The organism is Dissulfuribacter thermophilus (assembly GCF_001687335.1).
Classification (GTDB): domain Bacteria; phylum Desulfobacterota; class Dissulfuribacteria; order Dissulfuribacterales; family Dissulfuribacteraceae; genus Dissulfuribacter; species Dissulfuribacter thermophilus.
This window is the reverse complement of sequence record NZ_MAGO01000010.1, coordinates 1-57,671: the sequence shown is the minus strand read 5'-3', so window position 1 is coordinate 57,671 and position 57,671 is coordinate 1. Positions and strand designations below refer to the sequence as shown.

Annotated in this window: 55 protein-coding genes and 2 tRNA genes (1 of these 57 running past the window's edge); 30 read left to right on the top strand and 27 right to left on the bottom strand. The window is 43.3% G+C overall.

Annotated features, from left to right (window positions below; translation table 11 throughout):
* The 7 genes from DBT_RS09240 to DBT_RS09205 form a co-directional block, all read left to right on the top strand.
* Nucleotides 1–692: the 3' portion of a GDP-L-fucose synthase family protein gene (locus tag DBT_RS09240; RefSeq protein ID WP_067619739.1), read on the top strand. It extends 463 nt beyond the left edge of the window; 692 of the gene's 1,155 nt are visible here — the last part of the coding sequence; the start codon falls outside the window, past its left edge; it ends in the stop codon at nt 690–692.
* 535 nt (nt 693–1,227) lie between these two features.
* The gene (locus tag DBT_RS09230; protein WP_067619590.1) at nt 1,228–3,246 is read left to right on the top strand and encodes an EAL domain-containing protein; all 2,019 of its coding nucleotides are present in this window, start codon (nt 1,228–1,230) and stop codon (nt 3,244–3,246) included.
* Nucleotides 3,247–3,396: 150 nt separating this feature from the next.
* On the top strand, nt 3,397–4,470 hold the full coding sequence (locus DBT_RS09225) for a two-component system sensor histidine kinase NtrB (RefSeq protein WP_067619587.1): 1,074 nt from the start codon (nt 3,397–3,399) through the stop codon (nt 4,468–4,470).
* A gap of 4 nt (nt 4,471–4,474) precedes the next feature.
* Entirely contained in the window at nt 4,475–5,857 is a 1,383-nt protein-coding gene (locus tag DBT_RS09220; RefSeq protein WP_067619584.1) for a sigma-54-dependent transcriptional regulator, read from the top strand.
* Nucleotides 5,858–5,988: 131 nt separating this feature from the next.
* The gene (locus DBT_RS09215) at nt 5,989–6,978 is read left to right on the top strand and encodes a glycosyltransferase family 2 protein (RefSeq protein WP_067619581.1); all 990 of its coding nucleotides are present in this window, start codon (nt 5,989–5,991) and stop codon (nt 6,976–6,978) included.
* 230 nt (nt 6,979–7,208) lie between these two features.
* Nucleotides 7,209–8,954, top strand: coding sequence for a clostripain-related cysteine peptidase (locus DBT_RS09210; RefSeq protein WP_141674270.1), 1,746 nt, complete (start codon nt 7,209–7,211; stop codon nt 8,952–8,954).
* Between the two features lies 1 nt (nt 8,955).
* The gene (locus DBT_RS09205) at nt 8,956–9,441 is read left to right on the top strand and encodes a hypothetical protein (protein WP_067619575.1); all 486 of its coding nucleotides are present in this window, start codon (nt 8,956–8,958) and stop codon (nt 9,439–9,441) included.
* On the opposite strand, the gene DBT_RS09200 is transcribed toward DBT_RS09205, so the two are convergent.
* Nucleotides 9,416–11,455 (bottom strand): U32 family peptidase, encoded by a 2,040-nt coding sequence (locus DBT_RS09200; RefSeq protein WP_067619573.1) that lies wholly within the window; start codon nt 11,453–11,455, stop codon nt 9,416–9,418. The two genes, DBT_RS09205 and DBT_RS09200, sit on opposite strands and share 26 nt — an antisense overlap.
* Before the next feature lie 120 nt (nt 11,456–11,575).
* Here DBT_RS09200 and DBT_RS09195 point away from each other — a divergent pair, with 120 nt between their 5' ends.
* On the top strand, nt 11,576–13,021 hold the full coding sequence (locus DBT_RS09195) for a menaquinone biosynthesis decarboxylase (RefSeq protein WP_067619570.1): 1,446 nt from the start codon (nt 11,576–11,578) through the stop codon (nt 13,019–13,021).
* Nucleotides 12,993–13,613: a UbiX family flavin prenyltransferase gene (locus tag DBT_RS09190; protein WP_067619567.1), complete on the top strand. Its 621-nt coding sequence runs from the start codon at nt 12,993–12,995 to the stop codon at nt 13,611–13,613. Before DBT_RS09195 ends, DBT_RS09190 begins: the two co-directional genes overlap by 29 nt.
* Here the strand turns inward: DBT_RS09190 and DBT_RS09185 are convergent.
* The 10 genes from DBT_RS09185 to DBT_RS09140 all read right to left on the bottom strand — a co-directional run bounded on the left by DBT_RS09185 (nt 13,542) and on the right by DBT_RS09140 (nt 20,154).
* The gene (locus DBT_RS09185; RefSeq protein WP_067619563.1) at nt 13,542–14,249 is read right to left on the bottom strand and encodes a DVU0298 family protein; all 708 of its coding nucleotides are present in this window, start codon (nt 14,247–14,249) and stop codon (nt 13,542–13,544) included. The genes DBT_RS09190 and DBT_RS09185 overlap by 72 nt on opposite strands.
* On the bottom strand, nt 14,236–15,438 hold the full coding sequence (locus DBT_RS09180) for an FprA family A-type flavoprotein (protein WP_067619561.1): 1,203 nt from the start codon (nt 15,436–15,438) through the stop codon (nt 14,236–14,238). Before DBT_RS09180 ends, DBT_RS09185 begins: the two co-directional genes overlap by 14 nt.
* Before the next feature lie 18 nt (nt 15,439–15,456).
* Nucleotides 15,457–15,621, bottom strand: a complete 165-nt coding sequence (gene rd / locus DBT_RS09175; protein WP_067619558.1) for a rubredoxin — start codon at nt 15,619–15,621, stop codon at nt 15,457–15,459.
* A 10-nt stretch (nt 15,622–15,631) separates the two neighbouring features.
* On the bottom strand, nt 15,632–16,150 hold the full coding sequence (locus DBT_RS09170; RefSeq protein ID WP_067619555.1) for a ferritin: 519 nt from the start codon (nt 16,148–16,150) through the stop codon (nt 15,632–15,634).
* A 5-nt stretch (nt 16,151–16,155) separates the two neighbouring features.
* Entirely contained in the window at nt 16,156–16,530 is a 375-nt protein-coding gene (locus DBT_RS09165; protein ID WP_067619552.1) for a desulfoferrodoxin, read from the bottom strand.
* 15 nt (nt 16,531–16,545) lie between these two features.
* Entirely contained in the window at nt 16,546–17,886 is a 1,341-nt protein-coding gene (locus tag DBT_RS09160) for a multiheme c-type cytochrome (protein ID WP_067619550.1), read from the bottom strand.
* A 257-nt stretch (nt 17,887–18,143) separates the two neighbouring features.
* Entirely contained in the window at nt 18,144–18,740 is a 597-nt protein-coding gene (locus DBT_RS09155) for a peroxiredoxin (RefSeq protein WP_067619547.1), read from the bottom strand.
* Between the two features lie 33 nt (nt 18,741–18,773).
* The gene (gene rbr, locus DBT_RS09150) at nt 18,774–19,349 is read right to left on the bottom strand and encodes a rubrerythrin (protein WP_067619544.1); all 576 of its coding nucleotides are present in this window, start codon (nt 19,347–19,349) and stop codon (nt 18,774–18,776) included.
* A 52-nt stretch (nt 19,350–19,401) separates the two neighbouring features.
* On the bottom strand, nt 19,402–19,644 hold the full coding sequence (locus tag DBT_RS09145) for a winged helix-turn-helix transcriptional regulator (protein ID WP_067619541.1): 243 nt from the start codon (nt 19,642–19,644) through the stop codon (nt 19,402–19,404).
* Between the two features lie 69 nt (nt 19,645–19,713).
* Complete coding sequence (locus tag DBT_RS09140; protein ID WP_067619539.1) at nt 19,714–20,154, bottom strand: Fur family transcriptional regulator; 441 nt, start codon at nt 20,152–20,154, stop codon at nt 19,714–19,716.
* A gap of 277 nt (nt 20,155–20,431) precedes the next feature.
* On the opposite strand from DBT_RS09140, the gene DBT_RS09135 reads away from it, so the two are divergent.
* Genes DBT_RS09135 through DBT_RS09085 form a run of 11 tightly spaced genes read left to right on the top strand, consistent with a single transcriptional unit; the run spans nt 20,432 to nt 30,670 of the window.
* On the top strand, nt 20,432–20,797 hold the full coding sequence (locus DBT_RS09135) for an NADH-quinone oxidoreductase subunit A (protein ID WP_067619536.1): 366 nt from the start codon (nt 20,432–20,434) through the stop codon (nt 20,795–20,797).
* Nucleotides 20,798–20,808: 11 nt separating this feature from the next.
* A complete protein-coding gene (locus tag DBT_RS09130; protein WP_067619533.1) occupies nt 20,809–21,330 on the top strand; it encodes an NADH-quinone oxidoreductase subunit B in 522 nt (173 codons plus the stop codon).
* Nucleotides 21,321–21,869 carry an NADH-quinone oxidoreductase subunit C gene (locus tag DBT_RS09125; protein ID WP_067619531.1) on the top strand — a complete coding sequence of 183 codons (549 nt, stop codon included), beginning with the start codon at nt 21,321–21,323 and terminating at the stop codon, nt 21,867–21,869. Before DBT_RS09130 ends, DBT_RS09125 begins: the two co-directional genes overlap by 10 nt.
* 18 nt (nt 21,870–21,887) lie before the next feature.
* Nucleotides 21,888–22,997, top strand: a complete 1,110-nt coding sequence (locus tag DBT_RS09120; RefSeq protein WP_067619528.1) for an NADH-quinone oxidoreductase subunit D — start codon at nt 21,888–21,890, stop codon at nt 22,995–22,997.
* 12 nt (nt 22,998–23,009) lie between these two features.
* On the top strand, nt 23,010–24,050 hold the full coding sequence (nuoH, locus tag DBT_RS09115; protein ID WP_067619525.1) for an NADH-quinone oxidoreductase subunit NuoH: 1,041 nt from the start codon (nt 23,010–23,012) through the stop codon (nt 24,048–24,050).
* A gap of 9 nt (nt 24,051–24,059) precedes the next feature.
* On the top strand, nt 24,060–24,704 hold the full coding sequence (locus tag DBT_RS09110; RefSeq protein ID WP_067619521.1) for a NuoI/complex I 23 kDa subunit family protein: 645 nt from the start codon (nt 24,060–24,062) through the stop codon (nt 24,702–24,704).
* Nucleotides 24,705–25,202 carry an NADH-quinone oxidoreductase subunit J family protein gene (locus DBT_RS09105; RefSeq protein ID WP_067619518.1) on the top strand — a complete coding sequence of 166 codons (498 nt, stop codon included), beginning with the start codon at nt 24,705–24,707 and terminating at the stop codon, nt 25,200–25,202.
* Nucleotides 25,203–25,211: 9 nt separating this feature from the next.
* A complete protein-coding gene (gene nuoK / locus DBT_RS09100; protein WP_067619515.1) occupies nt 25,212–25,514 on the top strand; it encodes an NADH-quinone oxidoreductase subunit NuoK in 303 nt (100 codons plus the stop codon).
* Between the two features lie 17 nt (nt 25,515–25,531).
* The gene (gene nuoL, locus DBT_RS09095; RefSeq protein ID WP_067619512.1) at nt 25,532–27,508 is read left to right on the top strand and encodes an NADH-quinone oxidoreductase subunit L; all 1,977 of its coding nucleotides are present in this window, start codon (nt 25,532–25,534) and stop codon (nt 27,506–27,508) included.
* A gap of 14 nt (nt 27,509–27,522) precedes the next feature.
* Nucleotides 27,523–29,127 (top strand): NADH-quinone oxidoreductase subunit M, encoded by a 1,605-nt coding sequence (locus DBT_RS09090; RefSeq protein ID WP_067619509.1) that lies wholly within the window; start codon nt 27,523–27,525, stop codon nt 29,125–29,127.
* Nucleotides 29,128–29,131: 4 nt separating this feature from the next.
* Nucleotides 29,132–30,670, top strand: coding sequence for an NADH-quinone oxidoreductase subunit N (locus DBT_RS09085; RefSeq protein WP_067619506.1), 1,539 nt, complete (start codon nt 29,132–29,134; stop codon nt 30,668–30,670).
* Nucleotides 30,671–31,055: 385 nt separating this feature from the next.
* Here DBT_RS09085 and DBT_RS09080 read toward each other — a convergent pair whose 3' ends face one another.
* Nucleotides 31,056–32,165: a hypothetical protein gene (locus DBT_RS09080; protein WP_067619503.1), complete on the bottom strand. Its 1,110-nt coding sequence runs from the start codon at nt 32,163–32,165 to the stop codon at nt 31,056–31,058.
* Between the two features lie 288 nt (nt 32,166–32,453).
* Here DBT_RS09080 and DBT_RS09075 point away from each other — a divergent pair, with 288 nt between their 5' ends.
* The 3 genes from DBT_RS09075 to selD are packed head-to-tail and all read left to right on the top strand — an operon-like array spanning nt 32,454 to nt 34,355.
* Nucleotides 32,454–32,819 carry a YkvA family protein gene (locus tag DBT_RS09075; RefSeq protein WP_067619500.1) on the top strand — a complete coding sequence of 122 codons (366 nt, stop codon included), beginning with the start codon at nt 32,454–32,456 and terminating at the stop codon, nt 32,817–32,819.
* A gap of 1 nt (nt 32,820) precedes the next feature.
* Nucleotides 32,821–33,318 carry an HAD family hydrolase gene (locus DBT_RS09070; RefSeq protein WP_067619498.1) on the top strand — a complete coding sequence of 166 codons (498 nt, stop codon included), beginning with the start codon at nt 32,821–32,823 and terminating at the stop codon, nt 33,316–33,318.
* On the top strand, nt 33,315–34,355 hold the full coding sequence (selD, locus tag DBT_RS09065) for a selenide, water dikinase SelD (protein WP_083186741.1): 1,041 nt from the start codon (nt 33,315–33,317) through the stop codon (nt 34,353–34,355). The genes DBT_RS09070 and selD overlap by 4 nt, the downstream gene beginning before the upstream one ends.
* 89 nt (nt 34,356–34,444) lie before the next feature.
* On the opposite strand, the gene DBT_RS09060 is transcribed toward selD, so the two are convergent.
* Both DBT_RS09060 and DBT_RS09055 read right to left on the bottom strand, forming a co-directional pair.
* Nucleotides 34,445–34,948 (bottom strand): TlpA family protein disulfide reductase, encoded by a 504-nt coding sequence (locus DBT_RS09060; protein WP_067619492.1) that lies wholly within the window; start codon nt 34,946–34,948, stop codon nt 34,445–34,447.
* 229 nt (nt 34,949–35,177) lie between these two features.
* Complete coding sequence (locus DBT_RS09055; protein WP_067619489.1) at nt 35,178–35,894, bottom strand: creatininase family protein; 717 nt, start codon at nt 35,892–35,894, stop codon at nt 35,178–35,180.
* Between the two features lie 88 nt (nt 35,895–35,982).
* Between DBT_RS09055 and DBT_RS09050 the strand changes: the two genes are divergently transcribed.
* Complete coding sequence (locus DBT_RS09050; RefSeq protein WP_067619487.1) at nt 35,983–36,288, top strand: hypothetical protein; 306 nt, start codon at nt 35,983–35,985, stop codon at nt 36,286–36,288.
* 11 nt (nt 36,289–36,299) lie between these two features.
* Here the strand turns inward: DBT_RS09050 and DBT_RS09045 are convergent, their stop codons facing one another.
* The gene (locus tag DBT_RS09045; protein WP_067619483.1) at nt 36,300–36,548 is read right to left on the bottom strand and encodes a FeoA family protein; all 249 of its coding nucleotides are present in this window, start codon (nt 36,546–36,548) and stop codon (nt 36,300–36,302) included.
* A gap of 166 nt (nt 36,549–36,714) precedes the next feature.
* Here DBT_RS09045 and DBT_RS09040 point away from each other — a divergent pair, with 166 nt between their 5' ends.
* From DBT_RS09040 to DBT_RS09030, 3 genes are all read left to right on the top strand, one after another.
* Nucleotides 36,715–37,098, top strand: a complete 384-nt coding sequence (locus DBT_RS09040) for an SLOG family protein (RefSeq protein ID WP_067619478.1) — start codon at nt 36,715–36,717, stop codon at nt 37,096–37,098.
* A gap of 203 nt (nt 37,099–37,301) precedes the next feature.
* A tRNA-Val gene (locus DBT_RS09035) sits at nt 37,302–37,376 on the top strand.
* A 25-nt stretch (nt 37,377–37,401) separates the two neighbouring features.
* Nucleotides 37,402–37,478, top strand: a tRNA-Asp gene (locus DBT_RS09030).
* A gap of 208 nt (nt 37,479–37,686) precedes the next feature.
* On the opposite strand, the gene DBT_RS09025 is transcribed toward DBT_RS09030, so the two are convergent.
* The 12 genes from DBT_RS09025 to DBT_RS08975 all read right to left on the bottom strand — a co-directional run bounded on the left by DBT_RS09025 (nt 37,687) and on the right by DBT_RS08975 (nt 54,976).
* Entirely contained in the window at nt 37,687–39,198 is a 1,512-nt protein-coding gene (locus DBT_RS09025; protein WP_067619475.1) for a glycosyltransferase, read from the bottom strand.
* 237 nt (nt 39,199–39,435) lie between these two features.
* On the bottom strand, nt 39,436–41,712 hold the full coding sequence (locus tag DBT_RS09020; protein WP_141674269.1) for a PAS domain-containing sensor histidine kinase: 2,277 nt from the start codon (nt 41,710–41,712) through the stop codon (nt 39,436–39,438).
* Nucleotides 41,713–41,892: 180 nt separating this feature from the next.
* A complete protein-coding gene (gene cydB, locus DBT_RS09015; protein ID WP_067619470.1) occupies nt 41,893–42,918 on the bottom strand; it encodes a cytochrome d ubiquinol oxidase subunit II in 1,026 nt (341 codons plus the stop codon).
* Between the two features lie 18 nt (nt 42,919–42,936).
* Nucleotides 42,937–44,244, bottom strand: coding sequence for a cytochrome ubiquinol oxidase subunit I (locus DBT_RS09010; protein ID WP_067619467.1), 1,308 nt, complete (start codon nt 44,242–44,244; stop codon nt 42,937–42,939).
* A gap of 69 nt (nt 44,245–44,313) precedes the next feature.
* The gene (locus tag DBT_RS11975; RefSeq protein ID WP_141674268.1) at nt 44,314–44,535 is read right to left on the bottom strand and encodes a hypothetical protein; all 222 of its coding nucleotides are present in this window, start codon (nt 44,533–44,535) and stop codon (nt 44,314–44,316) included.
* A gap of 528 nt (nt 44,536–45,063) precedes the next feature.
* The gene (locus tag DBT_RS12745) at nt 45,064–46,812 is read right to left on the bottom strand and encodes a sigma-54 interaction domain-containing protein (RefSeq protein WP_279614880.1); all 1,749 of its coding nucleotides are present in this window, start codon (nt 46,810–46,812) and stop codon (nt 45,064–45,066) included.
* 30 nt (nt 46,813–46,842) lie between these two features.
* Nucleotides 46,843–47,922, bottom strand: a complete 1,080-nt coding sequence (locus DBT_RS09000) for a sensor histidine kinase (protein ID WP_161939954.1) — start codon at nt 47,920–47,922, stop codon at nt 46,843–46,845.
* 65 nt (nt 47,923–47,987) lie between these two features.
* On the bottom strand, nt 47,988–49,637 hold the full coding sequence (locus DBT_RS08995) for an ATP-binding response regulator (RefSeq protein WP_067619461.1): 1,650 nt from the start codon (nt 49,635–49,637) through the stop codon (nt 47,988–47,990).
* 3 nt (nt 49,638–49,640) lie between these two features.
* Nucleotides 49,641–50,591, bottom strand: coding sequence for an ABC transporter substrate-binding protein (locus DBT_RS08990; RefSeq protein WP_067619458.1), 951 nt, complete (start codon nt 50,589–50,591; stop codon nt 49,641–49,643).
* Nucleotides 50,592–50,593: 2 nt separating this feature from the next.
* Nucleotides 50,594–52,540: a TonB-dependent receptor plug domain-containing protein gene (locus DBT_RS08985; protein WP_067619455.1), complete on the bottom strand. Its 1,947-nt coding sequence runs from the start codon at nt 52,538–52,540 to the stop codon at nt 50,594–50,596.
* A 357-nt stretch (nt 52,541–52,897) separates the two neighbouring features.
* Nucleotides 52,898–54,145 (bottom strand): multiheme c-type cytochrome, encoded by a 1,248-nt coding sequence (locus DBT_RS08980; RefSeq protein WP_067619452.1) that lies wholly within the window; start codon nt 54,143–54,145, stop codon nt 52,898–52,900.
* Nucleotides 54,146–54,253: 108 nt separating this feature from the next.
* Nucleotides 54,254–54,976, bottom strand: coding sequence for an ATP-binding protein (locus DBT_RS08975; RefSeq protein WP_067619449.1), 723 nt, complete (start codon nt 54,974–54,976; stop codon nt 54,254–54,256).
* Between the two features lie 75 nt (nt 54,977–55,051).
* On the opposite strand from DBT_RS08975, the gene DBT_RS08970 reads away from it, so the two are divergent.
* The 3 genes from DBT_RS08970 to DBT_RS08960 all read left to right on the top strand — a co-directional run.
* On the top strand, nt 55,052–55,684 hold the full coding sequence (locus tag DBT_RS08970; protein WP_161939953.1) for a TIGR04282 family arsenosugar biosynthesis glycosyltransferase: 633 nt from the start codon (nt 55,052–55,054) through the stop codon (nt 55,682–55,684).
* Between the two features lie 599 nt (nt 55,685–56,283).
* Nucleotides 56,284–57,267, top strand: coding sequence for an SDR family NAD(P)-dependent oxidoreductase (locus tag DBT_RS08965; RefSeq protein WP_067619443.1), 984 nt, complete (start codon nt 56,284–56,286; stop codon nt 57,265–57,267).
* A gap of 17 nt (nt 57,268–57,284) precedes the next feature.
* Nucleotides 57,285–57,671 (top strand): aminotransferase class I/II-fold pyridoxal phosphate-dependent enzyme (locus DBT_RS08960; RefSeq protein ID WP_141674267.1); only part of this gene is annotated, 387 nt, incomplete at its 3' end.

The window sequence follows — 57,671 nt, the reverse complement described above, 5'->3', positions numbered from 1 at the left end:
AAATTGCAGGAATAAAAATGTGCGAAAGTTATAATCTCCAATATGGGACAAATTTTATTTCTGTCATGCCAACTAATCTCTATGGCTATAATGACAATTTTGACCTGGAAAAGTCCCATGTACTGCCAGCACTAATCAGGAAAATGCATCTTGCAAAGGCCCTAGAAGACGATGATTGGGATACAATAAGAAGTGACCTGAATAGGTTACCTATAGAGGGCATTACCGGCAATGATTCCAAGGAGGTGATTTTAAATATCCTTGAAAGGCATGGGATAGAAGACACGAGAGTAGAGGTGTGGGGCACTGGTAATCCAAAACGGGAATTTTTGTGGTCAGAGGACATGGCTGACGCATGTGTTTTCCTGATGGAAGAGATAGATTTTCAGGACATAGTCAAGTTTATCTGGCCAGAAGTCGACTCCCTAAAAGCCATGGGGGAGATGGAGATCAGAAATACGCATTTAAATATCGGCACTGGGGAAGATTTATCAATAAAAGAGCTAGCTTATTTGATCAAAGAAATTGTTGGATTTAGAGGAGATGTCTATTTTAATTTCTCAAAACCAGATGGAACCCCGCGCAAGGTCACTGATGTAACAAGACTGCATTCCCTTGGATGGAGGCATAAAGTTTCATTAGAAGAAGGGATACGAAGATTGTATTCATGGTATAAAGGGGATAGGCCTTGAGCCAGCGCTCTCTGGATTTTGGCACGTTTAAATGTATTGTAAAAAATGCCCCGCTCGTCTCAATTGATTTGATTGTCAGGAGATCTGATAGGGTTTTAGTAGGGCGGATGTACACCCTTATACAAAGAATTATTTTCACAATTCGATTGGTTGATCTTTCCCAACATTCCACTCACAAAATCTAACCTACCAGCTTAAACCAGCCCAATTTAACTTTCTCTTTTCTCTTAACGAGATTCCATTTTTTTCATTGTAGTCCTTGCACGAAATATGTGTAGGCTCTGAGTCTTTCTATTTGATATTTTCGTGTCTGGTCGAAAAAGTGAAACTCGCCACAGTTAGAGAAGCAAAATTTTTTAGAATTGGTAAATGATTATTTAAAAAAATAAAACTAAGTTGTTTACAACTCTTTTATAGAGGACAATAGCATAGTATAAACTAGATTGAGATGTGACGGCGATTAGGATGTTACTACAGAGTTGAGCGGGTTTGTGCGAGGATACAAGTGATTTGAAAGGGGTAGCAATAGAATAAAATGTCGGAACATATAAAAGATATACTGAATGATGTCTTCGAACGATTTTACATCACTATACTTAAGGACCTTTATGCTTCCAGTTTTCTCAGGTCTTATACCATGATTGCAAGGCTTGTTTCCCGTCAGGCAGATTTTCTGGGGCGTGCTCTTGCTAGTAATGTGGACAAGGAAGAGATCTTTGGACACTATTTGGCCACGGCTAAGGTCCACTGGAATTTGCGCATCCACGAAAAGGCCATTTTTGACATGATCGAGTTTCTGCACGAGGAGCTTTGGAACATAAGAGAGAAACTTCCTCCGAGTGCCAGAGAGCGTATCCCAGAGGTTATTGGCATTATTAGAGAAGCTTATGCAGAGGCCTATATCCAGGGCATCCTAGAGGACGCACTTACAGTTTTGGGTAGTGGCAGTGGATTTTTCACAGACGACCATGTCCTATGGCTTGAAGATTTTTATCGGTCTCTGTTTGAGAATGAATCGCCGCCGGAATTCAATCCTCAGAGATGTAAGTTGGGAAGGTGGCTAAACAGCCTTACTTTTGAGGTCATGTGTTATCGGGCCTCTGACTTAAGAATCAAGATCCTCTCAACCCACAAAGACCTTCACGAGGCTGCCAAGCTGGCCTATACCTTTTACCTCAATGGGAACAAAGAAAAGGCCCTTCCACTGGTACGGATGATATGTGAGAACCTATTTTTGCTCAGTAGTTTCTTAGGCGAACTCATCTTCCGATGGGAAAGCTCGAAGGTGAAAATCCTCCTGGATTACATAAAAGAGGAGTCTTTGCGGGGAGGACTGTTTGTAATTACTCTGAATCGTGCGATCCTACAACTGAGAAAGAGTCATGAAGAAGTTTCCAATCTGAAATTGGAATTGTCTCATAGTACCAGGGAAAATTTTGGTAATAGTGAAGGCGTCTGTCTGGTGGAAACAGATGGCAATCTATATCTTCTGGTGGATACCAGCAGGTTTCCTTTTTCCAGGATCCGTTCCTGGTTGGAGGAGACGGCACAGGCCCTAGCCAAGAAGTTCGCTGAAAGGATCAAAAATCCAGTCCTTAGCGTGGGCCTTATTGATCCAGAGATGTTGAAAAGTTATTCAGTAGAGGAGATTCAGGAACTCCTTCGCCTTGCTGAGGAACATCTGGCTATAGTGGATGAGCCAAAGCCACTTCTGGTGAAGGACCTTACTCCTCACCTTGAGGAATTTTTCGTGCGGGTACACCGCTACCTCAAGATCAAAAGGCTTGTGCAGGAGGCCTTGGAGGCACAGGAGGTCATTCTCTATCTCCAACCCCTTCATGTGCTCAGCTCTGGCAAGGCCTCTGGCTGGTTTGAGTGCCTGGTGCGTCTTAAGGACGAGAAGGATCAAATCATTTCCGCTGGAGAGTTCATTCCTATTGTGGCCCGCGAAAACCTGCAGGAACCTTTTGATCTCGTTGTGCTCAAAACTCTCCTTTCCCGCTTGAGAGATCTAGCGAAATTCGCAAAAAAGATCTTCATAAACCTATATCCTCGCTCCTTTAGTTCTGAGGATGTATTGGAGGCGCTCAGGGAACTTGCCCTTCGGGCCAAGGAATTGAATATGGGGTTAGTAGTGGAAGTGACTGAGTACGAGGAACTGTCAAAGCCCGATTTTGTGAAGAAGCTTAAATCAAATAACATGGAGTTTGCAGTGGATGATTTTGGCTCGGGCTATGCCAATTTTGAACTTATTGGTCGTCTAACCGAAGAAAAGGTCGTTTCTTTTGTAAAGATAGATGGCTCTCTGGTAAAAAGAGCAATCAGTTCTGAGTCCATTCGTTCAGTCCTTGACTCGGTGGTGCTTCTGGCCCTGGATCTAGGGCTGGGAGTTGTTTATGAATTCGTGGAAAATCAGGAGCTTATCAGCCTTCTTAGGAGCATTCCAGAACGCTTGAGAGCAAAGACCCCTCAAAATAGAAAAGGAGAGGATTTCCTGGGCCAGGGTTATTACTATTCCAGACCTGCTCCGCTTGAGTTCTGGCTGAAAAAATAGGAAGAAGGAAGAAGGTAGAAGGAAGAAGCAAGGCTTGCCTGTACAAAAGTCAGAGGCGTACCTTCTATCTTTCTTCAGGTCCTCCCTCTGTATTGAAGTGCATAATCCGGGATAATTGACTTATAAAATGATAACAGATAATTTGAATATATGATCGAGAGTAAGGATTTTCTTTCGGACGACATCTTCGAGAGTTGGAAAAGGATCAACCAGCCAGGGGTTATACACGACGGAGATCGTGTAATACTCGCAAATGAGGACTTTTTGAACCTCTTTGGATACTCAAGGCCAGATGATGTGGTAGGACGCTCCATGGGAGATTTCATATCTCCGTGGCCCTCAGGTTCTGTCAGACTTGGAAGGAGAGAGTACCTAGGGAGGCGATCCGACGGCACCCGCATGGAGTTAGAGGTGATCTGTCTCCCAGTAGCGGCCTGTGAGGGAATCCTGTATCAGACTCTTATAAAAGATCTTTCGAGTGAAAAAAATTGGGAAATAAAGCTCATTGAATCAGAGCGTCTTACGGCCATGGGTAAGATAGCAGGAGAAATAGCCCATGAGATCAATAATCCACTGGGTGGTATCTTGCTCTATGCAAACCTATTGAAGGAAGACATAAAAGATGGTAGCTCAGCGCGTGAGAACCTGGATAAGATCATAAGGCTTGCTACCCGTTGTAGGATAATAGTGAAGGCCTTATTGAATTTTGGAAGATCTTCGTCAAAGGCCTATTCACCGGTGGATCTAAATGAAGTGATCCGTGAGATGTATTCAATGATAGAAGATCACAGGATGTTTAGAGAGATCAACGTGGTGTTCAACCTCTCTAATGAACTTCCACATTTTATGGGAGATAAGGGGCAAATTGAGCAGATAGTCCTGAATCTTTTGATAAATGCCGCTGAGGCCATAGAGGGGCCAGGCACCATTTTAGTTTCAACAGAGTATAAAGAGGGGCCTTTCAGTTTGGGAGACAGGCGCAGTTTTATCAGATTTACAGTTGAGGATACAGGGCATGGGATACCTGAAGATTTGAAGAATAAGATATTTGAACCGTTTTTTACCACGAAACAGAGAGGAAAAGGGACTGGCCTTGGATTATCCATTACCAGGGGTATAGTTCAGAGGCACGGCGGAAAGATTTCTTGTGAAAGCCAAGAGGGAAGAGGAACCAAGTTTACCATTGAAATCCCGGTAAATTTATCAAAGACAGGAAGCGTGTAGAGGTATGCCAGCACAGAGAATCCTTATTGTTGACGATGATCCTGCCATTAGGGACGGGTGCGCTCAGGTGTTGCGTAGACGTGGTTATGAGTGCATGGAGGCAGAGACCGGTAAAGAGGCGCTTAAGCTCTTGGATGAGTCGGATTTTGACATTGTATTGGTGGACCTCAAGATGCCGGATATAAACGGACTCGACCTGATCTCCAATATTAGGCAAAGGGACACCCTGATCCCCATTGTCATGATCACTGCATACGGAACCATCCAGAATGCAGTGGAGGCCATGCGGCTGGGTGCAAACGATTTTCTGCCCAAGCCCTTTGATCCAGAAGAGCTATTAATGGTGGTTCAGAGGACACTGAAAACAAAGATGCTCGCCCTTGAAAACCTGTATCTACGTGAGGAACTGCGGAAAAAAGAGGGTGAGGTGAGGATTGTAGGTGATAGCAATGCCCTACTGGATCTTCTGGCACGAGCCAGACGTGTGGCCCAAACAGACAGCACTGTGCTCATAACTGGGGAGAGTGGAACTGGTAAGGGGCTTTTGGCAAGGTATATCCACGAGCAGAGCCCTAGAAAAGATGCGCCCTTTATTTCGGTAGACTGTTCAACCCTTGTTCCATCTCTGTTTGAAAGCGAACTCTTTGGTCATGTGAAAGGGGCCTTTACAGGGGCTACAGAGAATAAACTTGGAAAATTTGAATTGGCCAATGGAGGGACGGTTTTTTTAGACGAGATCGCAAACATAAACCTTGATCTCCAGGCAAAACTCTTAAAGGTCGTAGAGGAAAAGGAGATCACAAGGGTTGGTAGCCATAGGATTACAAAGGTAGATGTGCGTATTATTGCCGCTACCAACAAAGATCTGAGGCAGGCAGTGGAGGAAGGGCGCTTTAGAGAGGATCTGTTCTTTAGATTGAACGTGGTGGCCTTCAAGACACCTCCTCTCAGGGATAGGAAAGAGGACATTCCCTTGTTGGTAGACTATTTTTTGAAACGTTTTTCCCTCAAACACGGAAGACCCGGACTCACCATCGCCAAGGATGCCCTGGATATACTCAAGGGCTATCATTGGCCTGGGAATGTCAGGGAACTTGAAAATTATGTGGAACGCCTGGTGATATTCACAACCTCTGGAGAGATTTCAGTGGACGACATAGAGCTCTCTGGTTTACCCATGGGGCGTCAGACAAAGATTGGCGGAAAAGAAAAGCCTGTTCATATGGAAGATGACCTCTTGAAGGGAGTTGTATCGCTGGATGAACTAGAGCGCCGTTACGTGGTAAAGGTCCTCGAGTCTGTGGGAGGCAACAAGACCATGGCAGCTCAGTTACTTGGGATCGATAGAAAGACCCTGAGACTAAAGTTGAAAAGATGGGGGGTATAGAAGTGTTGAGTTTTGAGTGTTGAGTTTTGAGTTGAAGGAATGGAGCTTTGGAAGTGTTGAGTTTTGAGTGTTGAGTTGAAGGAAAAATATGGCCTTTTTATACGACGTTGACGGAAATCTGAGGTGAGTCCTTGGACACTGCTGGCTTCGATGTAATAATTGTAAACTATAAGGCCTATGAAAGTCTCTATAGGGCGCTAGAGTCCCTACTAAGGCATGAGCAAAATCTAATCAAGAATATCTTTGTCATAGATAATGAAGCAGATTCGCAGTCAATATCCGCCCTTATGGAGCGTTTGCCACAAGAGGCAAGGGCTCACTCTAAAATTCACTTCTTGCCCCAGCAAGAAAACCTTGGTTTTTCCAAGGCAGTCAATTTGGGGATAAGCCATTCAAGTTCAGAGTTCTTAATGCTTCTAAATCCAGACGCATATGTAAAGAATCCCTTTTTAAAGGACGCAGCCTCTATTTTTGATCGATATCCTGATGTGGCAGTAATAGGTCCACGCATTCTAGATGAAAACGGTGCGCTTCAGGGCTCTGCTAGATGGGACCCCAGGCTCATTACAGCCTTTTTTGGGAGGACTGGCCCCCTTACAAAACTCTTTCCCAGAAGTCGTTTTGTGAAGAAAGATGTAATACTTGATCCTCAAGAGTTCCATTCCTTCAACTCAAAACTCAAAACTCAAAATTCAAAACTTCCAAAGCTCCATTCCTTCAACTCAAAACTCAAAACTCAAAACTCAACACTTCCAAATAAGGAACCTGTGATAGTCGATTGGGTATCTGGGGCATGTATGCTCATAAGGAGCCAGGCCATTAAAGAGGTCGGGCCAATGGATGAGCGTTTTTTTATTTACTGGGAAGACTGCGACTGGTGTAAAAGGTTTAGAAACAGTGGGTGGAGGGTCGTATATGTCCCGAGTCTAGGGGATGTGGTGCATGAGGTCGGTGGTTCTAGTACAAAGAGGCCCCTTTTTTCCATGTACCACTTTCACAGAAGTGCTTTTTTATTGTACGCCAAGTACGATACTTCTGTCATGAAGATTGGGACGGCGACGGCATTTTTAGGGGGAATATTGAGATTTTTTGTGATGTCTTTTGTAAGAGGCCTCAAGTAGTGAATCGAACTCAAAACTCAACACTTCTAAAGTTTTTTTCCTTCAACTCAAAACTCAAAACTCAACACTTCCAAAGCTCTTTTCCTTCAACTCAAAACTCAAAACTCAAAACCCAAAACTTCTATTGCTCCCGCTGCTTGCTGGGCTTTGTAATAGTTTTGTTTTCCTGTTTCAGTCTCTTTTCCACTAGCGTCTTTGCAAAGGATGCCTCGTGGACTGTGTTGGTTTACATGGCTGGGCAGAATAATCTGTCTGCAGCCTGTGTAGACGACGTCCTTGAAATGTTGGAAGTGGGCTCCACAGACCAGGTGAACATCTTGGTCCAGGCGGATGTGAGCTCCATATATACCCCTGAAATCTCAGACAACGTCACATACAGGTTTAAAGTGTTAAATCATGACGTCCAGCTATACCCTATGGAACGAAATCAGGACATGGCAGACCCAGCTACCCTCACCGAGTTCATTAGATGGGGGGTGTCCGCATTTCCTGCACAAAGATATGCCCTGATCCTATGGGATCATGGACTGGGGTGGCTAGGTGGTTTTGAAGGTAGCAGAAATGGTCGTGGAATTTTGCAAGACGATGGTTCCCATAGCTTTATGTCATTGGAGGAGTTGAGGAGAGCGCTTGAGGAGGCTGGAATTCATTTTGATCTCTTGGAATTTGACGCATGCCTCATGGGGCAGATCGAGGTCTTGGGTTATGTATATGAGTTTGCCGACTACATAACATTTTCTGAAAATACAGAGCCAGGAGATGGTAACCCCTACGACGTGATATTCTATGCCTTGGTTCACGATCCTGAAATGGGAGGAGAGGCCCTTGGAAGGCTTATCGTAGATGCTTTTGTGGATTATTACTCCAGACCCCCAAATAATCTCGCGAGTGTAACAAAGAGTCTTGTGCGAACCGAAGGAGTAGCTCAACTATTGGTGCTGGTTGATCGTTTTGGAGGGGCCTTGAAGAAAAATATGGCGAACTACATCGATGCCATTTATGAGGCAAGGACTAGGGCTCAGAGCTTTCCTGCAATGCCAGGAGCATGTGATTGCATTGATTTCATAGAAAAACTCAGATTGAACGGGGTTAGCTTCAAAGAGGCAAATGAACTGTCTGACTGGCTAAGAGAACAAGTAATCGTAAAAGAACGTCACTATAGCTCAGCTTATTCATTTGGTACAGGGGTTGGCGCTGAAAGTGTGGAAGGTTCCAGGGGAATAGCCATAAATATACCTCTTCCAGGAGATCTCCTTAGTGAAGAGAGGGCCCAGTACGCACAAATCTCATTGGAGCTGGGACTCAGTCAGTGGAATGATTTTGTGGAGGCCTTTTTACATGAAACCGAAGGTATCAGTCCCCAGACTGCCAAAGGTGGGTTTGTCATACAGGCCTACTGGACAGATGTATTTGGCAACCCATCTGGAGCTGATCTCGATCTATACATTGTTGAACCTCAAGACGTATTCGCCCCCTGGATGGGACAGACAACTCCAAATGGATTTTTTAGCCCTGATTCAAAGGATTCTGGAAAAAACTACGAAATCTATATTGCAAGGGATGAGATCTCAAAGGGTATCTACATCCCTGTAATCAATTTTTACGATTCTTGGATGAGCCTTTACCAAGGGGCATTTTGTTATTTGCTATATTTCCCTAAAGACTCTCTTACGAGTCCAGTGATTTTTGGCCCACAGGCCATGGGACTCTGGAACCCTGCTCCAACCTACTGGGATGATCACGTCATTTATCTATTGAGTATAAATTTTTACTCAGATTGGTGGATACCTACGTCCTTTGAACAAAAACTGAGTCGTGCTCCAATTGAATACCAAAGGGCCTTTTGGATGCGAGTCAGGGAATTGAAAGAAAAGGCAATTGCCCAAAGGCATGGCAATTACCAGTGTATAGAAAAAAGCGCATTCAGAAACAGCCACTTAACGAGTGCAAAAAATGGCTATCCAGGATTTAGGTAGTATGTCTTCATCCCTAGCGCCTCGTATCTTGGGGAAATTCGTAAATTGCAGAATCTTGGACAAAAGGCCTTCTAGGCCATTTCCAATATACGTTTTTGCCGTGATTCTATTTCTAACGTCAATGGCTGCATGTGCCAAAGGCATTTCAGATGATCGGTTACAAGATCAGGGGCAATTGGGGGCATTTATTCCAATTAGGGAAATCATTTCAGGGATTGTTCCAGAAAAAACTCTAGTCGTTGTCAGAGGCGAGTTCCTTGGCTGGCAAGGATGCGGTAGAGACTCAGCCCTTCTTACCAGGAGTGATTGGGCACTAAAGGACAAAACCGGATGCATAATGGTGACGGGAAGGCCCCCAAAGGGCCTGAGTCCCATGAAGGCAAGTGGCGAACCTATTGAGGTCCATGGGATTGTACTAAAGATTAAGAAGGGAAGTTCCTATGGATATGTAATAAAGGCACTTAGAGTAGTTCGGTGTCGAGATTGAAGCCCTTGTGTGGCCCCCTGATCCCCCTTAAGATACTCTTTCCTCCGCCTTTCTTTCTGATGACCCATGCTGGAGTACCAAAGGATAGGTCTATTACCCACCTTCTCACAGGTAGTCTTTTGAGATAACCCAGTTTATTGATCAAACTAAATGGTAGCTTAAACAGGAGGAAACCTACATCGGATCTTTGTTCCCAGAGAAATTCCTCCCCTTTTGGGCTCTCGATCACATCTGTTGCCTTTAGCCATGGGTGTTTGGAGAGCCTGGTTGTGAACACGGGAAGATGGCCGTAGATGACGATATCTATAGGGATGGGAAGCTGTTTCTTTAAAACAGCCTCGAGATTTGCCTTATCTGTCTCTACTGAAAATTCAACTCCGGTTAGTCCAAGATCGTTTAAGGCCTCAACTGAAAACGAATTTAGGCAGTTTACATGGTAGGAGGCACTGATTTTTACCCCCTTTAGGTCTGTAAATAGGGAAAGGGCTCCCAGGTTTGAGACCTGAAATCCACGAAAACCTGCCTTTTTCAGCCTTTGCAAGGCCTCTTTGTACCATGGAACATCTTTTTCTAGGATAACAGGGGGCAGATACCAGGTAATGGGAATGGAGAAGTTGGGTACTTTTTTATGATGTTTGACTAGAGAGACTGGAAGATAAAAACCCTTTATGTCTTTAAAGGAGGATAGGGCGCCAAGGTCCTTGAGACTACGAACTCTCACCCATATATTGGGCTCTTTGAACTTAGTGGGTTTGGCAGGAGTTTGAGCCAGTTGTTTTTTGACCCTTGCAGCCTTGTTTTTGGGCCTTTTATAGTCGATGGGAAGAGGCCGGATGTCTATTTTCTTGAAAGGACTTTTTTTTCTGTCGGTTAGAAAACAAAGGCCTCCTGCAAATTCTTTACTAAGGGCACCGCTGATCTCCCAGAGGCTGGTATTGATCTTTTTTATGTCTTTTGCCTTGATAATGGCCTGTTTGGTCCGATCTTTTGACAGGAATCTGAGCCTGTCTCCAGACAAGATCTCGAAGTTGGATTCCAATAAGAAACTGTCTTTATTTATGTTCTTTATCTTTCCTATAAACTTTCCTGTGTTTGGCGCCAGCTCAGGGCGAACAGGAGGGGAAGAAGCCCTGTCGTATAAGAAGAAGCCCGTAGAAGAACTCCTTCCAAGTGCGCTGTCTGCCACTCTCATGGCCTCTTCCAAGGCCTTTGAGTCTCCAGGTTTTGAATCCAGGATTATTCTTGCTGCCTTTACTGCATGGTATACGTAGTGGGCTGGCCTCAATCTTCCCTCGATTTTAAAAGAAGAGATTCCAGCCTCTTTTAAGTCGTGTAAAAGCTCGAGGGCGTTTAGGTCTAGCATTGAAAAATAGGCACCGCTCTTAGAACCCCGGCTCTTATATATCCTTCTGCAGGGCTGTACGCACCTTCCACGGGTGCTGGCCTTGCCTCCAAAGAGGCTGCTAAAGAGACACAGGCCTGAGTAGGTAAAACACATGGCGCCAAATATGAAACACTCAAGCTCTATGGGAGCAGCCTTTGAGCATTCCCTTATCTCTTCAATAGTCATCTCCCTTGCAAGGACCACCCTTTTGAATCCCATTTTATGGGCCGTTTTAACACCCAGACAGTTGTGTATGGTCATGAGGGTGCTTGCGTGCATGCGGAGTTTTGGGAAGAATTTCTTTGCAATCCGCCAAGTGCCAAGATCCTGGATGATGATTGCATCAATCCCTATGTGTTCGAGGGCGGCCAGGGTATCGATGAGATTACCTAACTCATTTTCTTTTATGATGGAATTCAAGGTGACAAAGAGTTTTACACCCCTTTGGCTTGAAAGAGCCCGAAGGGCGTTTAGCTCTTCTAGGGAGAAATTTTGGGCAAAGGCCCTTGCATTGAAGGCCTTGAGACCCACGTACACTGCGTCTGCTCCTGCCTCTATTGCGGCACAAAAGGCCTCTTTGGTGCCGGCAGGGGCAAGAATTTCACATCTACCAAGTTTTTCTTTCTTCAACTCAAAACTCAACACTCAAAACTAATAATGGATTGTTCCTTCAACTCAAAACTCAAAACTCAACACTCAAAACTTTATTAGGTACTTGACTAAGCATCAATTTTAAACCATGTTTGTGCCATGGGATACAGGAATCTGCAAGAGTTTATTGGTTTATTGGAAAAAAAGGGTGAGCTTGTAAGGATAAAAGAAGAGGTAAGTCCTTATCTTGAGATCACTGAGATAACGGACAGGGTCTGTAAACGCCATGGCCCTGCTCTTCTTTTCGAGAGAGTAAAGGGCTCATCGCTTCCAGTCCTCATGAATGCCTTTGGTTCAATTAAGCGTATGTGCCTTGCCCTTGAGGTGCCAGAGCTCGATAGTCTGGGACAAGAGGTCCTGGACTTTATCGAGGCAGAGGCACCTAATACCCTGATTAAAAAGCTCAAGATCATTCCAAAGATCAATCGATTGAGAAATGCCTTTCCAAAGGAGGTAAAGAGGGCCAGGTGCCAGGAGATCGTCCTCAAAGACGATGATGTGGATCTTGGCATGCTTCCAGTGCTCCACTGCTGGCCAAAGGACGGAGGCCCGTTTATCACCCTTCCGGTGGTCTTTACCAAGCATCCAGAGACAGGGAGACGAAATGTCGGCATGTATAGGATGCAGGTCTTTGACAAGAAGACCACTGGAATGCACTGGCACACACACAAAGACGCAGCCTATCATTATCGAGTAGCAGAGAGCTTGGGCCAAAGGCTTCCTGTGGCAGTGGCCATAGGGCCGGATCCTGCAATGACCTATGCTGCTACTGCTCCCCTTCCTGCGGATATAGACGAGGTGGTATTTGCCGGTTTTCTAAGGGGGAGTCCAGTGGAACTGGTTCCGTGTCTTACTGTTCCGTTGGAGGTCCCGGCTAATTCTCAGATCGTCTTGGAAGGCTATGTGGAACCAGGGGAAAGGAGGATTGAAGGTCCTTTTGGGGACCATACAGGTTATTATTCCCTGGAAGATGAATACCCTGTATTCCATGTTACCTGCATGACCATGAGAAAGGATGCCATTTATCCTGCCACTATCGTGGGACAGCCTCCTCAAGAGGACTGCTACATGGCAAAGGCAACAGAACGGTTGTTCTTGCCTTTGATCAAGAAGACACTTCCTGAGATCCAGGATATGAATCTCCCACTTGAGGGAGTGTTTCACAATCTTGCATTTGTATCCATAGACAAACGCTATCCTGGCCATGCACGCAAGGTGATGAGTGCACTTTGGGGCCTTGGACAGATGATGTTTGCAAAGATCATCTGTGTGTTTGACAAGGAAGTAGATGTTCAGGACATCAGTCAGGTGCTTTGGCGTCTGGGAAACAATGTTGATCCCAAAAGAGACATCATGTTTGTAGACGGTCCTGTGGATGCCCTGGATCATGCTGCCCCCTTGCCCCACTATGGGAGCAAAATGGGTATAGACTGTACGAGAAAGTGGCCTGAAGAGGGCTTTACCAGGCCATGGCCTGATGTCATTGAGATGGACCCTGAGGTGAAAAAGAAGATCGATGCACTTTGGCCAAAGCTCGGGCTCTAAGCCGCTTCCTATTCTCCTTGGTGTTACAGGGGCAAGCGGAAGCATCTATGCCCTGAAATTCATGGAGCTATCATTGGACCTTGGCCTAGAGGTCCACGTCATAATTTCCAGGGCAGGAAGAGAGGTTGTACGCTATGAGCTCGGTGATGAAGGCTATGATAAACTCGTGGACCTGTCCTATACCGTCTATCAGGAGGACGACCTCACTGCTCCACCTGCAAGTGGTTCAAGTCTCTGGCATGCAATGGTGGTACTGCCTTGTACTATGGGTACCCTTTCTGCAGTTGCCAATGGTGCATCCAGGAATCTGATCCATAGGGCCTGCGACTGCTTTTTAAAGGAAAGACGCCCTCTTGTACTAGCTGTGCGAGAGGCCCCTTTTAATCTCATTCATCTTAGGAATATGACAAGGGCTGCAGAGGCAGGGGCAGTGATATATCCATGTATGCCGAGCTTTTATCATGGACCAAAGACTCTGGACCACATGGCAGAGTTTTTGGCAGGGAGGATTATAGAGTTTTTAGGCATCAGGGTTGAAGGTCTGAAGCGTTGGAATGGAACCAATGATTACGTCCGTAAATTCTCCGTTTAGGTATATGCGAAATCTCTTTTGGTGAAGATCCCTCTCCTCGATGGTCTTGTTCACGAGTTCATGTTCTTTTAAGGCAGTTAGAGTGAGGAGAGTCAAGCCCAGGGCCTCTTCCTCCTCTTCATCTAGGTAGGCTACGAGATAGTCTTTGGCACAAAAGGCGGTCATCAGGTCTGGATGAGCAAGTGTTGCCCGCATTATCCCCCAAAGGGCACCGGTTCTAAGATGTGGATATTCAAGATAATTTCCCTCTTCCCAAATGTATGAAAGCAGAATGCGCCCATATTCTTCGCAGAGAATTCTCGTGGTGGCCATGGATTCTCCCATGGCCTCTGGACTCCCCCATCCAATCCCGCCGGATTCATCATTGAGTGTCCACATGAGCTGACGCATTACTATCCTTGCATCTTCTACGTTCCTTTGGGCTATTTTTGACATCACATAACCAAAGGCAGTGATACTGCGCCACCTGAGGAGTTCATTTTTACTCAAGAATAAGGTCCTGAGAGGGGAAATGAGCGCTTTCGGAGGAAGTGTGTCCAGGGCTGGAAAGATGTGCTCTTTGTTGAGCAGGAGGATTTCTTCAATTGTCTTCCGGAGGGCCCTAAGCCCTCCGGATTTGTTTTTATTCCCTTTCACAGCCTGCCTTCACCATCTCGCCCATCTTTTTCCCGAGCTCGTTGCATAGCTTAAGCGTGTCATGGTCAGGGACGTACTTGACCCTTATTCCTTCATGGATGATCTCGAATTTCATCTCTTCCATTGCCTTGTTTAGGAGCTTTACAGATTCACCGCTCCATCCATAAGAGCCGAATGCTGCTCCGTACTTGTTTGTGGGTCTTAGTCCCTTCATGTACATAAGGAAACCTGCCATTCTGGGCAAAAGCCCATTGTTGAGGGTTGGAGAGCCCAGGCAGATCCCTTTTGAATCGATTACTTCTGTCATGACGTCGCTTCTATGGTTTACTGAAAGATCGATGAGCTGGACGTTCACTCCCTGAGATTCTATCCCATCTGCCACAGCCTTTGCCATCATCTCTGTGCTGTGCCACATGGTGTCGTAGATGACCAAAGCTTTCTTGCATCCCCTGTGGTGGGACCAATCTTCATAGGCATTCAATATTTTCATTGGGTCTTTACGCCAGATGATCCCGTGATCTGGGGCTATCATGTCGATCTCTATGCCCATATCCTTTACGGACTTGAGGAGCTTCCGCACTTGAGGGGAGTAGAGAGTGATGATATTGGCATAGTATTTTTGAGCCTGGTACATGAGCACAGTTTCATTTACCTCATCGTCGAACCGTTGGCTCGTGGCCAGATGTTGGCCAAAGGCATCGCTGGAGATGAGGAGCTTTTCCTCAGGGATGTAGGAAAACATACTGTCTGGCCAGTGTAGCATCCTTGTCTCTATAAATTGGATGGTCCTCTTGCCGCACGAGATACTATCTCCTGTCTTTACTACATGGTAGGGCCAGTCTTCCCTGTGAAAATGGGCCTTGAGGTTCTTTTCTCCCATTGTGGAGCAGATGATCTTCTCAGGCTTGATTATGTCTATGATCTCAGGAAGTGAGCCACTATGGTCCATTTCCACGTGATTTACCACGATGTAATCAATTTTTTCAGGGTCAATGATGGACCTTATCCTGTGTAATAAATCAGATTTAAATTCCTTCTTAACCGTGTCAAAGAGCACTACCTTTTCATCGAGCATCAAATATGCGTTGTAAGTAGATCCTGCGTAAGTTGAGTAGCCGTGAAAGTCACGGATACCCCAGTCCACAGCTCCAACCCAATAAATATCTTTCTTTATTTCGTATGTCTGCATACCCGCCTGATTCCTCCTTTAGTCATCTGTTGGTTCGAATTGGTCTTTTTCAGCTCCGCAAATAGGACATACCCAGTCATCAGGTAGGTCCTCGAATGCTGTTCCTGGTTCAATCCCACTGGAGTCGTCTCCTATATCTGGATCGTATACATAACCACAGACCTGACATTTATATTTTTGCATATTTGACCTCCTATTCTTTTGTCTGCGGTATTGGAATAGGCATTTGCCTTTGGGCAAGTTCCCGATCTACCATGAAAACTCCGCCTGGACTCTCGCCTGCCAGACGCATCTTCTCGACAACGGCCCCTGCAGTTGCCTCTTCCTCCACTTGTTCGCTTATAAACCATTGTAAAAAGATTTGGGTTGCATGGTCTTTTTCTTCAATGGCAAGGTCCATCAATTTATTGATCAAGGACGTAACATATTGTTCGTGTTGAAGCGCGTTTTCAAACACATTTAAAGGCGAATCCCAGTCAGATGGCGGAGCATCGATGGCCTTCATAATGGCGCGTCCACCGCGCTCAGTAATGAACTCGTAGAATTTCATTGCGTGCATCAACTCTTCCTGTGTCTGTGCCTTCATCCAATGGGCACATCCCTCTAGTCCTTTTGATTCGAAGTAAGATGCCATGGAAAGATAGAGGTACGCGGAATAAAGTTCTGCATTCATCTGTTCGTTCAATGCCTTTTCAATGCGTTCGTTCATCATAGTAATTATCCCCTCCAAAGTCCGTGAAGATTACAGTGTTCCCTTGCTGCGACTGTGGCAGCATCCACCTTAAAAGTGGCCTCAGGTGCCATTCCTGGTTTGAGAAAGGCAATGTATGATCTGTCGTCTGCCAGGAGTTCAATCCACTCTATATAGTGTTTTTCCTCCATAGGATGTGGAGTGCTACCGACCTTGACCTTATAACCGCCGTCAATTTTTTCTATAATAGGAACGTGTTTTTCTTTTGCAGCATCCACGGTGTTTTCCGTCAATAATTCCATTGGCTCACCGCAGCATACAAGTTCTCCTTCGCCGCCGACGAGCACTTCTATGATGTTACCACATTTATTACATTTATAGACTTCTAGTCTCTTTGCCATTTGGGATTCCTCCTTTTATTTTACGATCTTTATGTAAAGACTATCTGTATTTACGAGTATGGGGCTATATTCTTCTTCTGGCAAGCTCAAAAATTTTCCAACAGACGAAGGCACCTGGCTGTAGAGGAGATTTGCCTTGATAACAAGTTCACCTTCGGGAATATCGTCTGGAATTATCCATGTATAGGTCTCAATTTTGGTCTCTCTAGGCCCTATTCTATAATCGACCTTTGTATTGTCCTTGGTATACCACTGACAAATGGTCATTCTGCCCTTTGGATCAAAAAAGGGCTTTCTAAAGATCCTGGAGCCCGCTGGTACATCGCCGTCTCTTTCTATGCCTTTAAAGCCTTGAATCTTCATGATCTCACCCATGGCCTGATAGGCGAGGGCATTTGGATCTGCAATGGTGAATTCTTCTCCTGGGAAGCCCTTTTTGTTCACCTTCAAAAGATGGCTCTTTCCATTTGAGTCGATGGCCCATACCTCTAGCCAGAGCATCCTCTCTTCAGAGGAACCGCTTGGCACCTTGTGCCCTGCCTTTCCATTAAATAGGACTGCTCTAAGTTTGAGTTTTGAACCAGGACTAAGTTCTTTTCGATTTGTATAGAGAGCAAGGTCGATAGCTCCTCTCAGCTTGCTTTTGGAATGGGAGCCATGGAATATGTGGTGGGCAATATCGCTTCTCTTTTTGCCTGTAGTGGCGCTTTTCCCTTCGGAATAGTACATATGGCAGTCCTGACACCTGGTGCCTTCTTTTGCATAAGGGCCTTGTTTCCATTCCCTGTAGGTGGATTTCACCCATGCACCATAAGGGGATTGTTCATCATGGCAGGTTGCACAAAACTCTGGGCTCCTCATGAACTCAGAGAAGGCAGTTTTATGGGCAGGACTCTTTGCATCGGATCTATTTCCATATTTTTCTCTTCCTGCCTTGATGATATAACTAAAATTGAAGGGCTCGTCTTCTGTTGAACCGATTATATAATGGCAGATCTCACAGCTTACTCCCTCATTTGCCCTGGTGTTTTCCTTTACGGCTTTAGGTGGGATGTCTCCGGTTAAAAAGGCAAGGGGGCTATGACAACCTATACATCCGGCCTTGACTCCGGCAACTTCCTTCACCTGTTCTGATTGGGGAAGTGCGAGTTTGAAGTATTCAACTTCATCCCATGCGTGGGTGAAAGACTTGGACATCATGCTTTCATTCCATTCTTGATAGATATCTTTATGACATCCTGAACATGACTCCGGCGTTTTAAACTGCGTTTCCTTAAACGCGCCCATTTCAGCCGCTAACACAGTATGGACAAACATGAACTGTGCTATGATTAACAAAAAAAGGTTCTTTCCCATTATACTCCCTCCTTTTTTGGAAAGTGGTGAGATAAAAATGCATATTAAAAGGCGAGGTAGACCAGAGCTTGCGTCCTAGAGCCAGTTTGTCCTCGAAAGGTCAGGTCCGCCCCGCCCTATTTCTGAAAAACGGCTGAAATGGCATTTCACAGAGCGCTCTTATGATCCCAAATCATGCATTACGAAAGGAGACAAAATGATTTTTTGTCTCCTTTCACGATTTTGGTACAATCTGAACCCAATTTGACTATAAGGATCTACGATGCATGCTTTTTGAGGTACTCAGCAACACCTTCTGGGGTTGGCTTCATGGCTTCCTCGCCAGGACGCCAGTTAGCAGGACAAACCTCTCCATGTTGTTCAAAAAATTGTAATGCATCAAGGATCCTCAAGGCCTCGTCAACACTCCTTCCTAGTGGGAGATCGTTGACCAACTGATGACGGACAATCCCCTCTTTGTCGATGAGGAAAAGGCCTCTCAAGGACACTCCAACGTCTCCCAGGAGGACGCCATAGGCTAAGGAAATCTTTTTAGATAGGTCTGAGACTAGTGGGTACTGAATGTCTCCAATCCCACCTTGTTCCACAGGGGTCTTTTTCCATGCAAGATGGGTATAATGGGAATCTACAGAGACGCCAATTACTTCGCAGTTTCTGTCTTTGAACTCCTGTAGCCTTTTGTTGAAGGCAAGGATCTCAGACGGACAAACAAAGGTAAAATCTAGGGGATAAAAGAAGAGACAGACATACTTTCCCTTGTAAGAAGAGAGGGTAAAGTCTTCCTTGAAGCTGTTATCAGGCATAACTGCAGTGGCTGTAAAGTCTGGGGCTGGATTAGTTACTAAATTACACATTTTTTTCCTCCTTAAGTCTTGTGTTTTTTTTGCCTACCAATTTTCACATAAAAGCTCGAAATATTCCTTTTTGTGGGCGCATGCAGGACACTCTTGGGGTGGCTCCGGTCCTTCATGCACATAGCCACAATTCAGACATCTCCAGGTGACTGTCTTATCCTTTTTGAATACAGTGTCGTTCTTGATATTGGCTACTAGCGCTAAGTAGCGTTTTTCATGTTGTTTTTCAGCCACAGCTATGGACTCGAGGCAGTCTGCTATTTCGTCGAACCCTTCTTGTCTTGCAACCTTGGCAAATTCTGGATACATACTGGAGTATTCATAGTGTTCGCCCTTTGCAGCCTCTATGAGGTTTTCAAGGGTTGTTCCTATCTTGCCAGCAGGGAAGCTTGCACTTATTTCAGCATCGCCTCCCTCCAGGAACTTAAATATCCTTTTGGCGTGTTCTTTTTCCTGGAGGGCGGTCTCTTCAAATATCTTTGAGATTTGAACATAACCTTCTTTTTTGGCTTGTTTTGCAAAAAAGTCGTACCTGTTTCTTGCCTGGGATTCACCGGCAAAGGCAGTAAGTAGATTTTTTTCAGTCTGAGTGCCTTTTAAGCTTTTCATGTTATTTCTCCTTGGATAATGTATATATGGACGAAGCCATTAAATTGACATGTTAAGAACCAATTGCCGCCCTGCCTTCATTGGTGATGGTGTATTTGCACCTAACTGGGCTGTCTACTAGGCCTTTTGACTTTAGACTTCTGATTCTGCAACTTACCTGGTTGCCAGTAAGGCCCACCTTCTCTGCAATCTCTTTACAAGCCAGGGGGTCGTCAGATTGGCTAAGAGCTTCTAAAATCTTTTTTTGTTCGTCAGTTAGAGATGGTCCACAGTTTGATTTCTTGCAACAACCCATAACATTATACCTCCTTGTCATGAAAAAATATAGATATCAAATATTGTTCATTTTAAAAAAAGGCCTGGACTACGTTTCATTAAAGATTGTGTCGGCTTTATTGTTAAAAAATTTAAATTTTCCTTTAGAAACACATTCAGGGCAGATTCCTTCAAACTCCAGATTGAATCCGATGATTTTGAAGCCATTTGCCTTCACTGAGTCAAAATTCACCTGTGGTTCCTGAGATAATTCCGCATCTGCCACCCTACCGCATACAAGACATCTCACATGGTGATGCGCCTCTGGATTTCCATCGAAGCGTTTTTGCCTCCCAGATACCTCTATCCTTTGTATTATGCCTAGCTCGGCTAGTACGTCTAAATTGCGGTACACAGTGGCAAGACTTATCCGTGGAAGCCTTTTTTTGACAATTTCATAGAGCTCGTCTGCTGTCGGATGAGTCTTCAGCCGTTTTAGTTCCTCTAGAATGATTTCCCTTTGATGGGTCATGCGCATCATCTTTTTCATTTACTGCACCTCTTTCTTTTATGCGAATGATTATCATTTAACTTAGGGAAAATTTTAAAATTGTCAAGTAGTTTTTTCGTAAATTATTATGGTTTTTGACCCTTGACATAATATTTCTTTTATATTAGAAGCTTTGCAATATTTCGGGCCTTGCGAGGCCCGAGGGAATTTGCGAAAATGTTGGCATGGGCCGACTTTTTTTTGATTGACAAAATGAATCGTAATTCATTTTGAATGTCGAGTAGCCGGTTGTGGCGACTACAGGGGAGGGTAGAGCATGATGAGCGGCTTTGAGACAATAGTAATGTATTTGGGCATGTCACTCCTTGCGATCATCGGCATGCTCCTTATATCTCATCTTCTTGGGCCGTTTCGGCCAAAACCAAGGAAGGCTACCACCTATGAATGTGGTGTTCCCTTATTGCATCCCAGTGAGAAGCGTTATTCCGTCAAATATTTTTTGGTTGGCGTGCTATTTTTGGTCTTCGATTTGGAGACCGTTCTGATTTATCCGTTGGCCCTACGGTATAAGAGCCTGGCTCAGTATGGCTGGGGCGTCTTTTTCGAAATATTTGTCTTTGTCGCAGTCCTGTTAGTGGGCCTAGTGTATGCATTGAAGAAGAGGGCCATTGATTGGGAATAGGAGCGTGCGATATGAGTAACGAAATTATTAAAGGTCCAGGTTGGATTCTCACAAAGCTTGAATGGTTGATCAATTGGGGTAGGAAGCGTTCACCATGGCCGCTTCCGTATGGAACCGCATGTTGTGGTATCGAGATGATGGCAGCCTTGGCATCTGGCTATGATATGGCGCGTTTTGGTGCTGAGCGTCCGAGTTTTTCTCCAAGGCAGGCTGATGTGCTCATTGAGGCCGGAACTATTACAAAGAAGATGGTCCCAATACTTAGGCGCATCTATGACCAGATGGCCGAGCCCAAATGGGTGATTGCCATGGGTGCCTGTGCCTGTACTGGAGGTGTGTTCAGGACCTATTCAACCCTCCAGGGGATAGATCAGGTGATACCCGTGGATGTGTATGTGCCCGGGTGTCCGCCCCGGCCAGAAGGTCTTATCTATGCCCTCATGAAGATAATTGAGAAGATTGAAAAGGATCATCCTTTATATAATAAGGCCAAGGAATTTGAACGGTCTGAGAGGGGGTGCGCATGCAGTTAAAAGAAAGGATAATGCGCTGTCTGGGATCAGACGTTTTGGCCATTACCGAATATCAGGGCGACATAGTTGTGGAGGTTGGCAAAAACCGCATTCGCACAGTGATGGAAAAGCTCAAGAATGACCCGGATCTCAGTATGGACTTCTTGAGTGACGTCCTAGGTGTAGATAATAAGGCCCTCTATGAAAAGGCCAAGAAAAAGGCCAAGAAAAAGGATGAAGCCGAAGCAGAAGAACCCAAGGGGCCACCGCCACCAAGGTTTGAGGTGGTATATCTCTTGCTGTCTCTGAAATCCAATGAGCGTATGATGGTGAAGGTCAGGGTCCCTGAAGATGACCTTGAGGTCCCGACTGTGACTGATCTGTGGAAGGCAGCAACCTGGCCAGAACGCGAAGCCTACGACATGTTTGGAATAAGGTTCAAGGGGCATCCGGACCTTAGAAGGCTCTTGATGTGGGATGAGTTCCCTGCCTATCCATTGAGAAAGGATTATCCATTAGAGGGTCAGGGTGAAGAAAGAATTCTAATATATGATGCATAATGAGTCATGGAGGATATCGTGGCTAGGGATGATTATGTAAAGATAAATATTGGCCCCTCACACCCGGCAATGCACGGAACGCTTCGTGTCATTGCTGAGACGGATGGTGAGACCATAATAAATGCTGACCCAGAGATAGGCTATCTGCACAGGGGTGTTGAGAAGTTAGGAGAACATTTAACCTACCATCAGTTCATACCTATTACTGACAGATTGAATTACTGTTCAGCAATAGCAAATAATGTCTCCTATGAGATGGCAGTTGAAAAGCTCATGGGGCTAGAGGTCCCTGAAAAGGCCCAGCTCATTAGGCTCATCATGATGGAGCTGGCAAGGATCGCAGACCACATTGTCTGTATTGGGATCCTTGGAGTGGATTTAGGGGCCTTCACCCCATTTTTCTATCTGTTCATACAGCGTGAAGAAATATATGAAATTTTTGAGTGGTATAACGGAGCAAGGCTTACGAACACCTTTGGTAGAATTGGTGGGGTCGAGGCAGACCTTCCGGAAGATTTCGAGGCCCGCTGGAACGAACTCAAGCCAAATCTGCTGAAGGCCATTGACGAAACAGACAAGCTCCTCACTCACAATCGTATCTGGATGGACCGTACCATCGGAACTACAGCATTTTCTCCTGAAGATGCTTTAAATTGGGGATTCACCGGACCGTGCCTCAGGGCCTGTGGAGTGAAACGGGATCTGAGAAAAGACGAACCCTATTGCCTTTATGATAGGTTTGAATTTGACATTCCTGTTGGAAAAAACGGTGACGTCTTTGATAGGTACTGGGTGCGTATGCTCGAGATGTACGAGTCCATCAAGATCATCGACCAGGCCATCGAGATGTACAAGGAAATGCCAGAAGACGCGCCATTGATGGCAAAGGTCCCCAAAGTCATGAAGGCACCAGAGCAAGAGATCTATTCTGCAATAGAGTCTCCAAACGGAGAGCTCGGATTTTATATAAAGGGCGATGGTTCTGACAAGCCCTATAGAATCAAGATCAGACCACCATGCTACATGGTCTATCAGGCGTTTCCAGAACTGGTAAAAGGGGAGATGATCGCAGACCTTATAGCATGTTTGAGTAGTCTAAACATCATTGCCGGAGAATTGGACCGGTAGGGAGATATAGACATGGAAGGTTGGGGTATTGCACTAATAAAAGTAGTTTTTATATGGACGTGGACTCTAATCATAGCAACTGTTATGACGTGGGTTGAAAGAAGGGGTTCTGCTATGATTCAGGACAGGCTGGGTCCAAACATAGCAGGTCCGTTTGGTCTGTTTCAGCCCCTTGCTGACGGTATCAAGCTCTTCACCAAGGAGGACATCGTCCCAGAAAAGGCGAAGAAGATATTGTTTGCCCTGGGACCAGTTCTCTTTGCCTTGCCAGCCTTTTCTGCCTACGCAGTAATTCCCTTTGGCGACAAGATCATCATTGGCGGTAAAGAGATAATTCTCCAGGTTTCGGACGTAAACATAGGTTTTCTATACATAATTGCCCTGGGATCAATGGCTGTTTACGGAATCGTCGTTGGTGGATGGGGTTCAAACAATAAATACTCCATCCTGGGTGGACTCCGTTCAACAGCTCAGCTCATATCCTACGAGGTGCCCTTTGGCCTGGCTCTACTGGCTGCAGTCTTGGTATACGGGACTTTTAGCCTGAGAGAGATCTCATTGATGCAGCAGGGAACGTTCCTAGGTTTTCTCCCCAATTGGGGTGTTTTCAAGCAGCCATTAGGCTTTATCCTCTTTATCGTTACTGCATATTGTGAGGCAAATAGGGTGCCCTTCGACTTACCAGAGGCAGAAAGTGAAATTGTAGCCGGTTATCATACTGAGTACGGCTCAATGCGCCTCGGTCTATATCTGTTCGGCGAATATGTAAACATGTATACCCTATCAGCCCTAATGGTTACCCTCTACTTTGGTGCATGGCATCTACCCTATATTGACATGAGCCAGTTTTTGGGACCTGTTGCCTATGGGATAGCGTCTTTTCTGGTGTTTTTCCTAAAGGTATGTTTCTTTCTGTGGCTGTTTGTGTGGGTACGCTGGACAGTACCTAGGTTCAGATACGACCAGGTCATGGGACTTGGTTGGAAGTCACTGATTCCATTGGCATTGTTAAACCTTTTCATAACCGCTCTCTTTGTTCAGCTTTCTATATAGGAGCTAGAGATGGCAAAGCCAGTTGTAAAAAGAGAATATACGTTTGGAGAGAGGATTTACCTCTGGGAGATTCTCAAGGGATTAAAGATTACTTGGAAGCACTTCACGTTCAACGTGCGTGCATCCTTTAGAAAGGGGCCGCATACGGTCCCAACGTGCTGGCAGTATCCCTGGGATAAGCGCGAGATCTCCCCAATCTTCAGAGGGGAACACATGCTCACCCTCGATGAAGAGGGAAGGGAAAAGTGTATTGGTTGCGGGATGTGCGCGAGGATCTGCCCTGCCCAGTGTATTACGGTCAAAAGGGGTAAGGTGAAGGAAGGTGAAGAGCACAAGTACGCAGGAAAGACTTACTGTGAAGAGTTCGAGATTGATCTCCTGAGGTGCATATTCTGTGGATTCTGCGAAGAGACCTGCCCCAAAGATGCAATTAAATTGGGTCAGGGGTACGAGTTGGCTGATTATTCCAGGGAGGCATGCCTTGCAAACAAGGATAGGCTGATGGCCAACTTCTTCAAGGCAAAGGAGGAGGGGAAGCTTAAGCCCCCAAGAAAACCCGTACCAGTAGTTAAGGTGGAAAAGAAAGGGCCTGTAAAGAAGCAGGCTGGAGAGGCAAAAGCTCCCAAAAAGACCACCAAAAAGGAGACAGAATAAATGGATCCATATTTCCTGGTATTCGCAATAATGGCCCTGGGGGCCGGAGTGTTTACGATCAGTGCAAGGGATGCACTACCCAGCGCTCTTGGACTACTCACGGTATTCATAGCGCTGTCGGCCTTATACCTGCATCTCCATGCGCCGCTTATAGCGATATTTCAGGTAACCATTTATGCAGGGGCGATATTGGTGCTCATTGTGTTCGTCATAATGCTCTTGATGAGTCCGGGACAAACACTTCGACACCTTCAGAAAAACCTATCCTATAGGATAATGGGGGGAATATTGGGAGCATCTATGATTGCGCTCCTAGTCATAGGGCTGAAGGGTCTCAGTGATATGAGTAGGCCGAGGGAGCTACCGCAAGGCTTTGGGCATCCCTCACAGTTTGGCGATCTGTTCTTCAAGGACTATTTGATGCACTTTGAGGTAGCATCAATTCTATTGCTCGTGGCCTTAATCGGTGCAATTTACCTTGCAAAAAGAAAGGCATGAGGTGAACCAATGGCTGGTCTTACAGAGTACATAATACTTGCATCTGTCCTCTTTGGGATAGGTGCCATAGGGTTTCTGACGAGGCGAAATGCCCTGATACTCTTTATGTGTGTGGAAATGATGTTGAATTCAGTGAATTTGATGTTAGTGGCATTTTCGCATTTCAGGGCGGATATGGCAGGTCAGGTCATGGTGCTTTTCATATATGCCGTGGCAGCAGCAGAAGTTGCTGTTGGTCTTGCTATCTTGATAGCATTGTTTAGGCACGTGAAAGACGTAGACATTACAAAATTTCATCTATTACGCTGGTAAAGTAACAGGGAGAAGCCATGGAACACTACATATTTCTCATACCGCTTTTTCCGTTCCTAGGGTTTGTTTTAAACGGCCTCCTAGGAAAGCGCCTAGGGAAAAACTTCGTATCCTGTGTTGGGTGCGCTAGTATTGGATTTGCCTTCATAACCGCAGCTACCGTGTTCTGGGATCTCCTTGGCAGGCATCCTGAGGAGAGAACATTAGTAAACGTTCTGTGGTCATGGATGGCGGTTGGAGGGTTTAAGGTAGATCTGGCCTTTATGGTTGACCAACTCTCAGGACTCATGATCATGATCGTCACGGGAGTTGGCTTCCTCATCCACATCTACAGCATTGGATATATGCATGAGGACGAGTCATACTGGAGATACTTTGCCTATCTCAATATGTTCGTGTTCTTCATGTCTCTCCTCGTGCTAGGAGCAAATTACCTTGTGATGTTCGTCGGTTGGGAAGGCGTTGGTCTGGCATCCTATCTCCTCATAGGATTCTGGTATGAAGGTAATGAAAATGCCGATGCTGGAAAGAAGGCCTTTATAGTCAACAGGATAGGTGACTTTGGCTTCGTATTGGGGATGTTCTTGATCTTCATGTTGTTTGGCTCATTGTCCTATCTCGATGTCTTTCCAAAGGCCTTTGAAATGTATGAGGAAGGTCATCTCGCCTTGAACTCACCATTGTTGGTTGCAGCATGTCTGCTGCTGTTCCTTGGGGCCACAGGTAAATCTGCTCAGATTCCACTTTATGTGTGGTTGCCCGATGCAATGGCTGGTCCCACTCCTGTTTCAGCCCTTATCCACGCTGCAACCATGGTCACGGCAGGTGTTTACATGGTAGCCAGGTCCAACATCCTCTATACCCTGGCACCAACTGCTACATTGGTGGTAGCACTTGTGGCAGCTACAACCGCTCTATTTGCAGCTACAATAGGAATACTTCAAAACGACATAAAAAAGGTCTTGGCATACTCAACAGTCAGTCAGCTTGGCTACATGTTCATCGGTGTTGGCGTCACAGCCTATTGGGCTGGAGTATTCCACCTAATGACCCACGCATTTTTCAAGGCATGTCTCTTCCTCTGCTCTGGTTCTGTCATTCACGCCATGGGCGGAGATCAGGACATGAGGCATATGGGCGGCCTAGCAAAGAAGATGCCGATTACCTATATCACCATGCTAGTGGCTACCATCGCAATCGCTGGTATCCCACCGTTTGCAGGCTTCTTCAGTAAGGATGAGATCCTTTGGAAGGCATTTAATTACCCATACTTCCCAACTATGGGTAAAATAATATGGTTTATGGGCACGCTTGGTGCAGCCATCACCGCCTTTTACATGTTCAGGCTGATCTTCATGACCTTTCACGGTGAATTCAGAGGGACTGAAGAACAGAAGCATCATCTGCACGAATCTCCATATGTCATGACAATTCCATTGATGATCCTTGCAGTCCTTTCATTCACAGGCGGATGGCTTGGAATATCGCCTTTAATTGGACATGCCCTTGGGGGTGTGCCAAATGTGCTAGAACACTTCCTTGAACCCGTATTTGAACACTCAGCCGAGGTACTTGAAAAGATTCCAGGACCAGAATACGGCCACGGTGTAGAAATAGCCCTTATGACTACTTCAGTAGTGGTCGCCTTAATTGGAATCTGTTTTGCCTACAACATATACATTAGGAAATACCCAGAGCTGCCTGCCAAGCTCAAGGAACGTTATGCCATGTACCATGACCTCATCTATAACAAGTACTATATAGATGAGATCTACTTTACTGTGTTTGTATACCCACTCTATTATCTGGCCATATTCCTATGGAAGATAATAGATGTCCTTATAATTGACGGAATCGGTGTAAACGGGCCAGCTTGGTTGACACAAAGGGGCTCCTACATCTTCAGTAGAGTTCATAATGGTCACCTCCAGACCTATGGTGCATTCATGCTCTTAGGACTGGTTGGGATACTGTGGTATTTCTTAATGCCATAAGGGTGAGGTAGGATATGGAGAGTCTAATACTAACATATACGGTCTTTCTTCCACTACTTGGCGTATTACCGATACTTTTCATCCCTCAAAAGGGTGAAAATGGGAAAGATGTAATTCGTTGGATAGCATTTATTACCAGTGTTATCGTTTTCTTAGTGTCGCTGAGAATCTATGCTGGATTTGATCCGGACAATCCTGGTTTTCAGTTCGTTGAGCACAAGCCCTGGATAAAGGGTCTGGGAGTCAGCTACTTCCTAGGCCTGGACGGACTCTCCTTCTGGCTTGTCCTGCTCACGACATTTATAACACCTATAACAATTGTCTCTACATGGCGGGCCATTGAAAACAGGGTCAAAGAGTTCATGGTCGCCATATTGGTACTCGAGACCGCTATGTTGGGTACCTTTGTGGCACTCGACGTATTTCTCTTCTATGTCTTCTGGGAACTCATGCTCATCCCAATGTACCTTATAATAGGTGTCTGGGGTGGTGAGCGCAGAATCTATGCTGCAATCAAATTCTTTCTCTATACTGCAGTTGGTTCCCTGTTGATGCTCGTGTGTATAATCGGCCTGGTTTGGTTCCATTATGACCAGACAGGAGTGCTCACATTCAATCTACTTGATCTGTATCACACAAATCTCCCGAGATTTTATGAAATTATCTTCTTTGCAGCTTTTGCCTTGGCCTTTGCAATAAAGGTACCCATGTTCCCACTGCATACATGGCTACCAGATGCACACGTTGAGGCACCCACTGCTGGATCAGTGATCCTTGCTGGTATCTTGTTGAAAATGGGTACTTACGGTTTCTTGAGATTCGCTATGCCTCTCTTCCCTGAAGGGTCAATGTTTTTCACCCCAACGATTATCGCACTCTCAGTCATTGGGATAATCTATGGGGCACTGGTAGCAATGGTGCAGCCAGATATCAAGAAGCTCGTGGCATACTCGTCGGTATCTCACCTCGGTTACTGTATGCTAGGACTCTACGTCCTCACAAAGCAGGGAGTTGAGGGTAGTATCCTCCAGATGATCAACCACGGTGTTTCAACCGGAGCACTCTTCCTCCTAGTGGGTGTTATATATGAGAGAAGGCACACCAGGCTCATCAGTGAATATGGTGGAATAGCAAAGGTAATGCCTATCTACGCCACTATATTCTTGATAGTCACCATGTCATCCATAGGATTTCCCACAACTAATGGATTCGTAGGGGAATTCCTGATACTCTTGGGGACATTCAAGGCCAATAAGGCCGCCGCAGTACTTGCCGCTACAGGCGTAATATTAGGCGCTGTATACATGTTGTGGATGGTCCAGCGGGTGTTCTATGGAAAGGTGACCAATCCAAAGAATATCAATCTACCAGACATGAACTTGAGGGAAATTGCCTATCTGGCTCCACTAATTGTCCTAATATTCTGGATAGGACTTTTCCCGAATTTCTTCTTGAGCAAGATGCACAAGTCTGTGGATGCTTTCATATCTCGGGTGAAGGTAGCGAATACTGGGTATGAAGCCCACTTGGCTCAGCCTAAGTGCGTTCATCATTATACTGTCACAGAAGGATCACATGCACCACAACACAAAATAAATAACAGGGAACACGGGGAGTAAGACCATGGATTTTGAATACGGCTTTAGCCTAGAAAAGCTTTGGCAGATCTGTGGAGGGCAACTTATATTACTGATCGCCGGACTACTGTTCCTATTGATAGAAATTGGATTCAAGGCAAAGACGCCCCAGAAGAAATTGAGCATAATGGGGTGGCTCACCACTGTAGTCCTGGTGCTTGCCTTGGGGCACATAGTCTATAGAGAATGGAATCTCCATGAAGTTGTGTTCATGGGCATATTTTCCATGGAAAAATTCACTGCATTTTTGTCGGCCATTGTCCTAATGGCAGGCATCATGGCTAGTATACTGAGCATAGGCTATTTGAAGAACAACGAGGTGTTCAGGAGTGAATACTTTGTTCTACTACTCTTCTCAGTGTACGGAACCATTGCCTTTCTGCAATCAATAGACCTTCTCATGATCTTCATTACGCTGGAGATCATGTCAATCGGCGTCTATTGCTTGGCTGCCTTCCTTAGAGATGATAGGCGGTCGGCGGAAGGTGCAATGAAGTACTTTTTGATTGGAAGCTTTGGGTCGTGTTTCTATCTCTTTGGAATGGCCCTTTTATATGGATTTACTGGGACCATCAATCTCACCAAGTTGTCTGTGATACTTTCTCATGGACCGTTTACTGATCCTTTGGTGCTCGTAGCCTTGGCTATGATCATGGTAGGACTTCTATTCAAGATCTCTATGGTCCCATTCCACATGTGGGCACCAGATGTCTACGAGGGCAGCCCCTCTGTGGTGACAGGATTTATGGCCACTGCAGTAAAGGCCGCAGCCATAGGAGTATTTATAAAAATTATGATGATTGGTTTTGGTCCGATGTTGAGCCTCAGTGGCCAGCCTGAATTTGCAAATAACGCCATTTTAAGCGCCCTCGGTTCTTATTGGAAGCCGGTATTGTGGTGGATTGCTTTACTCACTATGTTCTTTGGAAACCTTGTTGCGGTCTCTCAGAAGAATGTAAAAAGGATGCTTGCATATTCATCTATTGCCCATGCTGGTTACATGGCCCTCGGTATCCTCGCTGAAAATGACATGGGGCGTATGGGAGTGTTATTTTACCTCTTTTCCTATACACTCATGAATCTCGGAGCATTCGGAGTCATTTACTGCCTCGACGGAAAAGAGAGAAATGCCCAGACCCTGGAAGACTATAGAGGATTAGGATACAAATATCCTGGTCTCAGTTTTCTAATAAGCCTTTTCCTTGTAGCCATGGCAGGACTGCCGCCAACAGCAGGGTTTATTGGTAAATTCTATGTCTTTGCTGCTGCCATAAGGAGTGGATACATTGTACTCGCTGCACTCGGTATCCTAACCAGCGTGATTGGTGCATACTATTACCTCCGGGTCATCTATATGCTCTACATGAAGGATCCTGTACGCGAGGTTGAGATTCCGGCAGTCAGCTTTCCAACTGCAGTAGTACTCATCTTTGCTGCCATCGGAGTTATATATCTGGGAGTCCTTCCACAGGGACTAGCTGACATTGCAGACGCTGCACAAAGGACTTTGAGTTTAGTATTTTAGCGCTCGAATACATATAGATTGACAATATTTTGAGATGGGCGGGCCGGAAAGCCTAAAGGCAAAGTTTGTTGGCCTGCCCATTATATTTTTTTAGGTTGTTTCGATTTTTTTTATTGAAGCAATCCTATAGACTGAAAAAGTCCGAGGCAGAGGTACACGGTTTTTTTATTTCACCATTACTTATTTCAAAATAAGTGCCTGATATCCGATCCTCCCTTCATTTAACTCTAAAAAACCGTGTACCTTTTTTCTTTTTCAGAGTTGATATTTCCCGGGGATTTGTATCTGGCTATTTCGGGATTCTCATTATGATGATGGGGTTGACTGAGGCAGACAGTGGGAAAATTTGGTGATTACTGAGGCAGCTTTTTCTCATATTTAATTCTTATATGAGAAATAGTGCCAGCCTTTGAGAAAGTGGACCATCACTGTAGAGGAGGTCTTTTTTGCAGGCCTCCTGTATCAGTTCCCAAATAGTTGCCTCCTGATACCACACCAATTGTAGACAAAGCGGGGTATTTTCTTCTGGTTGAAGGCGTTTCCATGTGTCTTTAATTTGCTTTGATATCGTTTGGATAGAGTCTTGGAGAGGGCTATCTTCGTCATTTTCTGGGTGTCCGTCCACTGGATGTCTTGCCTGACAATTTCTGTGTTCCTGCGAAGATTTTGTTTGTGAATCAATCGATCTCACCTTTTCAATGAGTTCAGACAGCCCTTTTTTTATATTTTCAATGGCCTGTGGATCGTTTTTTGTGTCTGGGTGAAGCCACAGAGTCAACAGTTCTCGAGGGCCGCATTTACATCTTCCTTCGTATATTCCATCTAGAAGATCCCTAGTCTCCCTGCCTTCTCCCAGGGGTATTGCTTCAGCAATTGGTTCTTTAAGCCCGCTTAGGATTTCGTACCATGCGCATAATCGCCTTTTTAACTGGGAAATTGGCGGTAGTTCCCATGACAATAGAGTGTTTATATCCAAAGATTCTGAATTATCTTCCTCGGGGCCGCCCATGAGTTGTTTAAGTGATTTTTCCTTTTTTTCGAGAGAATTTAGTTCACGTCTGAGATTGTCTTCTTCTTTGTCTAATATGTATGATAATTCTAAGAAGACCCTAGATTGTAGTAGGTCCTCATTGTCCGTATTGCCCTTGAGTTCTTTGATCAATTGTGTGATAGATTCGGGGTCTTCCACCGAATGTTTCATAAATTCCTTTGCCTGAATGGCATGGCCGAGACCGAGATGTTCTGCCCATGCTAAATAGGAACGAATCAGGCCTTCAAAGGTCTCTATATTGCTACCGATTGGACTCGGGCATAATTCCTTCACAGTAACCGACGATTGGGAATTGTTATTGTTTGGTAGGAGTGAATTTTCATCTTTGTTTATTATCGGTGTCTTTTCAGTGGGAATGACTGTAATAATTGAATCAATAAAGGGGAATAGGGCTGTTCTAACGAGGTCCTTGCAATATGACGTAGGAAACAGTATGACCTTCATATCTCTCCCTCAGAATTTTACCGTTAATTATAACAGGTAGAAGGCAGAAGGTAGAAGGAAGAAGCAAGCCCTGCTCGTACAATAGCCAGAGGCCCTCCCTTCTAGCTTCAACTCAAAACTCAAAACTCAACACTTCTGAAATGCTCAACACTCAACACTTTTAAAAAGCTTCTCCCTTCTCCCTATTCTTATTTTCACCTGCGAGGATGACTAATTCGTTCGTCACGAGAGTTTACCAAAGGAATTTGGTGTTGCAATGAATTTATTGTGCATGTATCCTTCATTCAAATGGATATTAAAGGTTTTTTGAAACTGATTCCAAAGTTTTTGGCACTGTTGGTTAATCTGTTAAAAGACAGCAGAGTCTCTTCGACTGATAAGGCCATTTTGGCCACGGTCGTCGCCTACGCCCTAAATCCCATGGATTTAGTGCCCGACTGGATCCCCTTTTTTGGATTAGTTGACGATTTGTACCTAATAGCGCTCGCCCTGTTTAGGCTTTTAGCCCGTGTTGATGAAGAAGTGTTGAGGGAGTATTGGCAAGGGCCTGAAGATGTCATAGTCCTAATAAAAAAGGCATTAGATGCAGCCAGTCATTTTCTACCACCAAAGCTCCGGAGGGCACTTATAGCAAATGTAGAAAAGGAGGAATAATATGACTGCAATCCGCCAGATAGAAGTAGACCTGCCTTGCGGGGCATTTTATGATTTGGCCCACCTTGTCATGGATTTAAATGGCACCATTACCGTTGACGGAGAGCTGATCGAAGGGGTACTCGAGCGCCTTAAGGCAATATCTGAGGTATTGAATATCCATATAATTACAGCTGATACAAATCAAACGGTGGACTCTGTAAGGGAACAGCTGGCCTCTATTCCTGATATTGTCTTTCATTCATTGAAATCTGGGCGTGGGGATTTACAGAAACTCGAATATATAGAGTCTATTGGGAGGGAGCATACTGCAGCCATAGGCAATGGGTGCAATGATGCATTGATGTTGAAGGAAGCGGCCTTGGGGCTTTGTATCATGGGGAGGGAAGGGGCTTCTATAGAGGCCCTTCTTGCAAGTAACGCAGTTTTTCCCCATATTTGTGATGCGTTGGACATCTTTTTAAAGCCCAGTAGATTGATTGCTACGCTAAGAAAATGAAAGAAAAGGAATTGTTAACTCAAAGGGTAAAGGCATCTGGGTGAGCAGCTAAAATCGGTCCGGGGGACCTGGATGCAATATTGAGGGATCTACCATTAAAGACACATCCAGACCTTTTAATGGGGCTGGAATCCTCATCTGATGCCTCTGTGTATAGATTAAATGAGGATTTGGCCATTGTTCAGTCTGTAGATTTTTTTACTCCTATAGTCGACGATCCATACGAATTTGGCCAGATTGCAGCAGCAAATTCCCTGAGTGACATCTACGCAATAGGCGGAAGGCCGATTACTGCGTTGAATATAGTGTGTTTTCCAGTGAAGGAATTGCCAATGTCAATGCTAAAGGATATTCTACGAGGCGGCATTGACAAAGTCACTGAGGCGGGTGCCCTGGTTGTTGGTGGCCATAGTGTTGAAGACCCTGAGCCTAAATATGGTCTATCTGTAACGGGTATAGTGGATCCCAAGAGGTTTGTAACCAATAGAGGTGCAAGGCCGGGAGATGTCTTGGTACTTACTAAACCAATCGGTACAGGTGTTCTAGCTACGGCCTATAAGGGAGGGCTACTGACAGACGAGATAAAGCAAAAGATGGTTGAGATCATGACCCAGTTGAATAAATGGGCTAGTGAGGCAATGATGGAGATTGGCGCAAATGGAGCTACAGATATAACTGGGTTTGGTCTGGTAGGACATGCCCTTGAAATGGCCCAGGCAAGTGATGTCGTAATTGAAATAGAGTCTTCAAATGTCCCTGTTATTGAAGAAGCACTAGAATTTATAGAGATGGGCATGATTCCAGAAGGAGATTATGCCAATCGTAATTTTTGTGAAGAAAGTGTTGAGATCACAGCCAATTTACCTAGAGCAAGGTTAGATATTCTCTTTGATGCCCAGACTTCAGGTGGTCTTTTAATATCAATTCCAGAGGAAAAGGCCCAGGATCTATTGGACTGCCTTTCAAACAAAGGGGTTGAAGGTAGCGCCATGATCGGCCGCGTTAAGAGCGGCGCCCCTAAGGTCAGAATTCTATAACTCCAGATTATGCGCTTCAAATGCCTGAGATATAACGATCCTTTTCTCAGGCATTTGAAGCGCCTATTTTGGGATTGATCACGGTGCAATTAATTGCCGTTTTTGTCGAGCGCTTTTTCTATTAAAGGCCTCAATTCATGTTCTGTCACCATGCCTATGTAGTGTTTGATAATTGTTTGATCCTTTCCAATCAAAAAGCTTTGGGGCAGGGCGTAAATATTTCCATAGTCTCTCAAGACCTTTGTAGTGGCTAAAAGCACTGGGTAGTTTATCTGAAGTTTTTCAACAAAGTATGGAAGGATCTTTTCGCCATTTTCATCAACGGATACGCCGATCACCTGGAATCCCTTTGGGCCAAGTTCCTGTTGAAGCTTTACAAAGTCTGGAATTTCATACCTACAGGGCGGACAATATGTGGCGAAGAAATTCAATAGTACAACTTTACCCTTGAAGTTGGAGAGTTTTACTACATCGCCCTCCAGATTTAGTAGAGTGAAGTTAGGGGCCTTATAGGAATTCGCATTGCTATTACAGGATGACAAAAACAGAAAGGTCATTACAAACATGCATACGTAACTGACAATTTTTTTCATAGGAACACCTCGTCTAAGAATTTTAAATTAATGCCTACAGAAAAGCATTTTAAGTCTTACATGGCTGTTGCCAAGGTCTTAGATTTGCTAAGACCTAAAATTCGCATAGTTGGTGCAAAAAATCTACCATGCTTGAACCTATCAAAAAAGTGATTTTTTTCTCTTGTGTGAATACACTAACATCTCTAAATAAAAGACAAAAACCCCTTTTCGCCAATTATAAAGGAATTTAGGGATCACCCTCCAATAGGTCGATTAACGAAGAAAGGTGTCTGGATTCCCTATCAAGTATGTTTTTGCCCTTTTCAGGAGTTGCTTTACTTGGGTCTCCCCATACTCCACCTTGCCAATATATGCGTTTTTCTCTTGTTATCAAGTACTTGGGAAAACTTGGGAATTCCTTTGGAGCCGTTCCTCTGACAAGCTCAGGTGACATGGCTTGAATGATAGAGGTTTCCACTTCTCCAGCATGAGAATCATTTGGCGTTTCCACGATATCACCACATGAATCCTTAACAAGATCTATAATAGACAAAACCATGCATTTAAGTCCATCTAGTGAGTTCACAGCCTCTTCGGCAGCATCCACCAGGTAACACATATGAGTCCCACCTGCATGTCCTGATAATAGTACCTGATTTATAAGGCCCTTATGATAAAATGCCTTTATAATATCTAAGGCAAGGCGTCTTAGTGTAAGCCCTTTAATGGAAATGGTGCCTGGATGTTCGCTGGTGCTACGGCAAAGGCCGTACCATATGGGCGGGGCAACAAAAACCGGACGTAATTGGGAAGTTCTAAGGGCAATTTCGTGGGCATGCATTGTGTCCGTGCCTAATGGTAGATGCGCCCCATGCTCTTCAACAGAGCCAAAAGGAATAATGACAGTCTGGGTCTTTTCAAGCCCTTCTTCAAACTCATTCATGGTGATTCTTGTGATGTCCATAGACTAGAACTGTAAAGATAAGAGTTTTGTTTGTCAAATTGGAATATTGGAGTTATTATAATGAAAAAATAAATTCATGGAGAGGTCTATGGGCAAGGTAGTACCCTTAAAAAGACACAAAAGGTCAGGAAGAGGAAGAGTTAGAAGACTTGAGAAGATAAAGGATGAGCTTTTACGGTTTCACGGCATTGATTTAGATAGCCTCCTTGCCTCCGAACCTGCATCTACCCTTACCATAGATGAATTCGAAGATCTTACAGAAAGGATTCTCACAACCATAGATGCCTTCTGTGAGGAGCATCCTAGTGTAACCGTACATGACGTGCTCTATACTCTTGAAAACGTAAAGGACATTATTAAGGATAACAGTACGACTGGGGAGATTGATGAGTGATCTCCTTGGATTTAAATCCTTTCGACGATTATTTTTTGTGCCTCCTCATGCCTCAGGCTTACATGGTAACCTTTTACTAGGTATTCTACTGGGTCCTTGAGGGGGGCATATTTGATTACTTCTACTATGGTGCCTTGTACGAAACCCATTTCCAACAGGCGTTTTTTAAAGGGACCTTTTGCATCTATGCGTATGACTTTCGCCTTTTCTTTTGTGGAAAGGTCATCGAGAGTGCAATGATTTTTTTGCGCTTCATCCATAATGTTTACCCCTTTTGCAATTTTGAATTGTACCTGAGACTGCAAGCCGTAGGTGAGTGATCATGGGATTTATCTTTGATACCCGGCAATTGCAGTACTTAGGTAATAGAATTTATAAGGATCACAATATTTTTTCAAGATGATTAAAAAATAGGGAGGGCTATTAATGGCAAAGATAGCTGTTGGGGGCTCAAGATCCATCGAGTCTTATGATATTATAAAGAATGTCTTAAAGTGTCTATTAAAGGAAGGAGATACAATCCTTTCAGGTAACGCCCCTGGTGCAGATAGACTCGGAGAGCGGTTTGGCCATGAAAATGGCATTGAAGTGAAGATCATCCCCTCTGAATGGGAACCTCATGGTTTCAAGGCCACCATGATGAGGAATGAAGTGCTTTTAAAATCAGCAGACTATGTGATATGTTTTTGGGATGGTGAATCCAAGGGTGCGAAACATATGATGGATATTGCCTTGAAGGCGAGAAAACTACTAGCAGAAGTAAGGCCAGATGGTTATTTAAGATTATATCTAAATCCTAGAGGAATTTAATTCAACGATTTTCAATAGATGTGGGGAATTTTTTCTGTTTTATTCGCCCCATGAAAATAATTATTTTTCCCCTCTAGCAAACAAGAGTCAGTATGTTAATATTAATACTAGGAAATTTTTTTGCTACGTAGGCGATGAAAAATTTTAGTGACAATAGAACTTGACAAATGCCTGGGTGCTATGGTATGTAACCAACGCACTTCGGGCGGATAGCTCAGTGGGAGAGCACCGGCCTTACAAGCCGGGGGTCACAGGTTCAAATCCTGTTCCGCCTACCAAGATAGGAAAAAATGATAACTCGGCGGGGTCGTAGTTCAGTTGGTTAGAACGCTGGCCTGTCACGCCAGAGGTCGCGAGTTCGAGTCTCGTCGGCCCCGCCATAAATATCCAATAAATTCCTACAATCATAAAAAACGTTTTTTAAATTAGACTTTCAATTCTCTACAAACGATTTCCCATAAAAACATTTCTCTTTCGCCTTTAAGTCAAAAGTCAGAATCAATGCCTTTGAAAAAACAACTCCCCTTTTTTCTTGCTGATTAAAAAAAAACGAACTTATCATACTATCCCTCGAATTATGGCGTAATTTTATTGAGTCTTTGAACTGAGCTCAGTGATAGACTTCGTGGATGGAGGCGAGGGGCGGCTAAGAAGGTCGAAAAGGTCCCTGTAAAGCATTAAGATAGTGCCTAGGCAAAAGACCCCTAAGAATGGCAGAGCTAGGTAAGTACCTTTTTTTATGGCAAAGACTATGGGGAAAAAGCTGTAGATAAAAAATCCAAAATCAACTGCAAGATTGAACCAACTGCCCTGGTGATAGTTCAAGAGTCTTTTCCAACTCATTTTTGAGGCCGTGATTCCATACTTTGGCGTTCTGACAAATTCCCCACCGTATCTCATAAGTCCTTCTAGAACCCCAATGGCTACAGTCGGAGCGAGACCAAGCCCAAAGGCAGGCAAAAAGATAAACAGTTTGGCCATATCCCTATATCTTTTGCCTCGGCCGTATCTTTCGTGAAAACAGAAGTAGTAAAGGGTGGCGCCAGTTGCCAAAATAAAAAAGGGAAGATCGATCCTTAGAATTTGGGAGGGGCCGATGTCCACCCTATGAATAAGGGTTGGATAGAGACTGAGGAATATAATGGCCCCCATGAGCCAGCCTAGGTTGGAGGTGAGATGGATGGTCCCTTCTATCTTCTGGGACAGGGTGGCCTTTGATGCCCAAAGAAAAGGTAGGATTTTCCTGGCTGTTTGGATAGATCCCTTTGCCCAGCGTTTCTGTTGACTCCTCAAAGCAGTCAATGTAACTGGTAGCTCAGAAGGGACTTCAAGATCATCTAGATAGACGGCCTTCCAGCCCTTTAGTTGTGCCCTAAAGCTGAGATCTAGGTCTTCGGTTACGGTATCGGCCTGCCAACCTCCTGCTGAAACAATGACCTCTTTTCTCCATATGCCGGCTGTGCCGTTAAAGTTGATGAACCATCCCCTTCTGAAACGGATAAACTGCTCAATTCCGAAATGGGCAGATAGGAAAACTGCCTGGATTTTTGTAAACCAAGAGGTATCTTCATTTAAAAATCCCCATCGGGCCTGGACTAGTCCCACCCTATTGTCTTGGAAATGAGGCATGGTCCTCTTCAGAAAGTCTCTAGGCGGAACAAAATCGGCATCAAAGATGGCAATAAAATCTCCAGTCGCTCTCTCTAGCCCGTGGGCCAGAGCTCCAGCTTTATAGCCGGTCCTTGTCTTCCGCCTTATCACATTGATATTAAACCCCATCTTTCGCCATTTCTTCACCTCGCTATCTACTATGAACTTGGTATCGTCGTCGGAGTCGTCAAGGACCTGAATCTCTAAATGCGTTTTGGGCCAGCTGAGTCTGCAGACCGAGTTTATAAGCCTCTGGGCCACAAAACGCTCATTGTAAATGGGAAGCTGAATCGTTACAGGGGCATATCTTTTTAGGCTAGGAGTTTTTATAACCTGTCTCTTGGCCGAATCCCTTTCTGCCTTCCAGAGGTATATGAGCTTGAGGCGATATAATCCATATAAAGACATCAGAAATAGGGCACCGAAATGGAAATAGAGAAATACTTTCATAGCCGGAATCAATATACCAAAACTAGAGGTGCTCTAGAAATAGATTCTTTTTATGAATGGAGATGTAGATATTGAATATTTCAATTGGAATTTAGAGGTATACCGATTTTGGAAGGGCTTGATTTAAAATAACTGTTTAAAAAAACAGTAAAATTTCGCTACTAGAACAACTAACTGTTTGTTTTCTTTATTTATGATTTTTTCATCAGAGCTTGAGGTCTATGTTACAAGATTGACTCAACTGTAAAAGATCTTTGAAGAAAATGGGAAAAATAATCTGAAACAAGAGCCGTATTTTGGCCTGGATTTTATCTGGATAGCTCCTTTGTGTGCCTTTACTACTCCAAGGACTAAAGTGAGGCCAAGTCCTCGTCCAAAGAACTTAGTTGTATAGAAGGGTTCGAAGATCCTTTTAATGGTTTGTTCATCCATTCCCTTACCAGTATCTGTACAGGAAATGCATAGATACCACCCTGGTTCAGCTTCGCTTGAGGCAATACAGTCATGGGCCATGATATCTTTTTGAGTCAATCTTGTAACATAGACCTTAAGCTCTACAGAGCCTTTACCGTTATCCAAGGATTCTGCGGCATTTATCACAAGGTTGTTAACAGCTCGAGTTAACTGGATAGGATCTCCCTCTATCATTGGTAATTTGTCTGGTAAATCTATTTTAAAGTCTGCGGTCTTTGGGATCTGCGTCCTAATGGTAGGCCCCATGTCCATTATGAGTTTTCGAACATCTACAGGCCTTCTGATGAAGCATTGTTCGCCTGTGTAGGCCAGCATGGTTTGAGTAAGGCTAGAGGCCGTCTTGACTGCTTCATGGATCTTTTTTGCATATCCCTTGATCTTTTCGGGAACGCAGCTATCCATGAGTATTAAATCTGCAAAGCCCGAGATCCCCATGAGTAGATTGTTGAAATCATGGGCAATGCCTCGTGCCAGTATGCTGAGGCTATCTAGGAATTGCATTTTTTGGGCCTTTTCATTGAGACGCCTTTTTTCCTCTTCTGCTTTGAGTCTTTCAGTAACGTCTCTAATCAATCCCAGGGCATAACGATTTCCTCCGAGGTTTATTATAGATAGCGAGAGTTCTACTGTGATTTTTTTGCCTTCCTTGGTCTGGACAGAAAACTGTGATAGTCGTTTTATTAATTTTGTATCGTAATTGATTTTGAAATTTATAGGGGCATCTTTAATATTTTTATGGACTTTGACTGGGCCAAGAAGGAGGTGGAGATCTTTTCCGATGGCCTCCTCTTTGGAATAGCCAAAGATTTTTTGAGCCGCAGTGTTCCAAAAGGTGATTTTCCCGAAACTATCGATGAGCACAATGGCATCTGATGCCAATTCGGTGATTGACCTAAAAGTATATTCATTTCTCTTGAGTTCTTCCAGAAGGGCCTTTTCTCGCTCGATGTCCTCGATTATCCATATGGTTCCCTTTTGAGGTTCTTTTGGATCCACTAGGGCGCCCGTTATTCTGGCCCAAAACCTACTTCCATCCGGCCTTTGAATAATTTTTTCTCTTACTACAGTCTGTCCGATTTCTGGGACAGGATATAATTGTCCTTCAAGGCCGTGGAGATCTTCTAAATTGCCTTCATTGATGAAGAAGAGCTCTATTACCTTTTTGTTGACGAAGATAGTATCTTTATCTGGACTCAAGAATACAATTCCAACTGGTGCATGGTCCAGGATTGCCTGCTGCCTTTTTGAAAGCTCTTTTATAGCCCGATGTTCAGATTCAAGCTCTGTGATATCCCTCCCAATCACTATGAGGCCTTTTGGCGATCCATCAGGGTTGAATAACGGAATCTTTAAAACGTCTAATACCCTTTCAGCTCTTCCTGGAGGATCAAAGCGTTCTACGGTGTGCAGTGGGGTTTCCATTGACAGGGCCTCTTGGTCCAATTGTTCGCATCGGTCGAAAATAATCTTGGGTAATGGACTCAATTGAGCCAATTCTGTAGTTTTTTTGCCTTTATAATGGATGTGACTTAGCTCAAATGCATCTAGATATGCCTTGTTGGCCTCTATGAGTCTACCGTTTCTGTCCTTAAAACATATAAGGTCTGGTGAAGATTCTATTATTGTAGAAAGGATTTCTCGTGTCTCTTTGAGTTCCTCTTGATAGCGTTTTAGAGCATTAATATCGTGGGCAATGTGAATAGCTCCAATAATATTATCGTGGTCGTCAAAAATAGGAGAAATATTTATATTGAACCAACCTCCCAATTTCGGCTCATATATTGTAAAGGCCCTATGCTCCTTTTTCTCAATACAGGTCTTGGCAAGACATGTATCTATTGGGGTCTCTTTTCCATGAATTGCTTCATGACAAAAGGTGCCGTACAGGGCATCATCTTCTGTAACCACTAAATTTTTTGTGGCCTTGTTTGCCCAAACTATCTTTAGATCTGGATCTATTATAAAGATTGGATCAAAAAGGAGATCTAGTGTCCTTGAGACCTTGTTTATAAAAGCTGATAGTGCCGTGTTAGACATCATGTATAAAAATATTATAGCATAAAAAAAATGGGGCACATAGAAAAAAAGTGCCCCATTGGTAGCTGTTCTAATCTCAGTGTATGCAGCTCGTAAGGTTTGCCCAATCTCCTAATCCCAGATTATGCACTGCGTGCCCTCCGCCACGCATCTTCGGCAAACTTGCGAGCTGCATAATCCGAGCTAATATGCCTCTTCGTATTCAAGATCCTCTTCTGTCAGCTTATGGCCCAGGAATAGATATACCCAAGTCTGGTAAGCTATTACTATTGGAACCATAATCAGGGCCACCCCAAGCATGATTTTTAGGGTAAGTGGGCTAGAGGATGCGTTCCAAATAGTGACATTAAATTCTGGGTTTATAGAACTGGGTAAGAGTCTTGGATAAAGGCCGCCTATCCCAAACAGGGTTACTCCAACTATGTGGAGGGCAGATGCTATCCAAGCCTTTATTTCTGATCCATCAACCATGAATTTTCTCATCACTAATAGGGAGCTAACTGCAATAAGTGGAATTATCAACAGGAATGGATAGGTAAAGTAGTTTTTGAATAGGTCGGTCTTTACAAAGGTGAATGCAAGAAACACCACTGCCACGATGAGCTGTGCCACCCAGGTCTTTTGTGCAGTACTAAGGGCACGTTGGTAAAGGTCTCCCTTGGTTTTGATGGCAAGCCACAAGGCACCATGGGTGACAAACATTAGGACAAATAAAATTCCTCCAAGTAAGCCATAGGGATTGAGGAGACTAAAGAAAGTACCTTGATATACTCCATTTTTATCTATTGGAATGCCTGCAAATATGTTGGCAAAGGCTACGCCCAGTAGAAGCGCAGGGAGAAAGCTTCCAACAAAATGAAATAGATCCCAGAGAGATTTCCATGAACTCCCCTCTAGCTTTCCTCTAAATTCGAAGGTTACTCCCCTTGCAATAAGTGCAAAGAGGAGGAGGAGTAGGGCTGAGTAAAGACCATTAAACATGACGGCATAGGCAGTTGGAAAGGCTGCAAAGGTGGCCCCTCCTGCAGTAATGAGCCATACTTCGTTGCCGTCCCAGAACGGACCCATGGCATTGTACATATATCTTTTGTCTTCTTCAGATTTTGCAAGAAAGGGCATAAGGGTGCCTATGCCCAGGTCAAAGCCGTCCAACATAAAATACGCTGCCCAAAGGACTCCCCAAAGAACGAACCATATAGTTTCTAGCATTGTTGTCACCTCCCTTTTTTATTTAGCGGCCTCAGGGCCTTTGCGGGCATACTTTGCAAGCAGATAAAAGTCTATGATTCCCAAGAAGGCATAAAAGGCAACAAATGCTATAAACGAGATAAAAACTTGAGAACTTGCAAGTATGCTTACTGCATCCTTTGTTTTCATGAGTCCATAGACTATCCAAGGCTGCCTTCCAACCTCAGCCACAACCCAACCTGCCTCAATGGCAAGGTAAGGTAATGGGATAGTATATATTAGCGTCTTCAATAGCCCAGGGGCAGTTTCAGGCGCATTCCTCTTGAGCCAGGCCAAGATGGCAATAAGTCCAAAGAAAAAGCCTAGCCCTACCATTATTCTAAAATTGAAGAAGGTCAGTCCCACTGGAGGACGCTCTTCCTTTGGGAAGTCCTTTAGTCCTTTTACTTCAGCAGAAGTGGAGTGGTGTGAAAGTAGACTCAGTAGGCCTGGAATAGGGAAGAGTTCAACGGAATTTCTCTCATTCTCAGCATCAGGTACAACAAAAAGATACATTGGAGCACTCTTTTGGGTCTCCCAAATTGATTCCATTGCTGCAAGCTTTGTGGGCTGAGTTTCCGCTACCTCTGAACCATGGATGTGGCCGTTGAAAATCTCAAAAATCGCAAAGATGAGAGTGAAGGTTGCAGCCACTCGAAAGGATTTTTTGAAAAACTCCACCTCATTTTTTCTAAGGAGGTGCCAGGCGCATACACCCATTACGAAAAAGCCACTAAGTATGTAGGCACCGCTTACTGTGTGTAAGAATTCAAGGAGTCCAAATTTGTTGGTAACAACAGCAATGAAATCATCGAGTTCGGCTCTTCCGTTTCTAAGCACGTAGCCTACAGGATGTTGCATCCATCCATTTGCGATCAAGATCCACAGGGCTGAAACATTGGATGCTATGGCTACAAGCCAGATAAAGAGTGCGTGGGTCTTGGGTTTTACTTTATTCCATGTAAAGACCCAAACACCTATAAAGGTGCTTTCCAGATAGAAGGCAAGGGTGGCCTCTATTGCCAGGAGTGAGCCAAATACGTCTCCAACATATTTGGAGTAGGCAGACCAGTTTGTACCAAACTGGAATTCTAGGGTTATACCTGTTACCACACCAAGGGCAAAGTTGATTAAAAATAGCTTTCCCCAAAACTTCGCAGCCCTTTTGTAGTCCTCATCGCCCGTGTTCACGTACTTGGTCTCGTATATTGCCGTGAGAATCGACAGACCAAGTGTGAGCGGGACGAATAGGAAGTGAAACATCGAGGCTGCGGCAAATTGTAACCGCGAAAGCATCAAAACATCCATAGTACATACCTCCTTTTTTACAGGTTTTGTTTCCCTTACTGGGTTGATTCATGTCAGAACGTTTTGTTTTTATATGGAAAACAGCTCATCAATGCCTGTTTCCTTTGCAAGTTCTTTTCTAATCTTAAAGGCGCAGTCCCTTATGACACTGAACAGAAGCCTCTCCCTATCAGTTTGGCTCACTGCTTCTCCTATTTCTGAGATTGTCAGCAGCGACTCTGACAAACTCATAGCTTTCATAATTAATCGGTCGATTGTGATTTTATTTGCATAGTTTTTTTTGTTATTCATGGTACAAATTTATTGAGCATATTTTGTGCCAAGAGAATAATTTTCTGTAATTATTGATAAAATTGTGTTTAGGTGTGGGTGAGGAACCACTAGGGACAAAGTTGTGTGTATCAAAAAGGCAAAAAATTGAGACACATTTAGAGTAAAATGAAGGTTGGATTTTTGAAAAATACGGAAAAAATAAATAATTCCAATAGGATAGTTTAAAAATGTCTTAAAATGTATCAAAAACACATTTTTGATACATTATTTTGAGACATTGATACACTATTAGGGAAAACAATTCGTTTTGTATAGTAGGAAGAAGGTAGAAGGTAGAAGGAAGCCCTGCCAGTACAAAAGCCAGAGGCAGGAGAGCGAAGTTGTCAAAAAAAAGTTCAAGAATCAAAGTTTTCTTCCTTCAACTCAACACTTAAAACTCAAAACTCAAAACTTTTAAAGCTCTTTTCCTTCAACTCAAAACTCAACACTCAACACTCAAAACTTTTATATGGGGGGTGACGAATTCGTTCGTCATGAAAGTTTGGGTCAATGCATATTCTTTTGTAGGTATCTATAGAGCGATGCCCTAGATATACCAAGTAGAGAAGCTGCCTGTTTTTTATTTCCCCCTGTTTTAATGAGTGCTTCTTTTACTGCCTCTGGCGAAAGATTGAGAGGCCTTCTTCCTCTAGTCCTTGGAGTGCGATCAATCTCTATTACTCGGCTCTTGGACTTCAAGATGCTTGCTGGAAGATGCTCTGGCGCAATGACCCGTGTCTTACAGCGGACCAATGCGTATTGTATGGCATTTTGAAGTTCTCGTACATTGCCAGGCCAGTCATAGTCCCTTAGTATTGCCATTGCCTCTGGACTGATAACCATGTCTTCAGGCCTTTTACCTGTGGTTTTCAAGGCATCCTTAAGAAAATGTATGGCAAGGAGGGGAATGTCTTCCTTTCTTTCCCTTAGAGGAGGGATGGTTATGGGCAATACGCAAATCCTGTAATAAAGGTCTTCGCGAAATTCCCCTTTCCGAACCGCTTCTTTCAGATCTTTGTTGGTAGCGGCTATAATTCTCACATCGACGTTAATGGTCTTTTCACCACCAACCCGCTCAAAAGTACCGTTTTGTAACACCCTAAGTAGTTTTACCTGCATGGGTAGAGGGAGATCACCTATCTCGTCGAGGAAAAGGGTGCCCTTGTGAGCCAGTTCAAATCTTCCCCTTTTTTCCCTGATAGCCCCTGTAAATGCCCCTTTTTCATGTCCAAAGAGTTCACTCTCCAAGAGATTTTCTGGGATGGCTCCACAGTTTACAGGTACGAAAAGGTGATCTTTTCTGGGACTGAGGTGATGGATAAGTGAGGCCACGAGTTCCTTACCAGTGCCTGATTCCCCTAAGATCAATACTGGCACATTGCTTTTTGCCACATCCTCTATGAGGGCAAAAAGGTCTTGCATCCTGGGGTCCTTCCCTATCATGCCATGGAACGAGGTGGAGGGCGTGAGCAGCCTTCTAAGCCTGAGTTCTTCGGTGATGTCTCTAAAGGCTGCTACAACTCCAAGGGGTTTCTTATTTGGCCCCTCTATAGGGAAGAGATTCATGGTTATGGTGCGTTTTTTGCCATCCTTGGATACTAAAGATACGGAATACTCCTTGTCCAGTTCATCAAGGCCAGGGGTACCAAGCCTGCAGAATGAACATTTTTCTCCACAGAATTTCCCTGGAAAGACTTCATGACAGTCTTTGCCCAACACTTCTTCTTTGTTAAAACCCGTAATCCTTTCTGCTGCCCTGTTGAACAAAAAGATTCGTCTTTTGAGATCGTGGGCGATTATACCTTCATTAAGGCTTTCGAGGACTAGGTCTCCATGTCTTTTATATGTTACCAATGCATCTAGGTAGCCGTGAGAAAAGAGGTCATGGGTCCTCTCTAGGATCTGTCTAAGGTCTTCTTCTCTGGAATCCCCTTTTCCGTCTAGTTTCCAAGTGAGCATGGGTGGATTGCCTGGAAGCCTGGGATAGATATCTAATTCGTCTGTGTCTGAGAGATACACTACGAGATCAAAGGTGTGAAAATCAACTTGTTCCATGGAGTGCAACTGGGGGATTTCACCTAGTGAATGCTCTTTAAAAAAGCTTTTCAGTTTTTGGACATCAAATGATGAATTCCCGGAGGCGGCAATGGCATTCACCTCTCCACCTGAAACGGAAAGCGCCTTTGCAGCCGCTACTAATGAGGCCTCTGGTATTTTTTTTGATGCAAAAAGTATTTTTATGTTTTTTGGATTCATAGTTCCTAAAGGTTGTCTTTAAACAATAAGTTATTTGGCAGGTTTTGAACAGGGAAGGGTTATCATAAAGGTCGTGCCTTTGCCAGGTATGCTTTTTACTGAGATATCCCCATTAAAACGCTGTATAATGGAAAATGAAATTGAGAGGCCGAGGCCTGAACCATTTTCTTTTGTGGTAAAAAAAGGATCAAATATCTTGTCAATCACGTCCTGCGATATACCTGTTCCGTTGTCCTCTACAGAGCAAATAGCGAGGTTTTTGTCTTTTTTTACTGAAATCTTTATTTCTCCACTGGAATCCATGGCATCTACCGCATTAAAAATAAGATTTGTAAATACTTCTCTTAGTTCTGCAGGGTTTACTTTTACGTAGACGTCTTTTTTTAGATCTGTTTCTATAGATATATGTTTTCCCCTTTTTTTGGGTTCATGATACCATTTTGCCTTGGTCAACAGTACAGTTTCCCGGACAAGTTGTGCCAGTTCAACGACCGTTAGGTCTATGTCCTGTTTTCTCCCCATAGAATTTAGGCGATTACAAACGGAGATTGCATTTTCTAGGACATCTTCAAGTGCGTTGATGTATTCCATGGCCTTTTCAGGAGATGAGAGACTGTCTTTTAAAAGCATTAAGTGGACATTCATGGACTGGAGGAGATTGTTAAAGTCGTGGGCTACCCCAGAAGCCAGTTCACCTATTATTCGAAACTTCTCCGATTTTTTGAGTCGGTCCTTGAGTTTGTGCTTTTCAACTGCCTTTGCTATAGAGTGCAGTAGATAGGAGCTGTCAAAGGGCTTGGGGATAAAGTCATCTACGCCGTGTTGTAAAGATCTAATGGCATTTTCGATCTCAGTGTAGGCTGTCAGCATTATAACCGGTATGTCCGGATAGATGCTTCTAAGCTCTGTTAAAAAATCTAAACCGCTTCCGTCAGGAAGATTGATGTCTAGTAAGATTACATCAGGGGTGGTGGAATGGAGTTTTTGATAGGCCTCTGCCAAGGTGAGAGCAGTATCGACCTCAAAGCCGTTTATTTCCAAGAGTTTTTTGAGTATCTTGACTGTATCTTCAAAGTCTTCAATCAAGAGTACGCGATCTTTGATTCCCAATGATGGGCCTCCAAACTCCATTCTTTTTAAACGTTGTGTTTTTATTAAAAATTTTTCTCAATATATTATATGTACTCATATCTAAATTTTAAGGGGATTTTTACAGTAAATTTTGTACCTACCCCTAGATTCGATTCCACTCTTATATTTCCATGGTGGTTTTGGATTATTGCGTTTACAATGGCTAGACCGAGTCCAGTACCTTGCTTGCTTTGATGGGCCTGATAAAATGGTTCAAAGATATGAACGATATCTTTTGATGAGATGCCGATTCCATTGTCTTCAATCGAAAAAACAACATTTTCCTTTTCCACATTTCCTTTAATAAATATTTTCCCGTGGTCGTCAGTGAATTTTAAGGCATTACTCAATAAATTAAAACAAAGATCGTGGATTTTTGCAGCGTCACATTCAAGTTCCAAATCATCGGGAATATCTACAGAAATTATTCGATTTTTTTGTAAACTTTTTAGTTCGCTTATTACCTGTAAGATTATATCTTTTAGTTTAATCGTATTTACTTCCAGTGGTAAATTATTAGAATCAATCCTTACAATCTTTAGCATATCTTCGACTATTTTCTGCATGTTTTTACAGTTTTTTCTAGCTGCTTCAATTATTTCTTGCATTTCTCCAGACATGTTATGTCTAAGATAGGTGTACATATAGTCGAGATTGGCTTTTATCGCTGTTAGAGGGGTACGTAATTCGTGAGAGGCAGTACGTAGAAAAGTAGTTTTTGCATCATGCATTAATTTCATTTCATGATATGCTTTTTCTATTTCATCTCTGGCAGCGGTAAGCTCAGCTACTGTGTTTCTCAACGCCTCGGTCCTTTCTCTTACTTTTTCTTCAAGACTTAAATTTACTTGTTCAAGTTCTCGATTGGCCAGCTCTAGGGCCTTCTTGCTACTCAACACTTGATGAATCATTTTGTTAAACGCCTCTGCCAATTCTCCAATTTCATCTCGTGTTGAAACATTTACTGAGTCTGGAATTTTGCCTTGCATAACCTGAACTGTAGCATTCTTTAATTTAGAAAGGGGACGGGTAATCATTATTAACATTAGAATTGTTATAAATAAAGATATTATTGCAATGGTCATTATTATAAATAACGATTGAATCGTAGCATATTTGAGATTTTTATTTATCCTATTTAAGGATATACCTATGACTACTTTTCCAAGATAAAAATTTTGATCTTTGATTATAGGTGTGTCAAAAAATAATGCTTCCTTATCAGGAAGAGGTTGTTCAACTACCGGACTCATGGATATTAGTAAATTGGAAAAGTTAGAGATATTATCTATTATAATTGGATTTTTTAGGAAGAGCTTATTGCCCATATAAAAGTTTTTTGAATATTCCTCAATTTTTTTGTGTAATTTTTGTATTTTTTTATTTGATAACTCACCTGAGTATACCAATATATTCCCTTTATTGTCCTCTATCCATGAAAATTTAATATCTCTTACATGGCCAAGGGAGTCAATGAGCTTTTTGAGTTCTTTTTTATCGTGTGTTATAAGTCCATAAACACTATTGGCTGCAAGATTTGTTGTAAGAGCTGTAGCAAGTTCCTCTGCATCGCTCAAAAGAAGAACTTTTTGATTATGTAAGAAAAAAATGCCAAGGCTTATAAAACCAACACTGATAATAGATGAAATAAGTAGAATAAATTTTGAAGTTAATTTGGACTTGATTGGAGCCATACTTTAATATTCAATGACTTTAAATTGATGTAGAATATCTCTTTTTATATTCAAACCAATGACTTTAGCAGTTCTAATATTTAGATATACAGTATAAAAATTAGGATATTCTATCTTATGATCTATATGCTCTTTTCTAAGCAACTTTAAACTCAATAGAGCAGTCTGTCTGCCAATTGAACTAAAACTAGAATCTAGAGAAAAAAGTGCACCAGAAGCGGTAAAATTCTTGGATAATCCAACAAAAGGTCTTTTAAATTTTATGCTAAAATAGATTATTCTTGGAGTAATAATGCTATTAAAGACATTTGGATCTGGAATTGCTATTATTGCCTGGACTTTTTTGATAAATGGCTTGAATTGTCGTTCTATATCTTTTTCAGTATTAAGTTTTAATCCAAGAAAGTCAAATCCCATTTCATTTGAAATTCGATGGAGTCTGTCTGCATGATGTAGTCCTTCATTGGTATATATTGTCCCTACAAGTCTTGTTTCAGGACAAATGCGTGTCAATTCTTTTAATATTTTTTTATATGGAACATCTAAGGCTACTCCATATGTTTTTTGCGCATTTAGAATTTTTTCATTAGGATCTAATACCATAGTAAATACTTTTAATGTGTTGGGGAATAGATTTATAGCTTTAATTGTAGCCTCTGTTCCAATGGAAATTATTAATGAAGGTAAAAAAGTCTTTTTTAATTTTTTTAAAATCAGTAAATATTCTTCGTCTATAATAATATGCATTATTTTTGCTTTTGAATATCTTTTAATGATTTCTTCTACTAATGCATGATATGCCTCTAAATATGATTTATGGTTGCTGGATATTATTATGAGTATCTTTAAATCACTATCTGGCTTGTTTGCCTGAGGATATGCCTTACTGGTAATCAGCAAAGACGTGAGTGTTATTAATATAAAAAGTATCTTTTTTAGATTAAAATTTGTCATATTTAAAAGCTATATTTTATTTGAACAGTTACCGCAGTCGAAGCAGTATAACCAGTTGGGTTCTCTGAGTGGGTGCTATGAAATAGATTGTGAATAGCTCCTACCAAACTCCATTCTTTATCTATTGGTTTATATCCAAAGGAAAGGTCTGCCAAAGTAAAACTTTCTAGTTTTTGCCAACTAGGGGAGGGGGCCAGTAGACCATAGATGTAGTTTAAATCATTTGACGGCAGGAGGGAGTGCGATAGGGCGTTTAAAATTTCAAATGGCTTTACTGAGTCTGTATAGTCAGATTTATCCTGCCAATGGACTCGTAAATCTATCCAGAAATCATTGGTAAATTCATATCTGATTTCTCCGTTTAGTTGATTTGTAGGGACAGGACCAAAGGTCAAAAGATCTTTTTTTTGCTTCCAAACATAGCTGTAGTTGGTCTTAAAGAGTATATTAGCGTTAATCCTATAGTTCCATTCAAGCTCAAAGCCATATTGATACATGTCATACTGATTGCTAAATGAAACATTTAACCTATTGTTCTTCAAAAAAACATTCGTATCTATTAACTCTCTGTACTTGTTGAAGAATGCCGCGACTGTAAGTGAGGACACGGACGGATTGTATATTTGGTACGCAATTTCAGCACTTGTTAGTACTTCAGGATCCAATTCCCTGTTGCCTGTTTGGCTCATGAATTGCAATTTTGAATCTATATAATTTTGTAGATATGAGGGGTACTTGAATGCCCTTGATATGGTAAACCTCAAGGATTGTGATGGGGTTATGGCAAAGACTAGACTAAATCTGGGGGATATAGCGAAACCTGCTTCGCTATGATGGTCAATCCTGAGCCCAGTAAAAAAATTGGTTTTATTATCGATTTTCCACTTATCTTCGGCGAAGATGCTAAAAAGCAGCTGTTTGTGCCACCTGTCATAGGAAGTGGCTTGGAGATTTGCAAATCTTGTTTCAAAACCGTAGACAAATTTATGTACATTAAGGGTTGAACTGTGTTGTACGAGTAGATTTAAGTTATCAAAATACCAGTTGATTCTGTCAAAGAAGTTAAAGTCTCCAGATGTATCAAAGTGTCGCCACCATGCATCGATTGTTAAATCATTGTGATTGAGTTTTGTTCTAAAAAAGCCATCGAATCCCTTTTGATAATATGGAGACAGTGAGGAGGAAGGAAAGAACAAGATCTTTCCATTGGAAAATCCAAATGAGAAATCGAGGTCAGAATTTGGGCTAAAATCGTATGTGGCCTCTCCAGATAATATGAGGAGTTCTTCAACTGGTTTTTCGTGATCTGCACTGAAATTTTTTCTCCTCCAAGAACCAAGAAGTTTGTAGGCAAATTGTCCATTTGTTTTTCCAGTGCTAATATTGTACATTTCATCGCCAAAGGTGCCCTGTGATATAGAAACAGTTGTGTCATTATAGGCTTCTGGGGGGCGGCTTATTATGTTGATGATTCCTGAAAAGGCATTTGAACCATAGAGGACAGATCCTGGCCCTCTTATTATTTCTATACGTTCTATGTCGTCTGGAATTTCCGGTATTAGTGAACATTGATTGGTATTTCTAGTAGGCGAAAAAATAGGCCTTCCATCTACCAAAACGAGTACGTTGCTTGCCTGTAGGCCATTAACGCCTCTTATTCCAATGCTGAAATGTGATTCAGTGTTTTTAAAAAAATTGACTCCTGTAACGTATCGTAGCAATTCCGAAATTGAATTGTATCCGCTGTGAATTATGTCTTCTCTTGTAATAATTGAGGATGTGGCGGGAGATTCCAGGATATTTACTACTTGTCGTGAAGCACTTGTTACCTTTGGAATTTCTTGAAATAATAAAAACTCTTTAGCTTGACTATAGGCAAGTGCCCTTTGGGAATTGAGAAAAATGAGTGTTGTCAACAACAATTTGACAATTAAAAAACGACCATTCACAAGTTTCTCCTGGAAGGAAAGTGCAAAAAGTGCATACTTTTTAACCCAAAACTCATAAGTTGTGCAACAAAATTTGTGGTGGGGATTTAGTGCATAGAAAGTAAACAAATTACACTAATTTCTATATGAATAGTCATCTGCCCTTATCTTAGTGGATCGCAGCCTGATTCGGCCTATACTAGACTGTTGTCTTATCTTGAAGGTCCTTGTGATATACGGCTAACGCCTGTGTTCGGTACAAACCGGAAATGATCCCAATCCAATTGGATAGGCATGGAACTGTTGTATTTAAGGTAGGTCAAAAAAAGAGGGGGCCTAAGCCCCCTCCGCTCAATAGTTTAACCAATGTCCTACAGCCTATTTTTTAGCGTGACTCTCTCTCATCTCCTTTGCCAATTCCTTTATTTCGGCGAGATCCTTCTTTAACTTTGCATAACCATACCAGGTAGCATAGTCGGGGTTCATGTGGAATGTTGCCTGAAATGCCTTCATCCTGTGATCCATGAACATCTCGTAGAGGATTTGTTCAATCTTGGTATCAACTTCGTAGAAGGCCAAGAGGTCTGGATAGGCATATGCCTGTCCGGGTTTCTTTTTAATAATGCCGTCTTTATAGAGACCGGCTACTGTCTCGATGGCTTCGGCAAATAGCTTATCAGCTTCCTTTAACATGGCATCGGCGTTCTTGAAGTTTGCATCGACAAAGTTTTTGTCATGACACTTAAGGCACACAGTCTTGATGCGAGCCCGTTCTTTGTCAAATTCTTCCTTAGTGAGTCTTGCAACCTTGCCTGCCTTTACAATATCCAGCCTACCAGTGGGATTGCCATCTGGATCGAGCACACCGAGCCCTTTCAAAATAGTGAGCCTGTAGTTGAGCCATTCCTTGTCCTCTTCAGGGAGTCTTACACCGAGGAATCCCCATGCAGTAAAGACCCTGTGGTCACCTTCAGGCATGTGGCAGTCCTGGCATTTTGGCACTCTAGACCTGTTTTTGGGGTCAATGTCTCTTAGCATGAGATAGGTCACACCATGTTTGGAGCTGGACCACATCTCCCACTGTGGATGGTCGAATCCCATATGGCAGGTCTGACAAGCCTCAGGTTCGAGGGCCTCTTTCTTGGAAAAGGTGTGCCTTGTATGACAGTTCTGGCAGTCCATGCCGTATTTGTAGTACTGTCTATCCTTATCTTCCCGGGCCTTTTCATCGAGAAGACCCAAGGTGTGGCAGCCACCGCATCCTTTCTGCCCAGCAATAAATGCCTTTGGTTGCATGTGGGTAGTTGGCATGGCGTTCATGGCAATCCTTCCAAGGGCATGTTTGCCTGATAGATACTGATCTGCCTGTTTTTTGTGGCACTTTTTACAGGTGGCGATTGTTGGAAGTTTTGCCTTGTCAGCATCTGCAGCGCTCATATGAGAGCTGCCATGGCAGCTTTTACAAGTGAGAGTCTTTGACATCTTGCCCCGGTTAAAGTCCTTAACTATGCCAGGAGTGATTTTGACGTGGCACTCCTCGCATTTAGATGGCCTCGCCATTGACGTTGGCGGATTAAGTAGGATGATAGCCAGAAAAACCCCTACAAATCCCATAAACTTCCTCATACAAAATCCTCCCTTTTTTATTTTTATTTGCCTAAATCCTGCAATGGCAAAGTTTGCCCAACATGCATGGCAGAAGGAGCGTAGTCACGCTCCTTTGCCACGCAGGATTTAGGTACTAAGTTTTTGGCCTTTGATGCCGATTACTACTGTGTTAGTAGGTATGCTTACGCCTGCCTCCTCCATGGCCATCTCCACCAGTCTTGGCATACCAGAGCAGCAAGGTACCTCCATGATGACGTTCGTAACGGATCGAATAGAATTCCTTTTAAATATTTCTATAAGCTTTTCTTTATAAAAAGAGATATCGTCAAACTTCGGGCAGCCCATTAGCAGGACTTTTCCCGGTAGCATCTCCTGATGAAAGGCCGGATATGCTGCTACTGTACAGTCAGAAGCAATGAGTAGTTCTGCATCCTTTAAAAATGGAGCCTCTGGATTGACGAGGCGAAGTTGGATTGGCCAGTGGCTCAGGGCAGATTCTTCAAGTATTGTTGGCCGTGAAAAGTCTTCACAGGTCTTTTTAGGTGCGTCCCAGGACTGAGTCATGGTCGAAGGACATCCGCAGGCCATTGGCTTTTGCTCCTTCATTGTCTTGAGCCGCTCTTCAACAGCCTCCTCGTCAAAATCTTCGGCAACTCTTTCAACTATCTTAAGTGCCCCTTGAGGACATTCTCCAAGACATGCCCCAAGTCCGTCGCAGTATCGTTCGGCAACTAGTTTTGCCTTACCATTTATGATCTCAATTGCTCCTTCTTCACAGGCTGGGACACACTGGCCGCAGCCATTACAGAGCTCTTCATCTATTTCAATAATTTTTCTTAGGATTTTCATGGCTAATCTCCTGATTTTGGAATTTTATTTTTATGATATGTTGTTTTGAACTAGAATCCATTGATCTATGTCAAGGTGGAGTCATTGTTTAATAGGTGTTCGGTAATAGTTTTTTCTAGATTACCTGTAAGGGGAGCTGTAAAAAGGCGTCTTGCAAGAGAAATTGGAGAAAAGGAGGCCTTTTCGTGCTTTAAACGACTATATATTGATTCATTACAAGAGGTTTTGAAAGTAAACGCGAGCCGATTTTTGTTTTTAACCCCATACCCTGAGGATTTTTCAACTTTTACCGGGAGTTGGCCATTAGTAAATAACTTTAGTGTAAAGGCCCAAGTTGGCGATGATCTTGGCCAGCGTATGAAAAATGCCCTATTAGAAATATTTAAAATGGGTTTTGAAATAGGGGTCATTGTGGGGACAGATGTGCCAGATTTAAGGGCATATCACATTGAACAGGCATTTAAAAGGCTCCTCTATCAGGATATCGTGTTGGGACCATGCGAGGATGGTGGCTATTATCTAATAGGCGTAAGGAGTGGGCTTAGAGATTGGCAAGAGTTGTTTCACGAAATTCCGTGGGGAACCAGCGAGGTATTTGAGCGTACGATTTATAAGGCACAAAAAATGGGCTATAAAATTCATGTCTTAGAAATGTTATACGACGTTGATCACTATGAGGATGTCATGCGGTGGAGGCAAAGTGAATGACTGTTAAAAGACAGAGTGATAGCCGTCGTCTTAGGAAAGACGGTAATAATAATTTCTGGTTGGTTCCCAGATAAGAGACGGAGGCGGTGATATGATAACATCTATAGGGTAGGACGTGTTATGGTGTACCTAAAGGTTGTACCTCATGTTAGCTTTTTATGTTAAGATTAATGAAAATTAATATTAATGATATGACTTTACCTATAAAAAATGATTTGTTTACATATTAGGATTATTTATTTCGGCTATATGACCCCAGATTATGCACTTCAAATGCCTGAGGAAAGTAATTTTTATGAGTTATTGCATAGTTAGCATGCATCTTTTCCCGTTGTGCCTTCACCCAAAAGGTGAAGTTCAATCCGTGATAAATCTTCAGGCATTTGAAGCCGCAAGGGGCTCGCAATTTTACCGAGGTCTTTTTGTTGTAGGGCACTTGAAGTACCAAAGTACGTCTGCGTGCCCTCTGCCTCGCATCTTCGGCAAACTTGCGAGCTGCATAATTCGGGATGATATAAAAAAATAACCGATCGTGTTCCGTTATGGAGCTTTTTAACGGGAACAGATAAGTGCGAAAAATATAAGGAAAGAAACTAGTTATGAAGATACTTATCACAGGTGCAGGGGGATTTATAGGGTCTCACTTATGTGAAACATTATTCGAACATGGATATTCAGTAAAAGCGTTCGTCCATTATAATTCTTTTGGTTCATGGGGTTGGTTAAATACATCCAAATATAAAGCAGATATAGAGGTCGTCTCTGGTGATATCAGAGACTATGACAGTGTAAGATCAGCCGTAAAAAATGTCGATGCAGTTTGTCATCTGGCAGCCCTGATCGGGATTCCATATTCCTATAAGTCGCCACTAGCCTATATTAAAACTAATGTGCAAGGTACCTATAATGTACTTCAAGCCTGCCTAGAGCTGGGAGTGGAAAGAATTATTCATACTTCCACAAGTGAAGTCTATGGTACTGCGCGGCAGGTACCAATAAAAGAGAATCATCCTTTACAGCCACAATCCCCTTACTCTGCCTCAAAGATAGCCGCAGATCAATTGTGTCTTAGCTACTATTATAGCTTTGATCTTCCAGTGGTCATTGCACGCCCCTTTAATACTTATGGACCTAGACAGTCAACTAGAGCAGTTATTCCAACTATAATTGCTCAATTAATGGACCAAGGTTCTGATGCCATTATCAAGCTCGGAAATTTGACACCCACGAGAGATTTAAATTTCGTCAAGGACACAGTGAGTGCTTATGTCTCATTAATAGAAGCACATCTTTCTGATGTGGCAGGAAAAGTGTTTAATATTGGAAGCGGCAGAGAAATTTCCATATATGATTTGGCACACCTCATTGCGAGATTGATGGGAAAAAAATTACAAATAATTCAGGAAGACGAAAGAAAAAGAAAAACTGGAAGTGAAGTAGAGAGACTCCTATGCGACAGTTCGCTATTTAAAAATATTACTGGCTGGAAACCAAAATTTTCTTTAGAGGAGGGCCTTGCTATTACTATATCGTGGTTTCAGAAAAATTTTCACATTTATGATTCATCAAGATATCACATATAAAGTACTGCTATGGGTTGATGGAACTTGATGCACCATACATAGGAATTGATGAAGAAAAGGCCGTAGTTGAGGCCCTGCGGTCAGGTTTTGTTTCGTCCGTTGGTCCTCTAGTGCCAGAGTTTGAAGCGGCCATGGCAGCACGTTTAAATGCTAAAAGGGCTGTTGCTGTTCAAAGCGGAACTGCAGCGCTTCATCTTGCCTTACATGCATTAGGTATTGGACCTGGAGATGAGGTAATTGTACCTTCACTTACCTTTATAGCCACGGTAAATGCGGTACTATATGTCGGTGCCAGACCTATTATTGTAGACGTTGATCCTATTACTTGGTGTATAGATCCTATCGAAGTTGAGTCTGCAATTACATCCAAGACCAAGGCGATTATTCCAGTACATCTGTATGGT

Coding starts and splice junctions, on each gene's coding strand:
- DBT_RS09230 (WP_067619590.1), top strand. CDS start 1,228: ATGTCGGAACATATAAAAGATATACTGAATGATGTCTTCGAACGATTT.
- DBT_RS09225 (WP_067619587.1), top strand. CDS start 3,397: ATGATCGAGAGTAAGGATTTTCTTTCGGACGACATCTTCGAGAGTTGG.
- DBT_RS09220 (WP_067619584.1), top strand. CDS start 4,475: ATGCCAGCACAGAGAATCCTTATTGTTGACGATGATCCTGCCATTAGG.
- DBT_RS09210 (WP_141674270.1), top strand. CDS start 7,209: ATGGCTGGGCAGAATAATCTGTCTGCAGCCTGTGTAGACGACGTCCTT.
- DBT_RS09205 (WP_067619575.1), top strand. CDS start 8,956: ATGTCTTCATCCCTAGCGCCTCGTATCTTGGGGAAATTCGTAAATTGC.
- DBT_RS09195 (WP_067619570.1), top strand. CDS start 11,576: ATGGGATACAGGAATCTGCAAGAGTTTATTGGTTTATTGGAAAAAAAG.
- DBT_RS09190 (WP_067619567.1), top strand. CDS start 12,993: ATGCACTTTGGCCAAAGCTCGGGCTCTAAGCCGCTTCCTATTCTCCTT.
- DBT_RS09180 (WP_067619561.1), bottom strand. CDS start 15,438: ATGCAGACATACGAAATAAAGAAAGATATTTATTGGGTTGGAGCTGTG.
- rd (WP_067619558.1), bottom strand. CDS start 15,621: ATGCAAAAATATAAATGTCAGGTCTGTGGTTATGTATACGATCCAGAT.
- DBT_RS09170 (WP_067619555.1), bottom strand. CDS start 16,150: ATGATGAACGAACGCATTGAAAAGGCATTGAACGAACAGATGAATGCA.
- DBT_RS09165 (WP_067619552.1), bottom strand. CDS start 16,530: ATGGCAAAGAGACTAGAAGTCTATAAATGTAATAAATGTGGTAACATC.
- DBT_RS09160 (WP_067619550.1), bottom strand. CDS start 17,886: ATGGGAAAGAACCTTTTTTTGTTAATCATAGCACAGTTCATGTTTGTC.
- DBT_RS09155 (WP_067619547.1), bottom strand. CDS start 18,740: ATGTGTAATTTAGTAACTAATCCAGCCCCAGACTTTACAGCCACTGCA.
- rbr (WP_067619544.1), bottom strand. CDS start 19,349: ATGAAAAGCTTAAAAGGCACTCAGACTGAAAAAAATCTACTTACTGCC.
- DBT_RS09145 (WP_067619541.1), bottom strand. CDS start 19,644: ATGGGTTGTTGCAAGAAATCAAACTGTGGACCATCTCTAACTGACGAA.
- DBT_RS09140 (WP_067619539.1), bottom strand. CDS start 20,154: ATGAAAAAGATGATGCGCATGACCCATCAAAGGGAAATCATTCTAGAG.
- DBT_RS09135 (WP_067619536.1), top strand. CDS start 20,432: ATGATGAGCGGCTTTGAGACAATAGTAATGTATTTGGGCATGTCACTC.
- DBT_RS09130 (WP_067619533.1), top strand. CDS start 20,809: ATGAGTAACGAAATTATTAAAGGTCCAGGTTGGATTCTCACAAAGCTT.
- DBT_RS09125 (WP_067619531.1), top strand. CDS start 21,321: ATGCAGTTAAAAGAAAGGATAATGCGCTGTCTGGGATCAGACGTTTTG.
- nuoH (WP_067619525.1), top strand. CDS start 23,010: ATGGAAGGTTGGGGTATTGCACTAATAAAAGTAGTTTTTATATGGACG.
- DBT_RS09110 (WP_067619521.1), top strand. CDS start 24,060: ATGGCAAAGCCAGTTGTAAAAAGAGAATATACGTTTGGAGAGAGGATT.
- DBT_RS09105 (WP_067619518.1), top strand. CDS start 24,705: ATGGATCCATATTTCCTGGTATTCGCAATAATGGCCCTGGGGGCCGGA.
- nuoK (WP_067619515.1), top strand. CDS start 25,212: ATGGCTGGTCTTACAGAGTACATAATACTTGCATCTGTCCTCTTTGGG.
- nuoL (WP_067619512.1), top strand. CDS start 25,532: ATGGAACACTACATATTTCTCATACCGCTTTTTCCGTTCCTAGGGTTT.
- DBT_RS09090 (WP_067619509.1), top strand. CDS start 27,523: ATGGAGAGTCTAATACTAACATATACGGTCTTTCTTCCACTACTTGGC.
- DBT_RS09085 (WP_067619506.1), top strand. CDS start 29,132: ATGGATTTTGAATACGGCTTTAGCCTAGAAAAGCTTTGGCAGATCTGT.
- DBT_RS09080 (WP_067619503.1), bottom strand. CDS start 32,165: ATGAAGGTCATACTGTTTCCTACGTCATATTGCAAGGACCTCGTTAGA.
- DBT_RS09075 (WP_067619500.1), top strand. CDS start 32,454: ATGGATATTAAAGGTTTTTTGAAACTGATTCCAAAGTTTTTGGCACTG.
- DBT_RS09070 (WP_067619498.1), top strand. CDS start 32,821: ATGACTGCAATCCGCCAGATAGAAGTAGACCTGCCTTGCGGGGCATTT.
- DBT_RS09060 (WP_067619492.1), bottom strand. CDS start 34,948: ATGAAAAAAATTGTCAGTTACGTATGCATGTTTGTAATGACCTTTCTG.
- DBT_RS09055 (WP_067619489.1), bottom strand. CDS start 35,894: ATGGACATCACAAGAATCACCATGAATGAGTTTGAAGAAGGGCTTGAA.
- DBT_RS09050 (WP_067619487.1), top strand. CDS start 35,983: ATGGGCAAGGTAGTACCCTTAAAAAGACACAAAAGGTCAGGAAGAGGA.
- DBT_RS09045 (WP_067619483.1), bottom strand. CDS start 36,548: ATGGATGAAGCGCAAAAAAATCATTGCACTCTCGATGACCTTTCCACA.
- DBT_RS09040 (WP_067619478.1), top strand. CDS start 36,715: ATGGCAAAGATAGCTGTTGGGGGCTCAAGATCCATCGAGTCTTATGAT.
- DBT_RS09025 (WP_067619475.1), bottom strand. CDS start 39,198: ATGAAAGTATTTCTCTATTTCCATTTCGGTGCCCTATTTCTGATGTCT.
- DBT_RS09020 (WP_141674269.1), bottom strand. CDS start 41,712: ATGATGTCTAACACGGCACTATCAGCTTTTATAAACAAGGTCTCAAGG.
- cydB (WP_067619470.1), bottom strand. CDS start 42,918: ATGCTAGAAACTATATGGTTCGTTCTTTGGGGAGTCCTTTGGGCAGCG.
- DBT_RS09010 (WP_067619467.1), bottom strand. CDS start 44,244: ATGGATGTTTTGATGCTTTCGCGGTTACAATTTGCCGCAGCCTCGATG.
- DBT_RS11975 (WP_141674268.1), bottom strand. CDS start 44,535: ATGAATAACAAAAAAAACTATGCAAATAAAATCACAATCGACCGATTA.
- DBT_RS12745 (WP_279614880.1), bottom strand. CDS start 46,812: ATGAATCCAAAAAACATAAAAATACTTTTTGCATCAAAAAAAATACCA.
- DBT_RS08995 (WP_067619461.1), bottom strand. CDS start 49,637: ATGGCTCCAATCAAGTCCAAATTAACTTCAAAATTTATTCTACTTATT.
- DBT_RS08990 (WP_067619458.1), bottom strand. CDS start 50,591: ATGACAAATTTTAATCTAAAAAAGATACTTTTTATATTAATAACACTC.
- DBT_RS08980 (WP_067619452.1), bottom strand. CDS start 54,145: ATGAGGAAGTTTATGGGATTTGTAGGGGTTTTTCTGGCTATCATCCTA.
- DBT_RS08975 (WP_067619449.1), bottom strand. CDS start 54,976: ATGAAAATCCTAAGAAAAATTATTGAAATAGATGAAGAGCTCTGTAAT.
- DBT_RS08965 (WP_067619443.1), top strand. CDS start 56,284: ATGAAGATACTTATCACAGGTGCAGGGGGATTTATAGGGTCTCACTTA.